Below are 54,933 nucleotides of genomic sequence, written 5' to 3'. Positions count from 1 at the left end.
GTTCTCCCCGTTCTTAAGCAAAGCCCTCCAGAAGTTATCTCCATCCGTAGCGCAGAGCTGTGGGTGCAGAGCGACAAAGTCAACTTTCTTCTCCCTTCTGAAGTGGTTTAAAATCTCAAACACGTTCATCTTCTGGAAAGATGGGCACGTGCCCTGGCAAACACAGAGTATAAGACCCTTCATATGCATCACCAGCATAAATGAGAAAAAGTTCACTTAAAAAGATTTTCAAATGTAAAGGTTCTCAACCTAAGATTTAACGTTGAGTTTCATTCCAACCTTCTCCGCTATTGCCAGAGCGACTTTGAGAACATCTTCATCGCTTATGTCGAGGGTTGGCTGCTTGGCTATTCCGAAGTCCGTAACGGTAAAGCTGTGGTTTGTTTTTATCCCAGCTTTCTCCATAACCTTGGTTGCACACTTCATCGGACAGCCGTCTATGACGATTACTTTCTTTGCCCTTCTTCCTATGTTGAGGTGCATTTCCGAGCCGGCAGCAACGGCAGTTGTACAGCAGAGCCTTGCATTTTGGCCGGCATTGGTTAGCAAAACCCCAACCTCATGGCCTATTTTTCCTACACTTGCTGCTCCGGAGCATGTAAAGATTATGTCGAGGTTCTCAGCTTCTTTGTGGCAGCTGGGCAGAAATTTAGGAAGCTTTTCCATCTTAACTTCTTCGCTCATTTCGACCACCATTCATATTAAAATTTTTTCATTTAAAATCTTTTTCACATGTTTTGGTTCTCAACCAAGAGTTTTGGGCAAAGCTGTCCAGAAAACTTTAAATTCCATTCACATGAGACTTCTTTGATACACATGCTGCTCCTGAGAAACGTGACCTACTCAATAAACGGCAGGAAAATACTGGAAGAGATCAACATGAGGTTTAAGGAAGGCATGAGCTATTCTATCCTAGGCCCTAATGGGGCCGGGAAATCAACTATAGCCTACATTCTAATGGGGGTTATAAAGCCAACTGAAGGCAAAGTTCTGCTGGATGAGAGAGATATAACTCCCCTTAGCATAACGGAGAGGGCTAAGCTCGGGATTACCCTGCTCTGGCAGGAGCCGGCACGCTACGATGGAATTACGGTTGAGGAGTATCTCACACTGGGAGGAAAATTGAGCGTTGATAAAGAGGAAGTGCGGGAAGTTCTTGAGGTAGTTGGCTTACCGTATGAGCTCTATCATTCCAGGTTTGTTGATAAAAGCCTCAGCGGAGGGGAAAGAAAGAGAGTTGAACTTGCCTCTATCCTTCTCCTAAAGCCAAAATATGCGATCCTTGATGAACCCGATTCTGGACTGGACATAACGGCGGGAGAGTTAATAGATGATATTTTGGATCACCTGAGGAGGATTGGCACAACTGTGATCTTAATCACCCATCATGAGGACATTGCAAGGAAGACAGAGTTCAGCTACTTTGTGTGTGGTGGAAAAGTCATTAGAAAGGGATTTTCAGATGAGGTAGTTGAATACTACAAGAGAGCCTGTGGTAAGTGTCCACTTTTGGAAGTGGTGAGCGATGGTCATTAAAGTAGATAGAGTGAAAGAATACGAAGCGTTGGTAGAGATTTATGAAAAAGAAGGCCTCGATACATCTCTCTTCGGCGATAGGATAGCGGCGATAATAATAAGCGGAGAAAAAATAGTCGGATTAAACAACGTTGAGGGCGTTGAAATAGTTGGAGAGGAGATAGAAAACGGGGTAAAAGCAAGCATAAAAATCAAAGATAATGTTGAACTCCCCTTCCCAATCCATCTGTGCACAGGATTTCTAAAAAATGAGGGCTATCAGAAGGTTGTTTTTGACATAACAGTGGGAAAAGCCTCAAAGGTTAAATTCCTCTCCCACTGCATCTTTCCCTATGCAAAGAATTTCACCCATGATGCGTATGCAAAGATCAAAATTGATGAAGGTGCTCAGGTTGTTTATGAAGACGAGCACGTGCACGGAGAAGGAGTGAGAATGATCAGCAAAACAGAGGTTGAAGTTGGGAGAAAAGGGAGGTATACTGGGAAGTTTTCTCTAACAAAGCATCGTGCCAGAGAGCTTAAGCTTGAAATGGAGGTTAAACTGGATGATTATGCTGTGGCGGAACTTGTTTCCAAGGTAAAGGCTGTTAAAGACGATTCTGTTGAGGTTAAGGAGATTGCGTATTTGAGTGGGAATCACTCGCGGGCAAACCTGAAGACTACGGTCATAGCGTTTGATAATGCAAGGGCAAATGTAATAAATGAAGCCTACGGTCTCGGAGACTATGCAAAAGGTCATGTAGAATGTCACGAGATAGTTAAAGGGAATGCAGACGTCCAAACGGTTCCACTCCTGAGGGTAAAGAACGACAAAGCTGAACTCACCCATGAGGCTTCGATAGGAAGGATAAACGAGGCTCAGCTCATGCAGCTAATGGCGAAAGGCCTGAGCGAAGAGGAAGCAGCGGAGCTTATAATCAAGGGGCTTCTGAGGGAATGATTGTGTGATATTTTTATTTTCTAACACTGTATTAAAAAGTATTAAAAAGTGATCATTTGCACCCTTCTTCACACTCTCCTTTGTGCTCCTTTTCCCTTTCTATCTTCTCTTTCCAGTAAGGGTCTACTTCGAGAACTTGGTGAATAAATGCCTCAACAACATCCTTGATCTTTCCATAAGCTCCGGTAACAACTTCGATGCCAAGCTGGTTGAAGTAGTCTATTGCTCTCCTCCCCATTCCGTAAGCTAGAACTACCTCGGCATTGTGTTCCTTGATAAAGTTTGGCAAATCTCCTGGGCTATGTTCATCAAAGGGCACTTCAACAACCTCTACGTTCTTTGTTTTTCCCTCTTCAACATCAACAAAAACAAAGTACTCAGCCCTTCCAAAGTGCCTACTTACGTTGCTTTCTAAGCCCCTGTTATCCTCGGCGGGTATTGCAATTCTCATGTACATCACCAAAAATGGATGAAGTTTGATGCATATAAAGTTTGTGCATATGCACAGAAATCACAATAGGAAAGCTTATCAGATTTGAGAGCGTATATTATTTGAGGGATATCCATGACCGAGATAAAGCACGTAAAAATTGGGGAGGATAAGTTTAGGATTACGGAGGAGGAAGTTGCCAGAAGGGAGCTTAAGGTTACAAAGATAAGTGACGATGTCATTCAGGTGCAGGAAGAGGTTCATGGCATTATAGCCCTTGTGGGTGCTGTAAGCAGCGTTAACATCAAGAAAGAAGAGCTTAAAGAACTTATAAAGGTCGCAAAAGAGGAATTCGGCTGGACTGATATCTGCTGAACCTTTTACCCTTTTCTTCTTTGGTATCATTGGGAGTGATATATTTTATGGTGGTAAAATTTTATAAGATCGAAAGTAAACGTATTATTGGTGATGTCACATGGCAGTTGGAGAAAAGATAACTATCAGCGTGATAAAGGCTGATATTGGCGGATGGCCGGGACACTGCAAGGTTCATCCAGCCCTTATCGAGAAGGCTAATGAGCTTTTGGGTAAGGCAAAAGAGGAAGGGACAATAATTGATTTCTACGCCACATACTGCGGTGATGATTTGCAGCTTATCATGACGCATAAGCACGGTGTTGACAGTGAGAAAATACACGGTCTAGCTTGGAACGTGTTTAAAGAAGCAACTGAGATAGCAAAAGAACTCGGTCTCTACGGAGCTGGTCAGGATTTACTTAAAGATGCCTTCAGTGGGAACGTTAGAGGAATGGGCCCAGGAGTGGCCGAGATGGAGATTACCCTAAGAAAAAGCGAGCCTATCGTTACATTCCACATGGATAAGACAGAGCCGGGAGCATTCAACCTGCCGATCTTTAGAATGTTTGCCGATCCCTTCAACACTGCTGGACTGGTCATTGATCCCCACATGCACATGGGCTTTAGATTTGAGATATGGGATATAAAGGAGCACAAGAGAGTTATTATGAACTCGCCGGAGGAGCTTTACGACATTTTAGCACTGATAGGTGCAAAGTCAAGATACGTAATAAAGCGCGTGTATCCAAAGAAAGGGCACAAGCTTCCCGAAGATGAGCCGGTTGCCGTTATAAGCACCGAAAAGCTTTACGAAATTGCTGGCGAATACGTAGGAAAAGACGACCCAGTGGCAATAGTAAGGGCTCAAAGTGGTCTTCCTGCCCTTGGAGAAGTCTTGGAGCCATTTGCATTCCCGCACCTTGTGAGTGGATGGATGAGAGGAAGTCACAACGGCCCAATAATGCCCGTTCCCCTCAAGTATGCAACTCCCTCAAGATTCGATGGACCTCCAAGGGTTGTAGCGTTAGGATGGCAGATCAACAAGGATGGAAAGCTGATAGGTCCGGTTGACCTCTTTGAGGATGTGGCATTTGATGAGGCAAGAAAGAAGGCATTGGAGATTGCAGATTACATAAGGAGACATGGACCCTTTGAACCACATCGCCTACCGCTTGAGGAGATGGAATACACAACTTTGCCAGGTGTTTTAGAGAAGCTTAAGGACAGATTTGAGCCGGTTTGATCTTCCTTTGCTAATTTTCTTTTTTGGTTCTAAAGAATCTATGAAATTCACTTGCATTATCCAAAAATCTTAAATAATTTGCTCTTTTACATAACACCCAGAGTGATATGGGAGGGAGGGATATGAGGTTTTCAGTGCTTAAGATAAACCTCGATGAAAAGAAAGTTGAAAGTGAAGAATTTGAGCGAGAGGGTATTTATGGCATAATTGATTATGCCTTGTACTTGCACGATGAAGTTTATAAAACCCACGAGCTCAAGAATCCCTATGATCCGAGGAACGTCATGATTTTTGGAAAAGGACCTTTTGCTGGTTCCTGTCTCCCTGGTTCTCATAGGATGACTTTTGTTTACAGATCACCCCAGTACGGAGGGGTTTTCCCATCAACTATAGGTGGTGCGGCTTATCAGTTTCAGAGGGTTGGAGTAGATTTTGTGGTTCTTGAGGGCAAAAGGGAAAAGCCCACAGTGATAGTGCTTTCCAATGACGGAGAAAACCTGAATGTTGAGCTCCACGAGATAGAGCTTGAAAAGGTAATCGAAATATGGAAGGATTACAAAGGGGAAGAGGGAGTTTATGCTCTCACTCAATACCTCATAGATAACTTCCATGAGAAGTTTGATGGAATGGAGTATAGAATAGCTTGTGTTGGGCCTGCTTCTCTAAATACACATATGGGAGCAGTGTTCTCTCAAACTTTGAGAAACGGCAAAAGAGTTGTCGGAAGTGAGGATTGGGCTGCTAGGGGAGGAACTGGGAGCGTTTTGTTGAGGGCTCATAACGTTGTTGCCATAATATTTGGAGGAAAGGCAAGGAAGAAGTTCCCAAAAGAGGACATAAGCAATATAAGGGTGGCAAAGCCGATAGTGGAGGGCATTCACAAGAAACCTATGAATGAAGTCATATCGGAAAAAACTGTGAAATATAGATACAATCCCAAGCTCAAGACGGGAGGAACCTTTGGAGGGAACTATCCAGCCGAGGGAGATTTCGTGCCCATACTCAACTGGCAGATGCCATATATCCCAAAAGAAGAGCGTATTAAAATCCACGAGAACATAATGAAATACTACTGGGAGCCCTTTAATAAAGAGGCAATAGAACCCAAAAACTGGACTAACTGTGGGGAACCCTGTCCAGTGGTGTGTAAGAAATACGCCAACGGTCACCACATAGAGTACGAGCCGAGAGAAGCTAACGGGCCTTTAAGCGGTGTAATAACCCTTAGGGCAAGTGATATAAGCGTTCACGCCGTTGATGCTATGGGGTTTGATGCCATCAGCTTTGGAGGTACTGTTGCATGGGTTTTGGAACTGGTCTATAGAGGTTTGCTCAAGCCAGAAGAAGTTGGAATTAGCGACAAACCCGAATTTGATAAGGATTCTCTTCTCTTAAAGCCCGTTGAGACTAGTGAAAAGAATGCCAAGCTTGTTGCTGAATTAGCCCATAGGGTTGCTTTTGCTGAAACGGAAATTGCTAAGATAATTGGGGAAGGTATAAGGAGAGCTAGTGAGGTACTCGATGAGAAGTTTAAGGACAGACTGAGCTATGGGGAAAGCTTCAAAGACTATGGAGTTTACACACCCATAGGAATAAACGGGGAGATGGTACCCACTATGTACTGGGCTATTGGGAACTACATTCCTTTACCAATCCAAGGTCGCTACTGGACTTTCTATCAGTTTGGAGTATTCCTTGAGCCTGAAGAGCTTGCAAATAAGATAGTCGCCAATGCCCTTTATGAATACTGGTATGACAACGTTGGTTGGTGCAGGTTCCACCGCGGATGGGCAAAGCCTGTATTGAAGGCACTCTTCATGGAAGCTTATGGAGAGAATGTAGACATGGAAGAACAAGCCAAGAAAACAATAAGAAAACTTGTCAATTTCCTCAAAAAGGCTGGCTATGAACCAGTTTTCTGGGATTCAATGAGAGTTATAGATCTTGTTGCAAAAGGAGCCGAGGAGTTTGGCAACGAAAGATGGGCAGAGCAGTTTAAGAAAGACAAAGTTGTGACAGCAAAGGAGTACCTTAGAAGGGTTTTGGCAGAATACAGCAGAATTTTAGGAGTTGATTGGACGCTTTAATTTTTCACTTTGTCTTGTCTAAAAAAGAGGTGGTAAAGATGTTGAAGGAGCCGATTATAGCCATAAATTTTAAGACGTATATTGAGGCCACCGGAGAGAGGGCTTTAAAAATAGCCAAGGCGGCAGAAAAAGTTTACAAAGAAACCGGAATAACAATAGTCGTGGCACCACAGTTGGTCGATCTTTATAGAATCGCTCAAGAAGTTGAAATTCCGGTTTTTGCTCAGCACATAGATCCAATAAAGCCCGGCAGTCATACAGGCCACGTTTTGCCGGAGGCAGTAAAAGAGGCCGGAGCCGTTGGGACTTTACTCAACCACTCTGAAAACAGAATGATCCTCGCGGATTTGGAGGCTGCAATAAGAAGGGCTGAGGAAGTTGGCTTAATGACAATGGTCTGCAGCAACAACCCTGCAGTTAGCGCGGCAGTTGCCGCTCTAAATCCGGATTACGTTGCTGTTGAGCCTCCAGAGCTGATCGGCACTGGAATCCCGGTTAGTAAGGCAAAGCCTGAGGTAATAACCAACACGGTGGAGCTTGTTAAGAAGGTAAACCCAGATGTTAAGGTTCTTACTGGAGCTGGTATCTCAACTGGAGAGGATGTTAAGAAGGCTCTAGAATTGGGGACGGTTGGAGTTCTCTTGGCAAGCGGTGTCACAAAAGCCAAAGATCCAGAAAAGGCAATAAGAGACCTGGTATCACTCATAATTTAGCCTTTAAGAATCATTAAATCGGCTTCAATGTCCTCTAAGGATGCATTCCATCCCCCCACTACGTACCTTTTTCCATCTTTTGTCTCGATGGTTATGTTTGAGATTACCTTTCCTTCACTTTCGAAGAAGTCGATTATCTTTCCAGTCAAATGAACAGGCTCTCGACTCTTCACGAACTTTCCGTGCACTTCTATTTCGCTCCCGATTAGGTTGTGGTCTCTTATGTCCTCCACAAGGGACCTGATGTGTATGTAACTCTTTGGAAGTTTTATCTTCCCTTTCTTCTTGTAAATTAGTTCCCCAGTGGGCCACAGTGCATGGTAGAAATATCTATCGAGCATGAAAAGAAGGTTTTTGTCTTTTATTATTAAGGCGTAGCCCTTTATTGTTTGCTCTTTTGATTTGAAGGCTTCGGGAGGGGCATAAATGCCTAATGCCTTGTCCTGTATTAGTATTATTGGGTCTTCTACTTCTCTTACCCTGATTTTATCTGCGATTTTTGGAACTTCTTTTTCTCCGTACACAAATAGGTCAATTGTAACTTCCCTGCTTTTTGTCTTTAGAAGTGGTGCTACTTTTTCCAAAAGCTGTGAGGGGATTGCAAGGGAGAGATGGTACTTGACGTTCTTTATTGCCTCCTTTATGTAGTTCTCCAAGGTTGTTTTGCTTTTTACCACTATTACTTCTCTGTGACTTTCATGGGGGTTGTACATGGCTTTTAATTCTTTTTTTGCAAGCTCTACCTTTTTCAGGTAGCTCTTCTCCATTGCTCCTAGAACTTTCTCTGGATCGAGTGGAACTATCTTCTTTGGTCTTTCACTTGTTACTGCAACAAAGCCCTTGCCCATTAAACTCCGCACAACGTCGTATATCCTTGGCTGAGGGACTTTTGAGAGGGAGGCGAGCTCGCCCGCTGTGAGGGGTCCTTGCTTGATTAAAGTAAGGTATGCATTGACCTCATATTTGTTCAATCCCAACTCCTTCAAGAGCGCCTTGAGCTCGCCTTCCTCCATTTACTTTCCCTCATATTATGGCTTTTTCAGTGTTCTTGTCAAATACGTGGATGTTATCCAAGTCAATCACTATTTTAACCTTACTCCCGACCTCAAGGGGTATATGTCCTGGGAGCTTTACCTTTATGATTTGTCCGTTTCCTATATTGGCATGGACAATCGTATCTGTTCCTAGAGCCTCAATGAAGTCAACTGTTCCCTCTATTGTTGTGCTTCTCTTCACGTGCTCTAGAGATGAGACGCCTTCTATGGTCATGTGTTCAGGTCTTATACCGAAGACAACTGTTTTGTCTATGTACTTCTCTAGGAGCTCTTTAAAGTCCCTTGAAAGTGGAATTTCGAACCCTTCTCCTTCTAGGATAATGGAATCGTCCTTCTCTTTAACACTTACCTCAAGTAGGTTCATCTCCGGAGCGCCTATGAATGTTGCAACGAATATTGAGTTTGGCTTCAAATAAACCTCCGTTGGAGGCCCGACTTGAAGGAGCTTTCCTTGGTTCATCACCGCTATCCTATCGCCCATTGTCATGGCCTCAACTTGATCATGGGTAACATATATTGTGGTGACCTTTAACTTTGTTTGGAGTTTCTTGATTTCTGCCCTCATTGCAACTCTGAGCTTTGCATCGAGGTTGGAGAGTGGCTCATCCATGAGTAAAACATTTGGCTCAACCACTATTGCCCTTGCAACGGCAACTCTCTGTCTCTGCCCACCACTGAGCTGGGCAGGATACCTATCGAGAAGCTCCTCTATTTGGAGTAGTTCCGCAGCCCATTTGACCTTTTTGTCTATCTCCTCTTTTGGATACTTCTTAATCTTCAATGGGAATGCTATGTTGTCGTAAACCGTCATATGGGGCCATACGGCATAGCTCTGGAAAACCATCGATATGTTTCTGTCTTTGGGGGGAAGGTAAGTAACGTCCTTGTCTCCAAACCATATCTTTCCATCTGTTGGTGTTTCTAAGCCTGCTATCATCCTAAGTGTTGTCGTTTTTCCACAGCCACTCGGTCCGAGGAGTACGAGGAATTCTCCGTCTTTTATGGTTAGGTTTATTCCATCAACAGCCTTTACCTTTCCGTTGTCAAAATACTTCTTGAGGTTCTCAAGCCTGACTTCCACCATTTTTCACACCTCATTTTAGTGTTATACCCCACATTGTTACCAGATACTTCCTAGCAAAGAATATGAACGTTATAGCGGGTATTATCATGATGAATGCCGCTGCGAACTTGTAGTAATCTGGTGCTGCCCCTCCGCTCGCTCCAGCCATTATTGACAGAATTTGGGCTGGTAACGTTCTGTGGGAGAGAGTTAAAATTGACGCTACAAAAACCTCGTTCCACGACATGACGAAGGTGAACATAGCTGCAGCCGCTAAACCTGGTAATGCTAAGGGCAGGGTAATTCTAAAGAACGAGCCTAGTCTTGTAAGTCCAAACACCATGCCGGCTTCCTCAAGCTCAGTTGAAACACCTGCAAAGATGCTTGAGGTTATTAGCACTACAAAGGGAAGCGCCATTGCCGTATGGGCGAGTGCAACTCCTAGTAGGGTATCGATGAGGTTGAGCTTTATATAAAGGATTACGAGGGGAATTGCCATTACAGGTATTGGGAACATTCTAAGAGCCACTATAGACAGCTTTATGGTGTCCTTTCCGGGGAAGATAAACTTTGCAACTGCATAACCAGCAGGAATTCCAAGGGCAAAGCTTATGGCTATTGTGATTAATGCCACAATAACGCTGTTCTTAATACCATCTAACGCCCCGAGTGTGAAAAGAAGGGTTTTAACGTATTTTACTGTGAAGCTTGTTGGGAAGATCTTCTTGGGGTCATAGTAATCTCTGGGAAGTGCGAAGCCATAGAGTGTTGAGATTATTATTGGGATTATTATCCAAGCGACCACAGTAAAAATAAACGTATAGAAGGCTAGCCTTTTTAGCATGAACTTTGTTTCGTCGTTCATCTTCTCACCTCCAGGTATTCGGCCTTCATGAACTTAATATAGAGTGCTCCAAGCAGTATTGAAAGCCCCGCTATTACCAAGGCGTAGATGGATGCTACATCGTATTCTTTGAGTTCTGTTAGTCTGTAAAAGCCTTCTCCAGCTAGAATCGGAATGTCTCTTCCGGCTAGAATCCACACAATACCGAATATCTGCATTGCGAAAAGGGTTCTGATTATCAAAGCACTCTGGATGCTTGGCTTTAAGAGGGGAATCACTATCTTCCTCAGCCTTGTCCAGTAATCTGCTCCAAAGACCTCTGCTGCCTCTAGATACTCGTGGCTTATCATCTGAAGCCCGGCGAGAATTATAACAAAAACTATTGAGGTTGCCCTCCAAAGCTCGGCTAAAACAATAGCCAAAAATTCCATATGACGATATTGATACCCAAAAAAGTAGATGGGCTGATGGATAAGTCCAATATTCAGAAGAAGCTTATTCAAAAATCCGCTTGGGGAAAGCATGGAATACCATATCAAACCCGCAGCTACATCGCTTATAGTTAACGGGATCGTGAGGGCATAAATAGTAAAATCTTTCCCTTTAAACGCCCTATTAACAGCAAGGGCCAATATAAGGGCTAACCCAACTTGAGTTGGGACAATAACTCCCGCAAGGGCTATGGTATATTTTAAGGCATCCCAAAAATAAGGATCGGCAAATGTTTTTCTAACAGTTGCAAGGGAGAATTGTCCGTTTTGGGTAAACGCAGTATAGAGGGCTTGAACAAGAGGATACCCAACAAAAAACAGCAGATACGCAAATGCAGGTAAAATTAAAAAATAAGGAATGTAGGAGGATTTAACCTTCATGGTACCTCCCTCATGGAATCTCTTGTCCCATCTCTTGGAAGAGCTGCTTTACTTGTGGACCGAGTTCTTTAACTACTGCTTCTGGGTCTTCACCTTTGAGAACAATTCTCTCAAAGGCAGTTCTGTAAGCGTTTGTGAACTGTCCTCCCTTTTCACCGAGGTTTGGAATCATTGCTACTACCGCATCTGGAGTTGCAGATTGAGCTGCAACACCTTCGGCGAGTATCTTGAGTGGTCCACTTGGGATAGCTCCCGTTGCTTCTTGGACTGTTGGGAAGAATCCAACGTTCTCAAGGATCTTTACTTGTGTTTCTGGCTTTGTGAGGTAATCAATTAACTTCCATGCTTCATCTGGGTGAGGAGCGTTCTTTGGAATTGCCAATCCGGCAACTACAAGGATGAATCCTCTTCCCTTTGGTCCCCTTGGAACTGGGACTACTACGAACTGATCTGGGTTGGTTTCTATTGCGTTCTTTATTCTTGCGGTGTGATCCCAGGCGATCATAACTTCCCCTCTAAGGAGTGGCTCACCCATAGCGTCCCATGTTGTACTTGCTGGGTTGACGTATTGCCAGAGCTCTCTAAGGTATTTCCACATTTCTACAGCCTCTGGACTGTCGAAGTTCTTAGCCTGGTAGCCGGTAAAGCTTGGGTAGATGTAACCGTGGAGGAATCTGTGCAAGAGACCCTTTGGTCCAGCTGGGAAGCCGAGCTGTGGTTGGCCAGTGGCTTCCTTCAAGTTCTTGGCCCATTCAAGAAGAGCATCGTATGTCCACTTCTCAGTTCCCTTCATAACGTCTTCCTTTGTAAGTCCTGCTGGAAGGTAGTCAAAGGCTTTCTTGTTTACCACCATTACATAGGTGGCACTCATCCATGGGATGTAAACTTTCTTTCCGTTTATGGTTGCATATTTCTCAAAGGTGCTTATGAAGGTTCTTCCTTCAAGTTTTCTTCCGCTTAGGTCTTCAAGCCATCCCTTGGAAGCGAAGAAGTCCAATCCACCGTGGAGATCGGCTATCAGATCGATAGTTACCTTACCTGCTTTTTCCTCCGCCTCAAGTCTTGTAGCTAGATCGGTATAGCTGATAGGTACAAAGTTTACATCAATTCCCGTTTGATCCTTAAACTCTTTAACTAATTGCTCCTGTACAAAAGCCCTCTCCTCTGGGGGGTTTAGCTGTGTTGAAAGCCATGTTACTGTGACTTTTTCGGTGGTTGTTTGGGTAGTTTGTGTTGTGGTTTGTTGCCCCCCAATGCACCCACTTACTATCGCTCCTAAAAGAACCAAAACCAAAACTCCTGCCAACCTTACCTTTCGGCTCATGCCTTATCACCTCTGAATTGCTCATCCTAATTTTGCTAACTCAAAATATATAAATCTTGTGATATAAACCACTTTTTGTAGTTGTATTTAAAATGTGAAAATGGAAACTCAGAGTTTGATAACTTTTCCAGTTTTTGAAGACTCATAAGCGGCTAGAATTATCTTTAGGTTCTTTTTGGCGATTTCTCCAGTTATTGGTGGCTCTTTGTCTTCTATTATCGATTCTAAGAATGAGTTCACTATGCCATTGACATCGGCTCTCTCCCAGTATATCTTTTCCGCTCTGTCTTGATACACGGTAAAGTCGGGATATGCAGTTCTGACATCAAGGAATCCCTCCTTTCCGAGTATGTAGTACTTGATTTCCAGTCCATATGAGTATCCCTTCGGATTGCCCCATCCAGCGTTTAGAACTGCCATGACCCCATTCTTGAATCTAAGCACCGCAGTGCCTATATCATCTACCGGGAATCCATATATTTTTGAGCCAATGTCCGCGTAAACGCTCTTTGGTTCGCTGTTTGTAAGCCAGAGAAGAGAATCTATCCCATGTGGTGCAGTGTCCATAAATCCACCGCCGCCTGCTTTTTTAACGTCTAAGAACCAGCTCATATCCAAGCCTTCAAGGAATATTGGGGGCTTTACGTACTCCGAGATTGAATATATGTACTCCAGATCTCCTATCTCCCCGGCTTCTATCATTGCTTTTGCCTTTCTAAGAGGCGTTGTGAACCTTGGATTAAAGGGAACCATGAGTTTTACATCGGCTTTTTTAGCTGCTTTAATAATTTCATCGGCGTCTTCAAGAGTTAAAGCAATGGGCTTTTCTAAAAGTATGTGCTTCCCTTCTTCGGCAGCTCTTATGGCAACCTCTTTATGTCTATAGGTTTCAATTGCTATGTACACGGCGTCTACCTTATTGTCTTTGAGGAGGACTTCGTAGTTTTGGTAAAATTTTGCCTTCAGCTTTTCTGCCTCTGACTTAGCCACGTCTCTGTTTGCTCCGTCACCAGATATTGCGTAGAGCCTTGCTTTTGGATTGGAGGCAAAAGTTGCTCCATACCTAAGCGCATGGGGATGAGCGTAGCTGATTATCCCAACATTTATCATTCTACCACCCCCTTAAACTCCAAGGGCTCTTCTCTCTTTGCTGATTCTATCGCTATTTCTGCCATTTGAAGGGCTATTAATGCGTCTTTTGCAGTTATTGAAGGTTCTTCCTCTCCCATTATTACTCTGAAAAAGTGTCTCAGCTCGGTTTCAAATGCCTCAGGAAATGCTGAGAGCAATGGTGAAAAGCGCGGCATCTCAAAGTGGCTCTTTACCACTCCAACAACCGGTGTGTCTAGGGGGGTGTATCTTATCCTTCCGTTCTTTCCTAGGATATCTAGGTGGTGGTAAAAGACCCCATAGCGGGCTGGATAAGAGTAAGCCCAGCTTACCTCTGCTAATCCGGTTTTGCCCCCTTCAAACTGTATCATCATCAAAAAGTGGTCATATGTTCCATTTACCTTTGCCTCTTTTCTTATGGCTTTTCCAATTCCAAGGATTTTTACAGGCTCACTCTCGAAGTACCACCTGAGAAAATCTGTAACATGGACTCCTAGGTCTATTGCAACCCCTCCTCCTTTATTGGGCTTCCAGTACCATGCAGTCTCTGGAAACGGCAGTCTTTGAACTTCCGCTTTTCTTATCTGCATCGGTACTATGTTTCTCTTTTTTATCACTTCCTTTATCTGCACCCATCTCTTGTCGAATCTTCTGGTATGACCAACCAAAAGCCATAATTCTTCCTTTTCTGCGGTTTTTATCATCTTTTGAGCTTCTTCAGTTGTAAGAGCTATGGGTTTTTCTACAATCACATGCTTACCGCTTTTTAGGGCTTTTATGGCCAGTTCAGCGTGAGTGTAAGTGGGGGTTAGGATTTCAACAACGTCTAAATCTAAATCGAGGAACTCATCTAAACTTGTGTACGGTTTTGCATTGAACTCTTTTGCAGCTTCTTTTGCCTTTTTCTCCTTTATATCCATGCAAGCGATGACTTTTATTTCCCTTAGGTTTTTGAGGGCGTTTTTATGGGCTAAATTGAATATATTTCCGCATCCTATTATTCCAACTTTCAGCTTCCCCATGGGGAATCCCTCATGGTTATTAAATACCAAAAGGTATTTAAGCATTTTTCATTTTAAACCACTATGAATGGTTGTATTTTGGTGATGGGCAATGAAAGTCATTGTAGGTATTCCAAGCTATAACAACGCTGATACAATTGGATACGTCGTTAGACAAGCCGCAGAAGGACTAAAAAGGTATTTTGGGGGAGGTTTAATTATCAATTCAGACGGTGGGAGTAAAGATGGTACAAGAGAAGTTGTCATGAAAACTCCAGTCCCTGAAGGCGTTGAAGTAAGGAGCTTGGTTTACAAGTGGCCAATACCAGGAAAAGGCAGTGCCATGAAAGAGGTCTTAGAGATAGCAAGGGAAGAAGGAGCCGATGCAGTGGTGTTTGTCGATAGTGACCTAAGGAGCATAACTCCAGAGTGGATTTACAAATTCGCCAAGCCAATTGAAGAGGGCTATCACTTCGTTGCCCCACTGTATTTAAGGCACAAATATGACGGGACAATAACCAACAACATAGCGTACCCAATGACAGCCTCTCTCTACGGATACAACGTCAGACAGCCAATAGGAGGAGACTTTGGAATCAGCGCAGAGCTTATAGACACCTATCTTGGCGATGAAGAAATTTGGAAAAGCGATGTAGCAAGGTTTGGAGTGGACATATTTCTGACCACTACTGCAATAGCGGAAGGCTTTAAAGTTATCCAGACAGCGCTGGGAGTTAAAATTCACGATCCAAAGGATCCAGCAGCTTCTCTAGGCCCAATGTTCAACCAAGTCGTGGGAACTCTATTTATGCTGATGCAAAAGTATGAGGATAAATGGAAAAACGTTAGGGATATAAAACCGGTTCCGGTTTTCGGAGAGATGGAAGTTAGAGAACCAGAGCCTGTCAAAGTCAGCTTAGACCTGTTAAAAGAAAGGGCAAGGAATCTTTTTGAGGAAAATAAGGAGATTTTGGAGAGGGCACTCTCAAAAGAAACGTTTGAGGAAGTTAAAGAGGCACTAAGAACGTTCGACTTCGATGACGTCCTATGGAGCCACGTTCTCTTTGATGGGGCAGTGGCATATAAAAACGGAATACTCAAAAATGCCGAACCTTTAGTGCCTCTCTACTTTGCAAAAACCGCAGACTTCGTGGAAAAAACAAAGGACATGACAACAGAAGAGGCAGAAAAACTAGTTCTGAAAAGAGCGGAGACATTCTTGAAGGAGAAAGACTACCTTTTAGAGAGATGGTAAGAGCGCTTCCATCTTCTCATATATTTTGCTTTCTTTTAGGACTTTCTCGACCTTCCACTTTGGGGTTCTCATTATACTCATCTCGTAAAAGCCCTCAAGGTTTCCCCAAAACTTCTTGGCAGCCATTGCTAAATAAATAACCTCTTTTGGTTTCAATTTTCGCTTTAAGTCTATGCATAAAATGTTGATGGCTCTCTCCAGCTTTTTGAAAGTTTTGTCACCTTCTAAAATCGCCAGCATAAAGTCTTCAATCGTTGGCTTTTGCCACTCCACACAGGGGCCGAGGTCTATCTTGCTCCCGATTAAGAGGGGAATGACTTCAGTTTTTCCAACTTTAAAACCTGCCTTGGTTTTACTATACTTGAAGGATGAGAGCTTGCCTATTATGGAATCCATCACGACTTTTTTGCTTTCATCTATGTCAATTGCAATGCCTATTTTCCCAACATGAAATTCAAAAACTTCCATTGCTCTCAAGAAGTTCCCAAGATTTCTTATTACTCCGGCGTTCCCTTCACTGGGGATTATGGCAATGTATCCGTTGTTCTTTATTAGCTCGTAGTTGTCTCTTTCGAAAAGCTTTTCAATTAGCACTAAATTAGGAGGAACTTCTCTGGCCTCTTTAAAGCCAAAGATCTTCTTATAGCTTGCTTTAAAGAACTTTGAATCGGTCTTCCCTTCACAGAAGAGAACGCTCACTTTTTCTGTGTTTGTTATCTCTGCCCCTCTCAGATCAAAATCAAGGTACTTCCTCAGCTCATAAGCTTCTTTGAAGGTTAACCCTTTACCCGTGTTTGAGTAAATTAAGACATGTCCTTCCCCTTGAAATTTCTTCAGTATGAGATCAATAAGCTCCAAGCTTGCGGTTACAATCACTTCGTCGCCCTTTAGCTTATTAACGAATTCCCTAAGTTTTTCTCTGTTTTTTCCATACTCTGGGAATAAAATTTTTTCAAAATTTCTATCCGTTAGAGCTTCATCGTATCTGTCTCCAGTAACTATTATCATCTACTTCACCAGATCAACAGCTATAGCCCCTATAACTGCAAAGGTACTCACAATGATTGTGGCGCTGATGTATTGTCCCAATGAAAAGTTTGCAATATTGGCTATGCCGTATAGGTATATCAAAAGGACTGAAGTCATGTAAGAGACAGCCGTAACGGTGAGCAATCTTTTAGGTATGTGGTGCCATTCTTCTTTTGCGATGTTTGAGAGTTTGGCTTTTGAAATAAAAAGGTAAGCCATTAAGAGGGTCATCAGAAAGATAGCAAGTGTTCGCCATATGTCTATTGTTTTTGCTATGTCCCAGATTTCCTCGGTAAAAAGGAACGGAAGGGAAAATGTCATTGCACCGATAATCTCCTGGACCACATCATCCCATCCAAGTTTATCGGGTTTGTTTTTCTTATCTAACTCTTCTTGTATCTCATCTACTTGCTTAGAGAGTTTTGCCATATTTTCGTTTAGCTTTTTAAGTTCGCTTTCCATTTTTTCACGCTCAGCCACTCTGGGGTCAATCATCTCTTCAGCATTGGATTCATTCATCATCGCACTATCTGAGTTATAAAAACTCATATAAAGCTTTTTATTTTTCTATGCCAAAAGTGTTTCTGGCGAGCTAGTATGGAAGAAGTCCTTCTCTTACTTATGGTGGGGCTCGGAGGTTTTATAGGTTCTTTGATGAGCGGAGGGAGTTTAATAACCTTATTTATCCTCACACTCTTCAATATTCCCGCAAAAACTGCTGTTGGAACATTAAAGATGATTATTGCGGCATTAACACTTGTGTCTTCTCTCACATACCTTAAAGCAGGCATTTTAAATCTAAAGACAGCTTTAACTATTGTGCTCTTTTCTCTGCTTGGCTCCTACATTGGTAGTGTTTTCTTGCTGAGTATTTCTGAGGAGGCCTCAAATTTTGTAGTGATGGTGTTTCTTATAATAGGGACATATTTTACATTAAAAGCGCCACAAGGGGAGCCTATGCTTAGTGGAAAGCTGTCTCAATCCATTGTGGGACTGGCAATTGGCATCTACATAGGTGTTTTGGGAATAGCCTCTACCCTTGTAGTAATCTCTCTCCTGAGGATGTTCTTTAGGGTAGACATTTTGAGGGCAAACGCAATGGCAAAGGTAATTATCTTCTTTAACAACTTTGTTGCGTTCATAAACTATGCAAAAAACGGCAGTGTGGATTATTCTATTGGGATGCTTCTTATGTTGCCCGTCATTATTGGTTCATGGCTAGGTGCTAAGACTGCTCTTAAAATGGATCCCAAGTACCTCAAAGGGGTATTTGTTGGCATTTCTCTGCTGACCTTGGTTAATCTATTAAAAAACTTGAGTTAGCCTCTTAAAATTCTTTAAGACAATACAATTTAAGTCCTTCTGTAGTCTGGAAGTACTTATTTTACCGCGCTCTGATTGTAGCACGGATTAAAATGGCTCTTCTTATTTTAGCTGTTTAGGGCATCTCTGGAGTGTATTTAAGCTTTTCTGCTTCATTTCGATAAGCTTATAAACGCTATGATATATAATTCAACCATGCTTGGGAGCTACAACAGAGATGCAAAATTGTTAATAGCAGCCAATGCAGCAGGCCAGTTGTTCCTCCAGTTTTCCATATTCATAATGCCCTTTTACCTTAGGGCTTTAGGCTATGGAATGGACAAAATGGGAATTTTCTTTTCAATCCAGACTTTTGTCGGTGGACTTTTCTTTTTGATCGCTGGTCAGGTGTCTCTCAAGCTTGGCTATAAGAAGACTTTGATTCTCGGGGCACTTTTGGGATTGATGGGAAGAATACTCCAAGTTTTGGCACTCAACTTTTACGTCATTGCTCTGGGATTCTTTTTAATAGGTGCTAATATGGGAATAAGGCAGCCTAACTTTTACGCTTTGCTGAGTGAGGAAGTAGGAGAGAAGCAAAGGCATCATGCTTTTTCTATAAGCTTTGGAATTGGAACGATTTTAAATGCTCTGGGAGTGTTAATTGCTGGATTTGCTCCCGATTTCTTTGTGGAAACCTTTGGAATAACAAGCGAACTCGCATACAGGCTTGTTGTTTCCTTGGCAATTCTCCAGTTCGCCCTTGTAATCCCGATCCTTTTGGTAATCAAAGACGTCCCAGTAAAGAATCCGCGTATAAACTGGAGGAAGGAACTTGTTGTAAAGATCCTCAAGTTTTCACTTCCTTCGGCAATGATAGGTTTGGGAGCAGGAATAACGATTCCCTATATGAGTCTATACTTTAACCTTCGCTTTGGACAAACGTTAGCGGTTATAAGCGGGGTTTTCTTTGCCCAACAGCTGGTCATGGGCATTGGTTCTTTCATACTTCCAAAGCTCGTAGATAAAATCGGCCCTGTGAAGACTATTTCCCTCTTTCAGAGCATCGCTGCTTTTCTCTTTGGAATATTCCCATCGTTGGAACTCTTTCTCTTAGCGGCGTTTGTTTATATCATCCGGTCAATCCTTATGAACATTGTGTGGCCTATAAATGATGCCTTCATGATGGGATTTTTTACAACTGAGGAAAAGGCAACGGCTGCGGGGATTAGAAGGGCTTTTTCCACTTTCATGAGAGGATTGGGGAATTATATAGGGGGCATACTGTTTTCAATTTCCCTTAGCTATCCCTTTTATGCCACGGCAACCCTCTACGTGACAGCCACCCTGATATTCTACTTCTTCTTCGCTAGGTACAACAAAGTTTAAGCGTTTCGACAAGTTTATAAACGAGACAAATGACAAAAAAGCGATGCTCCAAAGCTACAGAGGATTCAGCAGAGATGCCAAGCTTGTTGTCGTTTATTCCTTCTTAGCCTGGTTAGGGGGTAATATCGCATGGTTTATTCTTCCGTTTTATTACTCCTCGCTTGGCATGAGTTTTTCTCAGATAGGAGTTATCTTTTCAATCTCCACCCTAGTTCAAGCGGTAACCCTTCTGGGTTCGGGATATATCAGTGTTAAACTTGGATATAGAAGAACTATTCTGGTTGCAGTGGGCATATTTTTTGTTGCTAGACTTTTTCAAGTATTTATTCCAGAATTCTGGTCTTTTGCACTTGCATCTGTTTTGTTGGGAATAGGAATGGCACTTGAGGGACCGGCAGTGATGTCCCTCTTAAGTGAAGAAGCTAGCGATGAAAGGAGGCACTACCTCTTCAGCTTAAATGCCGCTTTGGGAACGATAGGCGCTGCATTGGGGATGTACTTGGGTGGTTTACTACCCAAGATGTTCGATGGTTCAAACCCATATAAAATGACGCTCTTGTTTGTTGCATTAGTTGTTCCGATTCAGGGCTTCTTTATTTTTATGGTTTCTCCAGTTTTGAAGAGGGAAGAAAAGAAACTCAGATTTGAAAGGGAGCTTGTGATCAAAATCGCTAAGTTTTCCCTCCCATCGGCTTTAATTGGCTTGGGGGCTGGAGTTACGATACCCTATATGGGGCTGTGGTTTAACAAACGTTTTGGAACCAGCTTGGAGAGCATTGGTGGTCTTTTTTCCATTCAACAGTTTGTGATGGGGATTGGAACATTCACTCTTCCCATGATTGCCGACAAAGTTGGGAGTGTTAAAACGATCGTAGGCTTCAATGGAAGTGCCACACTGTTGATACTCTCACTCCCCTTTTCTCCATCTTTCCCGATTGCAGCGGCGATTTATACAATCCGAACTATACTTATGAACATTGTCAATCCAATATGGGACTCATTTATGATGCGCTTTTTCACTAAAGAGGAGAGATCCACTGCCGTAGCATTAAGAAATTTCTCATGGACGACCACCTTCGGCATAGGTCAGCTTATAGGTGGGAAAATTTTTGATTTATCCCTTGTAATGCCGTTTTTTGTAACTGGTATCTTGTACGGTCTCTCTATGATCACTTTTTGGATGCTTTTCTCAAAAGAGGAATAAAAGAAAGAGTTATAAGCTTGCCTTAGTCTCATTGAATAGTCTACTTTTGTGAGAGGTGTGAGAGATGGCGGTGAAAGATTGTCCCGAGTGCCATGGAAGCGGGAAAGTAAAGAGTGGCGAGAAGGAATGTGAGGTGTGTAACGGTTGGGGTTATGTTCCGGCGGACTTTAAATTGGGAGACAAGCTTAAAGGCTACAGGAATTTGGATTATTTTGGAGTTGAAGAGGAGGTAGAAGAGATTCCTTGTCCAGAGTGCCACGGAAAAGGAGTTGTTCCTGTTTATGACACCTGTCCAACCTGTGGAGGAACTGGGAGAGTGTTAGCATGTGACATTTGTGGAAAGATTAAGGAGCCTTGGGAACCTGGGATGGAGACCTCATGGGTGTGTCCAGAGTGTGAAAGGAAGTACAAGGTGGTTTACGTTCTTGACAAGACCTGTGACTACGAGGATGTGGAAATAGGCAAGATTTACAAGGGTGTTATCGAGAGGGTGGAGCGGTTTGGGGTATTCGTAAAGCTCAATCCTCATGTGACAGGGTTAATAAAGAGGAAAGATCTTCTTGGAAAGAAGGAATACACCCCCGGGGAAGAGATTCTTGTTCAAGTATTAGATGTCAGACCTGAAAAGAAGGAAATAGACCTCATAGAATCCGCTTTGAGGCATTACAAGGAAGTAGTCGTTAGGAAAGAGCTTCCTGTTACGGATATTGGAGCATTAACCAAAGAAATGGCTGGAAAAACTGTAAGAATCAGGGGCAAGATAACCCAAATACAAGTTACCGGAGGTCCAACGGTCTTCACGATAACGGATGGTACAGGTATAACGTGGGCAGCCGCTTTTGAGGCACCGGGAGTTAGGGCTTATCCTAACATCGAAGTTGGGGATATAGTGGAAGTAATTGGGAAGGTCTCATTCCATGCAGGAGAGATTCAAATAGAAATAAGCGATATGTCCCGTCTATGGGGTCCAGATGCTACGGAGGTTAAGAAGAAGATAGAGGAAGAGCTCAACAAGAGGGCACAGCCTGAGGATGTTGGTTTTCTTGTTGAGAGCGAAGTCCTAGAGAAGCTCAAACCAAAGATCATGAAAGCCGCGTTTATAATAAGGAAGGCAATATTTGAGGGAAGGCCTATAATTGTGAGACACCACGCAGATACGGATGGCTATACAGCTGGTTTGGCTCTTGAATACGCTATAGTGCCACTATTGGAAGAGATTTCTCCAGATCCCCAGGCAAAATGGAAGTTCTTTAAGAGAAGGCCAAGCAGAGCCCCGTTTTATGAACTTGAGGATGTACTTAAGGACATAATCTTTATGATAGAAGATCACGAGCGCTTTGGAGATCCGCTTCCACTCCTTGTGATAGTCGATAACGGAGGTACAACCGAGGATATCCCCGCTTACAAGCGTATAAAAGCCTACGGGGTCCCAATAGTTGTTATTGACCACCACGATCCGAGAGACTTCATAAGCGAGGACAAGGCTGCAGTTGATGAATACGTTGACGTACACGTTAATCCTCACCTAGTAAAGAGGGGCTACTATGAGCTAACGGCGGGAATGCTTGCAACTGAAATAGCTCGCTTCATCTATCCACCGGTTGAGGACAAAATAAAGCACCTTCCGGCTATAGCTGGAACTGGAGATAGAAGCGACGCTCCAGAGTTCCAACAGTACCTCAAGATAGCCAAAGAAAGCAAAGGTCTTGAGGAAGAGGATTTGAAGAAAATAGCAGAGGTAATTGACCACGAAGCCTACTACTGGAAGTTCATGGATGGACATGGCATTATAGATGAGATCCTTCTCCTCACTGGCAACCTGCAGAGGCATAGGAAGCTAGTAGACTCAATCTACCCAGAGGTAAAGGCCAAGCAGGAGAAAGCCCTCAAGGCATCTCTGCCTCATGTTAAGAGCATTGTATTGCCAAATGGAATAAGATTCAACACTATCGATGTAGAGCTATATGCTCCAAAGTTTGAGTATCCGGCTCCAGGAAAGCTCAGCGGGCTGATCCATGATTACTTTAAGGAGCAATATGGAGAAGATTCTCCAATTCTAACCCTAGCTTACGGTCCAGATTTTGCAGTTGTTAGGGCAAGCGATGGAATGCAGGCGTACAACTTTGATCTCAATGAGATAATAAAAATACTCCAAGAAAAGCTCCCGGATGCCGGAGTTGAAGGCGGTGGGCATAGCTTTGCAGGTTCAATAAAATTCTTTGAGGGCAAGAGAAAGGAAGTTCTTGAGGAGTTTGCAAAGCAAGTTGTGAAGCTGAAGAGAAGTTAAACCTTTTATACCCACACTCCAATTTTTATTTGGTGGTAACCATGTACATGGCGGAGTTCAAACTTAGGTATGGGGAAATGAAATGGTATGTAAGGAGAATCGTTGAGGCTGATTCTTTTGAAAAAGCAAAAGAACTTGCGGAGCGCTATGTTAAAGCCATAAACAAAGGGGAAGTCATTTGGGAGCTTAATGACATCTATGAAGTTGAGAAGCCCCTTACCATAACTGAAGAGATGGTCAAAAAGCTCGAAAAAGCTTAACCCTCTATTTCATCGGCGTAGTTTGTGTGCATTATCTCTTTCACTTCTTCAACGTTTTTTGTATGTCCCAGAGCCCACATGAGCTTTGTTATTGTTGTTTCCTTTGTCATGTCCTTTGCTGGAATAATCCCTGCCTCAAGGGCTTTTCTCCCAACTTCATATTTAGTCAGATCAACCCCATCGTAAAGGGCTTGTGTGGTCATGACTACTGGGATTTTGGGGGTAATTTCCCTTATCTTGCTTAGGATGTCTCTCTTTCTATAGGGAATTCCCCCAGCCCCGTAACCTTCGAGCACTATGCCTCTGTATCCAGCTTTTACAAGGGCATCTATTGCATCTCCATCTAATCCTGGGGTGAGTCTAATGAAGACCACCTTTGGCTCGTATTTTGTATCAAGCATGGGTTCTCCTTTTGGTTTGAATCTCTTTTGGGGAAGGTTGTAAATAACTTCTTCTCCTTTTACATAAGCAACATCGGGATAGTTTATGCTCATAAAGGCATTTAAGCCGAGGGCTCTTATTTTAGAAGTTCTGCATCCGAGCATTATCTTATCCATAAAAGCCACAAAAATTCCTGAAACGTCTTCCATTGCAAATCTTATAGCGGCTTTCAGATTTCTTGGGGCATCACTTTCTTCTTCAGTAACTGGGCGCATTGAACCGGTTAAAACCACGGGTTTGTTAATGCCTCTAATCATAAAAGTGAGCATGGAGGCAGTATAAGCTAAGGTGTCAGTCCCGTGTGTTATGACTATTCCATCGTAATCGTTTAAGGCTTTGTATACTTCTTTTGCTATTCTCTCCCAGTCTTCGGGCTGAATAAGGGTGCTGTCGATATTTAAAATGTTCCTCGTGTCTATTTCATAACCGTTTTTCAGCTTTATGTCAGCTTTTTCAAGGATCTCATCTATTGTGAGGACGCTTTTAAATCCGGCATCGGTTTTTGCGCTCGCTATAGTTCCTCCAGTTCCGATGATTAGAATCCTCTTCATATCCTCAGCCCCTCTGTGTTCTAGCTTTCTTTTCTCGCTCATAGCTTTTTAGTCTTTCTGACAAAAAATTGTGCACTTTCCATCTAAATATTAACATATCTCCAACAAATTTGAAAAATAAAAGAAAATTGACAAATCTCAGTCTTTGACAAGGAAAGCCATTAGGAGCATTGCCACAATATTAATGATGGCGGCATAAATGAAGCCCACTTTTAGGGAGTACGCCTGCCATAGATAGCCAACTATTACAGATGCAGGGAAAACAAAAATCCCAAAGACCGTGTGATATGCCCCTATTACTGTTCCCTTTTCGAATTCTCCTGCCAGGTCTGCCATATATGCCCTTGGAATTGTATCTTCGATTGCTATGTAAATCCCATAGGATACAAAAGCGAGAAGAAGCATCGGCAAGCTCTTGGAATATGCAAAAAGAAGTGATGCCAATGCTGCAACTCCAAACCCTACTGTTATAACGGCTTTTTTGCTGACCTTATCCGAGTAATAGCCTATAGGGTATGCTGATAGGGCGTATATTGCATTAAACACAGCATAGAATCCCAGTCCTTGGAGAACACTGTAGCCCAGTTCTTTGGCTTTCCATAGGGTAAAAGCATAGCTGTATCTCCCAAGGGCAGCTAAGGCAACAATAACTAAGAACATTCTAAGGCTTCTGCTCTTTAGGGCTGATATTCCTTTTATCTTCTTTTTAACCTCTTCTCCCTTATCTTTGACTAAAAACAGCACAAGAAGAACTCCCACAATACCTGGGACTGCTGAGAGCAGAAATACATAGCGGTACGCCGTCTTTATTGGGTAGCTTTTTAAGAGCGCTAATAAACCTATAGCAACTAAAGGGCCGGCAACTGCTCCAAGCGTATCCATCATCCTGTGGAAACCAAAGGATTTGCCGCTCTTTCCTTTTTCACTCGATTCTGCTATTAGGGCATCTCTAGGGGCAGTTCTTATGCCTTTTCCAACTCTATCCAAAACCCTAAGAGTTAAAAAGTCCCACCATGAACGTGTAAAAGCTAAAGCTCCCTTTGAAATCGTTGAGAGAAGGTATCCAAGGGCGACGAAGATTTTTCTTTTCCTAAATGCGTCGCTTACATAACCAAATAGAACCTTAAAAAGGGAACTTAGGCTCTCTATAAGCCCCATAATCGAACCGCTTGCCGCTTTTCCAATCCCCAATACATCGGTCAGGTAGGTAGGCACTATCGGTGCTATCATCTCACTGCTCATATCGTTGAGAAAGCTGACAATTCCGAGGAGAAAAACATTCCAGCTTATTCCAAAGATTTTTCTTTCTTTCATTTTTCATCACCCAAAATTTCCCTGCAGAGCTCTTTCACTTTCTTCTTTCCTTCTTCCAATACTTCAATCCCCTCTTGGGTTATTTCATAGAGCTTTACCCTTCTTCCATTCTGGACTTCCCATCTGCTCTTGAGAAGCCCCATTTTTTCCATTTTTTGAAGCAAAGGATAAAGCGTTCCTGGGCTCACCTTATAACCATGAGATTCGAGCTCTTTCATCATGAAAGCTCCGGTTATGGGCTCTTTGCTTGCATGGTGGAGTATATGCAGTCCCATAAAGCCAAGAATAATACGGCGCATCATATCGAGCACCGATATCGGATTTCGAGTTCAACTATAAAAATTTTTTGAAGGCTATTCAAGAACGTGCTTTTCCAATACATAACAGTAGAATTTGCCCTCAAGGACTTTTTCTCCCTTCTGATTAAAGACCTCAACAAATACAATCTTTTTCTTTCCTTGATCTTCCTCCACTTTTGCCTTGGCAAGGAGTTCATCTCCAACTTTTACCGGCTTTGTGAACCTCACTTCTGCTTTTCCAAGCACCACTGTGGGTTCATTAACAGCGAGCATTGCGGCATAATCAGCTAACCCGAAGGTAAAGCCACCATGAACTAAGCCATATTCATCGACCTTCATCTCCTCTCTCGTCTTGAGCTTTACCTCTGCATAATCCTTTTCGATTTTTACGGGCTCTCCAACGAACTCTTTTGAAGTTAAGAGGTGTGTCCTTTGCTCCATTATCATCACCAAAGTACACTTGCCTTCACCAAAATATAAACCTTTACATTCTTGAAAAACTTTTTAAATTTTTAGGGTTTTTATTATCCGAGGTGGAAAAAGTGGTGTACCTTGAACACGGCCCGGAATATGGTGCTTATCTCATTACGATGGCATTTTATTATGTTGGTGGACTTGCGATAATACTTTACGGAGCATATCTGAACAGAAATTATCTGTTAAAGAAGGAGTTCAAGCTTGCAGGGATAAAGGGTGGTATCTGGCCGTTTTTTAAGCGATTTCTTCCATGGCTCCTAATAGGCCTTTTAATTTGGTCGGTTTCTGCATTTAAAGCAACTGACTATTATCTGTCCCTCTATTCTTTTACAATGACCTCTTCCCACTTATCTGCCAGTGGCGTTTTTGAGGATATGAGGAACGACGAGTTTTACAAATTCGATGTAGATGGGATTAAGAAACTTGGGACACCATCTGTGGGATTTTTAAAGGGATACAAGCTTTTGGACTCGAAGAGGGAGGGCTTTATAGTTAAGAGGATTGACCAAGTGGTAATAGCTCAAGGGTATCCTTTCCTGCCTGTTGTAAAGCTTTACATATATGAAGTGGATGGAAAATCCGTGAAAGCCATTAGAACGGCTTATCTTGTGTATCCCCAATCTCCAGGGGGAAGGCTTTCGGAAATCTTTGACTTTCCGTTTGAGATGTTCTTCTGGAGTGGAGGGGGAGTAGGGGCTTAATCTGGCAAACGTTTTTATTTTTTGAGTTCCTATTTATTCTTGGTGGAATTTGTGGAGGCTTTGAAGTATGCAATCCTCTATAAGGGCTCGAATGAATTCTCAAAGCCTGAGTTAATAGGGACCATCGTGCTTAAACTCCGCCTTATGGATTATAATGAGGCTAAAGCCTTGGTTGAGGAAGCCATAAAGAGAGGCATTATTGAGCAAAGAGGGGAGAAGCTCATAATTAAGGAGGATGCTCTTAAAGAAGAGGAAAAGAGAGAGGATGTTTTTGGCGAGATGATAGACTACATTGCCAAAAAATTAGGCTGGAGCCATCTAGAAGTCCTCGAAGACTTGGAAAAGTTTTCTGAAAGATATGGGGATTTAGATAAGAAAATAGTTGCCTACCTCTATGGTTTGGACAAAGGGATTGATATGTCGAAGTTTAAGGACAAGCTGGAGGTGTGAGGAATGGAGGCGTTAATAATAGTTGACATGCAGAGAGATTTCATGCCCGGCGGAGCCCTTCCGGTTCCAGAGGGAGACAAGATAATTCCAACTATTGAGGAGCTTATTAAGAAGTTCGAACAGAGGGGAGCCCTTATTGTTGCAACAAGGGACTGGCATCCGCCAAACCACATAAGCTTTAAGGAGCAAGGAGGTCCGTGGCCGAGGCATTGCGTTCAAAACACTGAAGGTGCTGAGATAGTGGTTAGTCTCCCCAAAGATGCAATAATCATTTCAAAGGCAGACAAACCCGACAAAGAAGCATATTCCGGCTTCGAAGGGACAGAACTTGCCGAGATTCTAAAAGAAAAGGGTGTCAAAAAGGTCTACATCTGTGGAGTTGCTACAGAGTACTGCGTTAAGGCAACCGCTTTGGATGCTCTAAAGCATGGCTTTGAAGTTTATCTTATTAAGGATGCCGTTAAGGGAATAAAGCCTGAGGACGAAGAAAAAGCCCTCAAAGAGTTAGAAGAAAAGGGGGCAAAGATAATCAGCTCTGCTGAGCTTTGATTCTTTTCCACTCTTTTAACAACGCAGAGACTAGGTTAAGGACTATTGGGCCGATTATCAGACCTTTAACTCCGAATGCCCATACTCCACCTATCATACCAACTAGAACCATTATCTCATCGAGCTTAGCCTCTTTTGCAACTAGCTTAGGTCTTATTGTGAAATCTGGAAGCGGAGACACAAGTGTCGCTCCGTAAATGGAAATTGCGACGGCTTTTAGCACGTCCCCTTGCTTTAATAGGTATATAGCCGCAACGAGCCATATCATCCATCCCTCGAAGAGGGGAATAAAACTGAAGAGTATCGTTAAAAGCCCGGCTAGCAGGGCGGTTGGAAAGTCCGTAATGCCGAACCCCCAGAAGCCAAGAGTCATTATGATTCCCTTGGCAATGTTGAGGAGAAGCCACGCTCTTATGAGAGCTTGCAGAGTTACATCTGCCCTCTTTAAGAGTTTTTCCCCTAAATGTTCATGCCCTCCAGGGATTAAAGCGTGTACCTGCCTTTTTATTTCTTCGGAGTTTACAAGAAAGGCGTAGAACATAGCTAAGAAAACCACCAGCTGGAGGAGATACTTTGGTATTGAGAACGCATAACTCTGCACGTATTCGGCTAACTTCGGTGTCAGCTGAGAGTAGAGCCTTTGAAGCACATCGTGGGTGCCAAAGGGCAGCTCAAGGGTTAGGCTCCAAGAAATGAAGGTCATTATATCTTCGTAAAACGAGACTACCAAGTTCTTTATTATAAGCACAAGCTCCGCTGTGATAACCGCTGAAAGCCCTATTAAAAGAGCAGTAAGGATTAATGCGGATTTTTTGCTATCAACTCTTTTTGCTAGGCGTTTGTGGATTGGTAAGACCGCATAGGCCAAAATGGCAGCAAAGAATATTGCAGACAAAAGAGGGGCTATCGTTCTCCATGCTAGATAAAGGATTATTAACGCCACAACTCCCCATAAGATTTCCTCTGCTTTCATGGTCTCCCACTACTCAACTTGGGCATATAGTTATATTTAGCTTTCTGTTTTAAGTTGAGTTGTTTGGACTTTTTACTTTGTTTTGTTGTTTGTTGTTTTTATTTTTGTCTTTTGTTTTTTTCTAATGGTAAATTTTATATATTTTGAGTGCTTATTATTGGTGAGGATTTCCTTACGCTTGGGGGGGGCGAATGCTAAGGTGGGTAGTTTTGGGCATTGTTGGGTTGTTGGTTTTTAATAGTTTTGGTTTTGTTTTTGCTCAGGAAGTTAAGAGTTTGCAAGTTAGTTCTGAGACCTGCAGTGCTTGCAGTTCTTGTCAGGATTTTGACATTGACAAGGCTTTGAGTGAAGCAAATGCAAAAATTGAGAATTTGACGAGGTTGATTAATCAAAAAGAGGCAGAGTTGCATAAGCTTTATGCTGAACTTAATAAAACTAAAAGCGTTGAAACACTTGAGAAGATTATTGAAATGAGAAATGAATTACGTCCTTTTCAGAATATGAAAATGGCTTTTGAGCGTCAGAGGTTAAGCTTGGAGTTAGTTAAAAAGTATACTCGTAGAACTCCTTATGGTGTTGAGGTTCTTTATTACAGGCTTCCTAGGGAGGATGAGTTGGTCAAGCAATACATTGAGAAGGTTCATCCTGTTAGGAAAGACGTTGACTTGGACTGGTTTATTGCATATTATAGACAAGCTGAGGAAAATACATTTTATGAATATTCAGTTATGAATATGCAACTTAAAAACATGGTTAAAGAGGGCATTGTGGATATTCAAGATGCCTTAGATATCATTAAGACAGAGGACAAACTATGGGATAAAATCTATAGCTATTTAGAAGAAAAAACAAAACTAGAAACATTAAAAAGGCTTAAAACAATCGGAAGAAAACAAACAATCATGAAAACAATGGGAATAGAGCCACTTTACATAAATTACGGAGGAATATCTGAAAGATATGGAAATTGTCCGATATCCCCATATTCCCCCTATAAGTGTGGAGACAATTATTTAACAGAGACACTTCCAGCACACGACAGTGGAATTAGTGTTACATTTATAGGCCTTCAACCAGTGGCATTATGGGTAGGAATGTACACTGTAAATCCGGATAATACCCTAAAGTACATTGGGGAGTACTGCCGATACTCCGACTACTTTAAGCCTGAAAATAAACTTCATGAATTCTTTGATATCGCCCGCAGTTATGATTCATCAACTGAGAGAATTCAAATAAAGTATTTTTACAGTGGCCAGGCATATAACCCATATACAGGCTCCTATCAAAAGGCAGTATTGATTTGGCAATTTGATTGCGACGAAGGTGGATGCTTTTTAACCAGTTATAATCCCCATCTACCAGATCCAAATAATCCCACTTACATTCCATATGTCTATACAACCCTTCTCAGAGTAGATTGGTACAACTTGTATGATAATTGTTGCTATGGTCCCGACAATCCAGAATGTAACTGGGCAAATGGCCATTGTTATGGTTGCTTTGCCCCTGATGATTCAGCTTCTCAGAACTTTGCATGGGTGGATAGAGTTGGATGGGAACCAATTCCACAAAGTTAAGGGTGTTGATCATGAAAAAATTGAGAAGTCTAATTGGTCTCATTCTTGTTCTTTTTCTTTTTGTATCACTTATTTATTTGATATCAAATGGTAGACCTCAGTCTCCATCCAAGAACTTACTTCAATGGCAAATTCGAGGACTACTGATTGGAGCATGGGGGGACTATGCAGTAGTAAAAAATGAAAGTAATATTCTAATTCTTGATATTTCAACAGGGAGAATTCTAAAGAAAATTAAAGGAGTAAGAGAAGCACTTTTATCAAACAGTTTACTTGTGATAACTCATCAGAATTCTTCTGCAACTAATATTGATTTGAATACTAACATAGCAGTTCATTTTTCAATTCCTTTTAATGCTTCTTATGGGATTAAATTTGATAACTTTACAATTTATATCTTTCAAAAGGAAGAAAGTTCTCGTAAGGTTAAGATAATTTACAAAATATGTAAAAAACACTGTGAAACTTACAGTCTCATGGCTTATGATGCAGTGCCCGCAATTTATGCATTTGACAGGGCTCTAGTTTTAACTTTTAGGACTCTTGATTCTATGTATCCAAGCCAGCTCATTATTGTGAATACAAGAGGAGTATCTAATGTGAGTGTTGAACATTCTGTTCTAGATACCACTTTGTCAAGTGAAAATATTATAATATCATCTGGCACAGGCAGTGAGAGTTATATCTACGCCTTCTCTTTAGGTGGTAAATTGTTGTGGAAGCGCAATAAAACGCCTTCAGAAAAGTGCATTCAAGCATATGATGGCAAAATTTATGGAGTAAGCGAGAAAAGCATTGACGTATTTAGCAGTGATGGGTATTATGCTGGTAGTAGGATGTTTTTTAATGGAAGTACTGCTGGAGGAAACTTCCAATGTGCTAAAAGTGGTGATGGTTTTGCAATCTACTATAGCTATGTTGACATGAGAACATACAAAAGTATAACACGTCTGTGTCATTACAACTTTAGGAACGATAAGCTAATGTGTATCCCAGTTAGTGAAATTGAAAAAATTGCATATGGAAAGCATATATTAATCCAGCAAAAAGGAATTGTGGAATCAATAGAGCTTGGTAATAGAGTTGATACGTCTTAAATATTCCTTGCATGTAAGGGTATACAATGTGGAAACGGGTGGTATTGTTCATGGTTGGGGTAGTATTTTTAGCCTTAGTTAACCGGGAATTTCAAAAGCAGAGCAAGAAAATGAGAATGCTCTTTTCTAATACTGCATTTGATTACATTCCTATCCAGTCGTCTGAGTTTTTAGAAAACAGGAATAGCGGAACTAACAGACACTGCGGTGGGTGCTTTGCATGTGATCCAAGCGGAGCACAAAACTTCGTACATGAGGATAAACCGAACAGAACAATATGGCCATAGGTGACTGGATATGAAAACTTCAAGAATGCTTTTAGCCCTTCTTTTTCTTTTGCTTTTAACCTTAGCCATCTCCATTTCACATGAGTATCGAAGTTGTGAATGGAAGTACAAAGATGCTTCTCTGGTCGGTGTTTGGAGTGGAAAAGTTACAATCCTTAAGGATGATACCCTATTAGTCCTTAACATAAAAAATGGAAAAGTTCTCAAAGAATTTCCAAGCACAAAGAGGGTATTTCTTCTGGAAAACACGCTTTCAATAATAAATGCCTCCGAAGTTTTGAGCATTAATCTGGATGATTTCACAATTACTAAGCTTGGCATACCTGAAGGTGTTGATTTAACTGAATTGGCTTTTGCTGTCAATTTGGGAAATATTTCGCTCTATTCTACTCTTCATTCTGTTGGAGGGAAGTACAATTTTGAGATTATTGAATATTATGTTTGTACCGAAAACTGTTTAGTGTATCCTTTTAAAGTTCCTCCCAATTCATATCCGTTGATTTATACGTTTCCGGGAGGGTATGTTTTAACTTTTAAAACTAATGATGCCTTTACTAATGGTTCTGCAGTAGTTCTCAACAAAAACGGAGGGTTTATGTGGAACGTAACCACAAGGTATGCAATCAGCGACTTTGAGTATTCCAATAATACGCTGTTTTTCTCAACTGGCGGCACAGAACCTGGAGGAACGCTCATAACTGGTGGAGACATCTATGCGTTCTCTCTCAATGGTTCTCTCAAGTGGCACATTAACCTTAGGAACTATGAAGGAAAGTTTTATGATTGGGGCATTGCTGGAATGAAAGCTCATAATGGCGATTTGTATGTCGTCGGATATACTGGTAGAATCTATATTATTGATTCTAAAGGAAAACTCAAGAAAATTGTAGCTTCGCCAGTTTACAAAAGGCTGAAAACTCCATCTTTAATAAAAGGGGTCAAGGTAGCAAAAGATGATTTGATAGCCTTCGCCTACCTGGACATAAAGACATCTAGCTTATTCCGAAAAGCTAAAGGCATCTGTGTTTACGATTTCGGGAACTTTAAATGCTGGAGAACAAAAGAACCGGTATCTAAGATCTTAGTCTGGGATAAATGGGTTATTGGAGAGGGGATTGATGGGGTTTGTGCATGGAGAAGAGGTGTGAACCAATGAGAAAATTTGGAGTTTTACCTTTTTCTTTCCGAAAGCTTCGCTCTTTAGGGTGGGGATGCAGTATTCGGAAATTCGGCCTCTCAAATAGAAACCCTTAAATATCTTGGCTTTTTAATAAGGCCTCGGAGAGGCCAAAATTAACAACCCGATGAGATGAAGGGTTTACGTTACCACTCCGTCTTGGAGTGGTTTGGACGTTGTTAAGCGTCCTTCAAAAACTGCCTGATACGGCAGTCAAAAACCAAAGGTCTGACATCTGGAACTATAACCCCGAACCGCTTTGCGGTAGGGGTAACGGGGGCGAGACCGTCCCCTTGGGCTGAACCGAAAAGTGGTAACGCCGAGTAGGGAATGAGTTGCCCGTAAACCTCTCCGCCATTAGTGAGGGGTTAACTCGTTGGAACCCTCGCCGTTCACGGCGGGGAGGAGGTCAGTAATCCTAATCTTGGCTTTTTACTTTCTTCCTAAGGGTGTGATTATCGAGATAAATGAACCTACCAGCGTTGGCTTCACTGAAAGTGCATCTCTTTCAAGCCACTGTCTTTTCACAATTAAGATTAAATCTTGGTTTTTTGAATCAAAGTCGGGAGAGAATAATGTCACGTTCTACATTCTTAAAAACAATACTGTATTGGCCAATTACACGCTCAAAGGCGTTAAGGGTTCCTATCTCTGTCTTCCAGATGGAATTTTGCTATATGCATATTATCCAGGGGATGCTGCTGGAAACACTTCAATGGTGTTTTTGAGCCACAACCTTACTAAGGTGTGGGAGAGAAAATTTAGGTGCATGACTCTGCCCCAATACTACGAAAATGAGACTCTTTTCTTCATTAAGCATGGAAGTTATGAGCAAGGAGTTAAATCCTGTATCTATGTGATGAACTTAACTGCCGGGAATTTTACCACTAAATTCTGTCCTAATATTCCAAAAGGGTTCAGAATATCTAACGTCAAAATTATTGAGGATAGACTTTATTTTGTGGCAACATATGTTGAAACTAAATTCTTATGGGTTAGAACCAACGGGAACTTGTATCTTATCAAAGAAGGCAGTGTTAGAAAAGCCCGTGTTGCGAGCATTAGTGGTAGTGCCCTTGGCGCGGGCTTTTGGGTTGATGCGAATGATAAATACGTTGTTGTTGCCTACTTCCTTACAAATGAAGAGGGAAAGAAGAAAAATGGACTTTGCGTCTTTACAAGCGAATATTTGATTAAGATAGCATGCAAAAGTCTTGATAAGACTCCAGAAAACGTGAAAATTGAAGGCAGAACGACCTACGTAAAATTCAGAGATGGAAGTATTAGAGCATATAAAATAATTGCTCCTTAAAATGATCATTTGCTCTGGATGATTCCTAATTTTTTATAGATCTCTTTCTCAAGTTCCTCAGGAATTTCCGGTTTGCTAACCTTTTTTAGGGCTTTCTCCTTGTCAATTAACCCATATCTCACCAGTGCCGCTATCCTCCTCGTCTCAAAGCTGTAGCCGTGCTTCTCATAGTATCTCCTGAGTGCAGGGCCCAAGATTAGGCAGTTGGTTGTGTAGCCGGCAAGCTCAGGGAACTTGAAAGGAAGCTTGTTGAGAATTTCAAAGCGCTCTTCCTCACTCATAAGGCTCAGCAACCGGATTTGAACTATTCCATCGCTCATCAGTCTGTAGGGATGATGACCAAAAGGAAGCTCATGTCCTGTTATTATGTATTTGATTCCCTTCCTTAGGGCGTATTTTCTAAGCTTTTCCATCGTCCTTGAGGAGCACTTTTTGCATGGGGATTTGCCTTTAAGGAGAGCCTCCCTAAAGATGTCAGAGTAATCATGGTGAAGAATCGTCAAGGGCACTTCGAGGTGTTTGGCTATTCTTTTTGCGTTCTCTACAGCTTCTCTCGCTATAAAGCCGTGGTCTATCATTACAGCTTCAACATCAACACCGTATCTTTCCCTTGCAAGATAAAGGGCAACCGTGCTGTCTTTACCACCTGAGAAAGCCACTATGGCTTTGTCCACTTTTCTCATCAGCTCCTCAAGTTCAGCCCGTATTTTTTCTTTGTCTGGCTTATGGGCTAGGTAGTTTATACATTCCTTGCAGAGGGGTTTTCCATCAACGATTTTGATCTTTGCAGTTCTCTCATCGTGTATGCAGAGTGAGCATTTGAGCATTTTACCCACCGAAGTATTTGGTGTAAAGCTCCTTTGCTTTCTCTTCTGTGGAGTCCTTCACCAATACTTTCCCGCTCTTGAAGACAATTATTTCTGCTCCCTTATCTAAGAACCTAACGTAGTCCTTTTTGAACTCATAGGGAGTGTTTAAGCGTTCTAACTTTGAGGTAAGCTCTTTTAGGTCTACTTCCCTCCCAAGACTGAATCTAAACGCACCATCGCAGGTCTCTTCGAGCTCAACCTTCTTTCTCTTTACTATCGGAGCTACGTCTCTTCCTATACGCCTTGCGCTGAAGAGCGTTAGTGCGTCCATGGTTCTGTAAATTGCAAGCTGACAGCCGCTTATCCTAACGTCTATGTATTTTTTAGCTTCCATTGCTGCCTTGAGATATTCCCTTATGCTCTCAGCCCTCTCAAAGTCTAAGCCCGCTTTTCTTAACCGCTCCTCGTTGAGCTTGTGTATTGTTAAGGGCTGAAGCATCATCTCGTCAACTCCAAGGGAAGCCGCAAGCTCCGCTATTTTTGGAATGTCTTCATCGTTTATCCCGGGCATGAAGATTGTTCTCACGACGGAGCGGACAGATTTATCTGCTCCAACGATTTTGAGGGCGTTTACAACATTCTCAAAGGTATCGGCATTGGTTATCATTTTGTGCTTTTCTCTACTTGCAGCGTCTAAACTAATCATCACCAAATCAAAGTCAAGCTTCTCCCATAGCTCTTCCGTTAAGAGGGAGCCGTTCGTTTGAAGGTCGAGCCTCGCATCGGGGAACTTCTTTCTCAAAAGCTTGTTTACTTCGACTATTCTTGGACTCATGAGGGGCTCTCCGTACTGTGAGACGGTAATTGCATAAGGGTTCTCCCATCCGTAGTAGCCCGGCTTTGGGGCTTTCCCAAGCTTTACCGCTACATTGGAGTAGCAGAATATGCAGTCGTGGTTGCAAGCGGGAGTGAGCTCGTAAGAGGGATGGTGAACTGGATTTTCTATGCTCAAATCTAAGCCTTGACACCCTTGACAGTGAGTTGGAACGACTAAATCATCAACAAACTTCTTTAAGAGTCTCGCCTCTTTGTTTTCCAAAATCTCTGGCTCTATGCCCATTTTTCTCGCAAATTCTTCCCAGCTGTATTTCATTTTCTCACCGAGAGATGATGTGGGAAAGCATTAAAAAACTTGACGCTTTTGAGGTTGTGGTGAGGAAATGAGGATAACCTTAAAAAGGAAGGCCTTCCTTGAGGAGATCCCAAAGGTAGTAGAAGAGCTCGTTAAGGAGTATGGGAGTTCGTTGAAAGTCCTAACAATTGAGGAGGATGAAAAAGGCTGTTATACCATTTGGGCTACCTATGAAAGCTCTACTTCTTGAAGACCCTTATGTCTAAAACAACGTGCCACACTCCCGGAGCGTAGCGTTTGATTATCCTGCTCTCCAAGAGCTCGCTTTCATAGCCGTGTTCCTTGGCTATTTTTTGAAAGGTCTCGAAGGGCTCCCTAGGCATAAGCCTCTCTGGAACGGTGTTGTGATAATGAATCACCGCTTCATCCTTTGCTATCTCCAAAGCTTTCGGAATGAATTCATGCGTTTTGACAACGTAGCCCATCAAAATCCTATCGGCTATGTTCTCCCCTTTGAATTCTCTGTTATCTATGTTGTAGGCTGTCATTCTGTCCTGAACTTTGTTGAGCTCGATGTTCTCGACCAAGAACTTAAAGGTATAGGGGCTCTTTTCTATTGCTATTACCCTAGCACCGCAGTGCTTTGCTATGGGTAGGCTTAGGTGACCTATTCCTGCGAACATATCTACAACAAGTTCATCCGGCTTTGCAATGCTCGCCATTCTAACCCTTTCCTTTACATTTGCAGGGGAGAACATGACTTTAGAGGCATCAAACTTGTAGAGGATGCCGTTCTCTTTGTGGATCGTTACCGGATCGTTTCCGTAGATTATCTCATAGTTAGTCTCCCTGAATTCTCCGCCAATCTTTCCCTTCCTCAAGACTGTTTTGACACCCAAAACTTCCGCATAGACCTTTGCGATCTCATACTTGTAAGGCAAGAGCTCTTCTCGAAGGGGAAGGATTAAAACATCTCCCAGCTGAACCCAATGTTTTGGAAGAAGGTTCACTAATTCGGGAGGAAGGGTTTTGCTCAGTATCTCCCTTATACGAGGCTTTATGAGCTGGGTCTTTCTTCTCTTCATACAGGGTAACCTCCAAGAACTCCCTTAAAACCTTTTGGTCTGGTATGTTTCTTTCTTCGATTGGTCATTTCGGCAAAGAACGATAGAAAAAGCTTAAAAAGGAGTGTTCCCCAATATTATCTGAGAACCTCACCGGAGGTAGAGTTTGACAATGGATGATGAATCCTCGAGTAGTTTTTGGTTGAGTAAAATATTAAAATCCAAAAAGAAGGAAGGCGTCATTGAGCAGAAAATAACGGAAGATGCCTACAGGGACTTGAAGGCTCTTCTAATGAGGGCCAAGCCAGATGTAATCGGGGATAAGATAATTCTCAAGCTGCCAAACGGAACCGTAGAGCTTACAAGGGATAAGCTCAGGATAGTTGCCGATAAAAAGGAGCACGCTGAGAAAATACTCAGGAATCTCCACCACTATTCAATGCCCCCAGGGCTGTGGCCCGCTTATGGTCTCAGCTACTCGATAAAGAAGGGTTCTCTTCTAAAAAGCAGGAGTTAATCTTTTCTTTTTACCTCAAATATTTTAAACCTTCAGAAGTATTCTTAGTTAGCGGATGATGGGCCTTGCCCAGTCTGAGTCAATGATGACGTCGGTATTAGCTGACGCTTTAAACACCTTTTGGAGGAGTGGGGATGAGTGAGCTACTTGAGTTTTATGCAAGTGAAGCCATGACGTGCCCCCGAAGGGTTTACTTTCGTCTTAAGGGGTATAAGGAAAAGTGGCCCGAATTTGTAAGGGTGAGGCTTGAGCAAGGGGTTAACACCCATAATGTTCTTGGGGAGATACTTAAGAAAAGGTTCGGCTTTGAGCTTGAGAAGCATATAGTGTTAAAATCCCCCCGTCTAGGGCTTGAGATCCATGGGAGGATAGATGCATTCAGGCGGTTTCCAATAGAGATAAAGGGAAAAACGTCTCTTCCGAGGCTTCCCTATGACTACCACCTGGCCCAGCTGAACGTTTATCTAAGGTGGGCAGAGAGTGAATACGGCTATTTGTACTATGTTAAGCTGCATGAGGAGCCAAAGAGAGTTTTGAAGGACGTGGACTTTTCCAGATTCCCAATAGTCAGGGGAAAGAACTTTAAAGCTTTTGAGGTGCCCTATGACGAAAAGCTTTTCAAAGAGACCGTAAAGCAGTTTTACCTGATAAAAAAACATTATGAAAAGGGCGTTCCCCCAGAGGGGTGGAAGGACTACACATGTAAGTTCTGTCCCTACTATTACATTTGTTTTGGAAATGGATTTACTCCTTAGCTTTCCACTTGAGGTCGTTTTCTATGACTGCCTCTATGAGGTCTCGATTGTAGAGATCCGCGATTATTGCCCTTATTGGGACTTGATTCAAAGCGAGTATCTGGGGTGTTATTTTTGCTCCAAAGTCCTTTGCAAGTGCATAGCTAAGTTCACTTACACTCTTTGGCTCTCTTAATAGCTCAAGAATCTTTTTCTCTCCTTCTTCTACTCTTTGAAGGTTAAGTTCAAGCAGTTTTAGGGCCTCTTCTCCTTTTACAGCCCTTCCGTGGGAAGGAATTAGTAGAATGCCCTCCTCTGCGTAACCTATTAATTTCCTTATAGACTCCTTGAAAAGCTCTGGCTCAACTAAATAAGGCAAGCCTACAGACTGAATAACCCTCTCACCAAAAAAGCTATCTCCCGCGTACAAAACGCCGTTTTCCTCATCTAGGAAACCCGTCATTCCTGGCGAGTGTCCCGAGAGCTCTACCGCTTTCAGCCCAAAGAGCACATCGTTCCAGTCAAAAACTCCATGAACTCTGACTTCTTGTGGAAACTGGTAGACCAAAAACCCTTTTGGTGCCTTCGAGCCAAAGGTCAAGAGCTCCCTGTTGAGGGGGCTTTCAGCTATGGAGAACTCATACCTGTGAATGAATAAGGGCTTCCCAAGCTTCGGTGCGATTGCTATGTGATCGGCATGTCCGTGAGTGGAGAGCATGTAGTCAATCTCAAGGTTTATTTTCCTCAGCTCTCGTCTGAGTTCTTTATGTCTTTTGCTCCCATTTCCCGGATCAATGATAACCACGTTTTCCTCAACTTTTATCATTGTAGAAGGACTCCCAGGGTAAAGATAGAGGTTTTCTCCAAGTTTCTCAAGTGCCATAAAATCACCTCAGCCTTTCCAGCTTATCAACGAGCTCTTTAAAATATGGGTAAAATTCACTTTTCTTCAAATAATCCAAGGCTTCCCAAAACTCTTCCAAGCCTTTTGACCCTGCTTTTTCGTATTCCCATGCTTGGAGAACCATTTCAAGCTTGTCGGCAAACTTGACAAGCCTTCCCTCTGGACTTTTTTCTTCTTCATACTCTTGAAAAAGCTTGAAATATTCTACCCTCTCAGCGCCGAGAATGTCCACCATGGCCTTTCTCTCGGCTTTCTTCTTATCCACATACTTCTGCGCCTCAAGGGGCAAATCAGTGATCCTTGCCTCAGCAAGATCGTGGAGGATAGCTATCTTCAGCGCTTTCTCGACGTTTATTTCCATTCCTCTTTTTCTCAGTTCGTCTCCCAAGAATAGGGTTATAAAAGCCACCCTAAATGTATGTTCCGCGACGCTTTCTGGGCTTTGAACTCCTCTAAGCAACCATCCCATTCTGGGGAGCTTTTTTAACCTCCCAGCCTCTGCAAAAAGGTTTAACATTCTTATTCCTCCGTCACGTAGAGGACTCTTTCTGTTTCAATGGCTTTAGCTATTATCCCATCTCCCACGAACCTTCCATAAACTTTAACGGTCTCTCCCTTACCTACGTTGGGAGTGCCGGAGAACTCTATTTTTAAGCCAGAAATATGGAAAGTTGCTCTATAACTCGGCAGTTCCATGGGGAGGAACTCAATCTTTGGCTTGTCCTCTACAATCCCTTCTATAACGACGTTTTTTCCCCTAAAATTGCCATTTTTGAGCTCGTCAATCGTAAGGATGTAATAATAGTTGTGACCAAACTTAGTTCTCTTCACTCCCATCACCCTTATAACTTAACTATCGTGAAAATATTTTGGGTGAGAGAGATGATAAAGGTTGCGATTATCGGTGCTGAAAATGTAGGCAAATCCACACTTATGAATGCCCTCCTTGGGAGAAAAATCTCTGAAACGCAGCCTATCCCCGGCACCACAAAAGGAGTCATAAGAAGGGCTTTTGGGATGGTTAAGATTCCAAAAACAATGAAGAACCCTTTTGGAGGTGCTGACGAGCTGGTTTTAATTGATACAGCTGGACTGTATGACCCACAGCATGAACTTAGAGGGAAAGTTCTGAGCGAGGAGAAGTTCAAAGAGCTCCTGAACGAAATCGTCTCAGCGGACATAGTTATTCATATGATAGATGCCCAATATGGCCTTCACAGGGGAATGGAAAAGCTACATCATCTGCTAAAGTTCAGATACGATAAGCCGATAATAGTTGTTGTCAATAAGATAGACCTTGTGTCGAGAGAAAAGGCCGAGGAGCTTAGAGAAATCATCAAGAAGAGACTTGAGCAAGAGCCAATACTGCTATCACTGGTTACCTATGAAGGGTTTAACGAGCTTTTAGAAAAGCTGGCGTATTACGCTCAGTACGCCAGGAGGTCTTGATTAACTTTAAAATTCCCCTAATGCTCAGCATTTCATCCAAAATAGCGTATTCATTTGCAAGTTCTTCTGCAAGCTCTCTGGGGAAGCCGTTCTTGATCAATGTTTTCTTAAACTTTCTTTTTGCCCTCTTAACGGCCCTTTTCATCCCCGCCAGCTGCCACAGTGTTTTTGGAATTATCATGAGCAGTCGAAGGAAGGAAAAAAAGAGCGAAAACATCAGAGCTCCTCCTCAAACTCCTCCTCTTCCTCTATCTCTATCTTCTTTTTCTTTCCGATGTTCCCGAGGTCTTTGAGGCCTTCAAGCTTACCCATTCTCTCTTTCATAAACGCTGCAACAAGGGTCTTTATGATATTCATGCTTTCCATGTACTCTTTTGTAAGTTCAAATGCCTTATCCGGATCCATCCCAGCTCCTACAAGCTCTTTGTAAAAGTTTGCAACATTTTTGCCGAACTTCTCTGCCTTTTCTGGGTCATAGACATCGTTTAGGAGCTCCTTTATTGGTCCAAAAATGGAGTCCATTATTTTTGGTAAGTGTTCTGAAACGGTTCCAAGCACCTGTTGAAGTTCCTTAATGTCCTCCTCATCTCCTTTGCCCTTCTGGTAGGTTTTGAGCATCTCCTCAAGCATTTCGATCTTCTTCTCGATGAGCTCCATGTCTTCTTTGCTCTTAGCTTCCTTGAGTTCTTTCGTGAGCTCTCTGATCGTCTCTTCTATGAATTTCTTTGCCCCTGTTTCACTTTCCATGGCTTCTTCAATTTTTTTCCTTATTTCTTCACCAAATTTCTCATCAAATTCCATTTCAATCACCTCAATAATTATTCTGTTTGGTCAAACTTAATTGGGATTCCGATCAAATCAAACCACTTATTGAGCACCTCTTTTCTGAGTGCATAGGCTTTTCCCTTCTCACCATCAACTTCTTCAACAACGTTAAGCTCAATTAGGTGATGTATCTTTTCCCTAACGGTGTTTCGCGAAGCTTTGCCCCTTCTTCTTTTTAGCTCCTGAGTGATCTGGCTTATGTTCGCGCTTCTCAAATCAAAGAGAATTCGCACGATTTCCCTTGCTATGGGGTCATGCCTTATCTCTGGCACGACTACGTCTATTCCTAATCCTCCATATTGCGCGTAGATGTTGATGAGACGGAGATAATTTTCTGCCAGCCTTGAGACTAATTCAAAGCTTGCCATCAATTCGTTTAGGGCTTTTCTTAAGGTTTTGACTTCCTCTGAGAGCTTCTCGATATCTTGGTCTTCTGGCATCTTCATCCCACTACCATATATTGTTGATCAAATAATATAGGGTTTCTGATTAGAAATGATCAGGAGGGCTTATGTTTTACTTTGGAGTTAAGGTGATAAAACTTTTTGCCTAATTCTAGAGTAAATAGCAATTAGATGATACTTCTCTGAAAGTTCATTAATCCGTATATTTTATCTCTTTCCTCTGGATTTCTAGCTTCTCTGTCCAAACGGAAAAGAGTTGAAAAGCTGCAGTTTTCAAGGATACAGCTCCATCTCATAGTCCTCTAAGTCCGTGTTCAATGCTTTAGTAATCACGAGCTTTCTCTTATTGTCTTTTTTGAATTCTATGATCGTTGTTGCGAGGTCTTCCAGCAGTGAGAGAACTTCTCTATTATTTCCGCTTAGGACATCTCTGTTTACGAAATAGAAAGCTATCCTGCGGGTGTCTCCTAAAAACGTTGAGAGAGCGTTAACAAACGGAATCCCTTCGTTTCTCATAAGAATCCATCTTTCTATCCCTGTTACTAATATTACGGTAAATTGCTTGCTTACAACTTCCTCAAAGAGTTCTCTATACGCTTTAAACAACGCGGGCAGTTCTCTGTCCGCTCTTAAAAATCCGATCATATTTACCTCTGGCAGTTCATGATAACCAATTTCGATAAAGTTTGCTTTCTTGAGAGCTTCACATTGAAAGTTTTTCATACTCACTCTTTTCAGACATAACTCTATGCGATTAAGTAGATCAGTAATCAGCACTTGATAATTTCGAAGCTCAGCCCATTTCATTGTCTCAATAAAAAACAGCGAAGGATCATCTTTTGATGAATACTCCACCAGCACAATCTCTCCAGGTTTTAACTTATTCAGGATTTCGAGCATTGCAATCCCCTCGGCCTTTTTAGATCTTAGGTGGATTTAAGGTTTTTTGCGGCACAGTATTGAAAATTTTAACACTTGCAGAGCTTTACAAAAACTCTCCTTCTTCTTGGTCCATCTAGCTCGGCAAAGATCACACTCTGCCACGTCCCAAGCAAGAGCTTCCCATCTTTTATAGGAACTGCTAAGCTTGGGCTTAGAAGGATGCTCCTCAGATGGGAGTGGGCGTTGCTGTCTATCCTGTCGTGTCTGTAGCCTTTTCCCTTAGGCACAAGGCTTTGGAGAAATTCCCTAACGTCCTCAAGCAGGCCGCTTTCGTTCTCGTTTATGAAGAGGGCTGTTGTAGTATGCCGAGTAAAAATTACGGCTATCCCTTCTTTTATCCCGCTCTCCCTTATCTTCTCGTTTACCAAGGGAGTGATGTCAATAAGTTCAAACTCCTCTTTTGTTGAAATCTCAATCTCGAAGATCACCTCTACCCCTCCAGAATTTCCCTTGCTATTCTTTTTCTCGGCTTCCTGAAATATAAAACTGTAGAAACTCCACTTACTCCATGTTCAGCTGGAGTTATAGCTTCGTACTCCCTAAAGAATACACTCCCAAGTGAGAGCTGAGAAGCCAAGTCCCAAAGCCTGTGTTCCTGCTCTGTGACTTTCTCAAACCCTGGGAGCTTATAGTAAGTTCTCTTAAAAACTCCTCTAATTGGGTCATAACCTTCGTGAACCGAGATGAGGGTGTATTCATCTGTTCTGGTCTCAACGAGCATATCCTTGTATCCCACTCGGTAGAATATCCCATAAACTCTGTCAGATTCTTCAAGGAGAAACATTCCATCATCGCTCAGGATTGAAGCAACGCCGGCAAAGAGCTTTACGGTGTCAAAGGCGTCAAAATGAGGCATTGTCAAGCCCCAGAGAAGGGCTATGTCATGCTCATCGGCAAGTTCTGCCACATTCCTTGCGTCTCCGACAATTATGTCTGGCTTTAAGTCTAAATCCGCTATTTCAATCCACTTCCCAACTTTCTTTAGGTCTTCCTCTCTCGCATCAAGAACGGTAAGGGCTTTTGCATCTGCTGCCTTTGCCATGGCAACTCCAGCTATGCCTGTTCCCGCACAAATATCTAGAACCCTTGGCTTATCGGGCAGCAGTCCTTTGTTTTTGAGCTTTTCAAACACCTCCACGATTCGCCAAAACCTTAATACCGCCCTTTCATCTTCTGGATCCATTCGCCAGTGGAGGTAGCGATAAAGTTCTTCAAGGCTCATAAGAATCCACCGGAAGACAATAATTAGCGGGATAATTTAAGAGTTTTGTTTTCTCGGCTCCAAAGCTTTTTAAATCCCCCAATGAACTTCCCATCATGTATGCGCTCATCTATGGAAAGAACCCAAAGCTTAGTGAAGCTGAATTCTGGGCTTTTGTGAGGAGATTTGGGCTAAAAGTTAGTGTAGTTGAGAGCTCAAAAGATTGGATAGTTTTTGAAAGTGATAGAAGCGTAGAAAGGCTTTTTCACAAGCTTGGCGGTTCGCTAAAACTCGTGAAAATTATTGGAGAAGGGGAAGAGGTGATAAAAGACTTAGAGTATGCGAAGCTGTTCACTGTGAGCATCTATGGAAAAGAAGACTGGAAGCTCTGGAGAAAACTTGGGAGCGAAATAAAGAAGCACCTCAAATCTCAGGGCACAAGCAAGTTTTTCAAACCCGCAAAGGTCTATGCAATGCCCTCTGAGCTCATCTTGAAGGGCTTTCCCGAGGTTAAGGATTTTGTCTTTCTGTTTGGAGAGAAGCTCTACGTGGGAGAAACAGTGGCCATAACTGACCCATTTGAACTTAAAAAGCTTGATGTTGAAAGACCCGTACAGAGGGCAATCTTCTCAATTCCCCCGCGTTTAGCGAGAATAATGGTTAACCTCACAGAGGTAAAGCGGGGCAATTTCCTTGATCCCTTCTGCGGGATAGGGACTATAGTGCAGGAGTTTTTGCTTCAAGGGTTAAATGCTTACGGGAGTGATTCCAATCCAAAAGCTATTCATGGAGCCAAAGAAAACCTGAAGTGGTTGAAGAAGGAATTTAAAGTAAAAAGAACAGCCCATCTTGAAGTATGTGATGCGAGAAAGCTCAAAAGGTGCTTTAGAATTAGGTTTGACGCTATTGTTACTGAGCCCTATATGGGTAAGCCCTTAAAGCATCATCCCACAAAAGGTGAGGCAATAAAGCTTGCCAACGAGCTTGATAGATTTTATTATCAGGTTTTTGATAGCTTTAGAGACGTTTTGAAGAGAAACGGAAAGGTCGTGTTTGTTTTTCCAGCATACAAGCTCGGCGATGGGAGGATCTATCGCAAGGATAGAAAGTGGCTTGGAAAGCTCGGCTTTGAAGTTTTAGGGAGATACACAGACTTTGAAGAGAGGCACAGGGTTGTTAGAGACATCCATGTTCTGAGATTTAAGGGGTGAAGATTTTATATTGCATAAAATGAAATGGAGGGCTAATGTTGGTAGTTGCTATTCTAATTTTCGGTTTCGATGATTTTTGGGTGTCCTTCGTTCCAGCTGACGAAAATCGGCTTGCTTGGAATATAAGAGAGCTTCTTGAACACTTCAACAGCAGCCTTAGTCCCCAACCTATCAGAACCGGCCAAAAGAATCACAACTTTTCCGTCAACTACCACAGCCTCTATAACCCCCTTACCCTTACCTGGGAAGTCATTCGTGACCTGAACTGGGAAGTAAGTCATGTATTCTCTCGTTAATTGATTCGCCAACGGACCCCCAACGAGTATCAAGTACTTTCCCTGCCCTCCATTTGAATCAGCCTTGACCTTCGGGTTCATTATGTACTTGGAAAGCTCTCTCGAGTATTCTTCATCAATTCTGCCTGCTCCATAAATAATCTCTGCACTCCGTATTACCTCCCACTCAGAAGGCTTATGCAAATCCAAACTAAAATCAATACCAGTAGTTTTGCTTCTATCAATGCTTGAATAGTTAGCCCATTTGGTGAACACAAGAGATGCCGGGATAACATTGTCAGGTGCAGTGTGAAGGTATGAAGAGAAGTACTCGTAATATTCTCTGATAGTTTTTATAGGAATCTTAAACTCGATCATGTTATCGTGGATGACCTCATACCCTCTCATATCTACCCAGGTATAGTATGGGCCTCCATAGCCAGCTTTGCCTCTCCAGTGGATGCTTGGATAAAGAGCTTTAATTTTCCAGAAGGAAAACTCTGTAAATAGTGGGAAGACTACAGTATCATCAAATGTATCCTGGTTGCCATCAAAGTCCAGACGTAGTACAATGTTATATCGCTCTATGTCGTAAACGGGTTTTGAAAGCTCAATTTTTCCGTAGATATAATTGTTGTTTTGGTACAGTCTGACGTCTTTAACGTATTCAGAGGAGCCCAAAGTTATTTCAAGCTTCTCTACCATTTTATGGTAGTCCCATTCTTCTCCGTTGCCGTCAATCACAAATCTTTTAGCAACTTCGTATTTATCGGGAATCCCATCATTATTAGAGTCATAAGAGCTCGTGTTGAGCCCGAGGAACAACTCTGAAACGTCTTTAACTCCATCATTGTCCAAATCCAGAGTGTATAATTCATCGAGAGCTTTGACACTCTTTTCAAACTCTTTATCTGCTTCTTTGAATTTGTAATTATTGAGAAGCTCCATTCCTCTCAAATAACTTGAATTTGCACTCACAAGAAGATTATAGTACTTAGAATCATCGGGTACTACACGAGCTAATTTCTCGATTAAAGTGTTAATATAACCGGGAATTAGCGAGGGAGTGGGGAGATCTAGAACTATCTCTTTAGTTCCATAAATGATTTGTCTGGCTTCCTCTGCAAATTCCTTCCCGCCGAGTTCTTCCAAATAATCTATGAACCTCTCATAACTGAACGGCTGATCTCTTTCTTTCCAGTTTCTAAGAAAATATTTCAAAACATCATCTATTGAGTGCTTGTTATTTGTAATCTCTCTTAACCTCATATCCAGATAATAGACTGCTACAGCACCTTTACTATATGGGAAACGTGAATCCTGTCTTTTAGGATCATAATATACCAGTGGCCCATCTTTTTCTGTTCCATAAATCTTTCTGTAATATGGATAGTATACCTCTGTCATGAGCCAGTGTGGGCTAGTGAGTCCGAGCTCAGTAGTGACTTTGTCGCAGTAAAACTCGTTAAATCCTTCCCCCCAGAATTTGTGGCTTTCTCCTTCCTTATAGTTAATGTCTACTCCGATACCTGTAATCCATCCGTTCCATCTATGAAACATCTGATGAGCAACCATTTCAAATTCAAAAGGATCACCAAATACTGAGAATCCTTGGGCGTCTGTATACTCCCCAGCCCATATCGGATCAGAGTCATCAACAAGCATTACAACGTAGTTACTATAGTCGTATCTCCGGAGGTCTATATCCTCCCCCCAATGTTCCACAAGTTTCCCGTAAATCCTGAATATGTAATCCTCCCAAGGATCTTTAATTGTTGTCTCTTTTATTACTAGGATAGTTGTATTGGCAACCTTTTTCTTATATTCCACAAAATATTTTGGGTTGTAAGCATAGAAGTGAGTCGCAGCATATTGTTCAAAGAAATGATAACTTGCAGGTTTAACCTTGTTTTTCGGAACGTATAGTATTCCCATTTTGGACTGATTCCACCATGTGTTCAATTTCCACCCGATAGGCGTGATTGCTGATAGAGCAAACCAGTCCTGTTGCTCATCGATACTCATTTCAGGGAAAATTAAAAACTGCTCGTGGGAAGCTATGAAGTACCTATTAGATAAGTGTCCCAAAACTCCATGAATGGGGTCTGCGGTCCTTTTGGACTTATCACATGTATACTCAAGTCTGAAGTAACCTTCAAAGCTCGGATAGATGTAAATACTTCCAATGCTTGAACCGATTCTTTCAACGTCAGTTTTACCTGAGCCTTTGTAGAACTCTATATTGGGTCCTTCGATTACGTTCATTCCAATATCTAGCGTGTGATAATAAGTAAATCTCTTCAGTTTAATTTCACCGCTGTTCCTAAACTGTCCAAATATTGTTACCTTTACTTCGCCTGTTACAGTATCAGTCAGGTCAATGAAGTAAAACAGTCTGAACCCCTCTATTGAATTGAGAGAGTTAAAAGTTTTGAAGGGAATTTCCAGTAAAGGGTTATTGTCCTTGTAGAGTTTGACAATGTATTCCCTTCCAGGTTCAAGATTTGATAGCTTGATGTATTTGTTATCTACATTTCCAGAGAGAACAGTTCTCATAGATTCGTCTATTACTTTGTATTCAATTCCACTAATCGAGTCCACCATTATTGTGAATGCAAAGGTCGTGTCAGTGAGTTCGTTAAAAGAGACTTGAATTGTGGGTAAAGTAGATGCTTCTGCAGATGATACACTGGGGACAGAAAATAGCACGCTCATAAACAAGGCTAAAATCATGACTCCAGAGACAATTTTCTTCATGGGAGTTCCCCCAATGTTGTATCCTTGCTCCTGCTAAGGCAATTATTTTAGTTTAGATGTTTGGATATTTATATTTTATTTTTAGAATGCCCCTGAGACATAGATAAATATCCAAAGCTAAGTTTCTGAACATATTATTCTCTATTATTTGGACTGACAATTATTTTCATTTATAGAATTGCTATAAAAGAAATCCCAATTATTCCTTTGATTTTCTGGCTGGTCATAGATTTATAGATTTAAGGAACAAGGTTTTGCTATCATAACTCATGAAAAGTTCTATCTTACTGCAAGAGTGCATTAAATTTCTTTTGTCATTCTGACTTAAGCTCCTGTTTAGTACCTAGGAGTTCTCCTTCAATAATTGAACTAAATTTCACCAATCCCAAAAATTTATAATTATGAAGAGGCTCACGCTGTGAGGGTATCAATAAACTAAAATCAAAGGGTGGTTAAAATGTTTGAGACAATGTTAAAATGTACTCGATGCGGTAGAGACTACTCTCTAGCAAGTGGGATTTACAAATGTGAAAAATGCGGTACTCCTTTGGATGTTCAGTATGATTACGGTGCGATAAGAGAGCTTATAGAGGATAACGACGCTTGGTTTAGAGAAGCGCCGCGACTATGGAAGTACTGGATGTTCTACCCGGTTTCAAACCTTAGGAAGATTGTTAGCCTTAATGAAGGAGGTACGAGACTTTACAGAATGAAAAACCTTGAGAAAAAGCTGGGTTTTGGAAGACTTTACATCAAAAATGAAGGAGAAAATCCAACAGGGGCCTTTAAGGATAGGGGTTCGAGTGTGGAAATAACAAAGGCCCTTGAATTTCATGCAGGAAAGGTTGTAGTGGCCTCAACGGGAAACATGGCCGCTAGTATTTCTGCTTATGGCTCCAAGGCGGGCCTTGAAGTGACAATAGTAGTTCCAGAAGGGACTCCCGTTGGAAAGCTTGTTCAGGCAGTTGTTTACGGGGCGAAGATAAAAATCCATGGAAGCACTTATGATGAAGCTTTAGCAGAAAGCGAAAGAATGGCAAAGGAAGAAGATTATTACCTTACAGGGAATTATCACTATAGGGTGGAAGGTCAAAAGAGCACGGCCTTTGAGATCTTTGATCAGTTCCGATTTAACACTCCTGATTGGATTGTGGTGCCCATTGGTGCTGGAACACACTTAAGGGCCATTTGGAAGGCTGCAAAGGAATTCTATGAAGTGGGGCTTATTGAAAAATTGCCAAAAATTGCTGGGGTTCAAATTGAAGGCTACGATGCAATAGTCAGGGCTTGGAAAGAGAAAAAGCCTATCGAACCAATAAAGACAAAACAGCCAACAGTTGCCTCGGCCATAGCCGTTAAAGCCCCCGTAGATGGAGAGAACGTTCTGAGGGCCATTAACGAGAGCAGAGGGTACCTTAGCACAGTAACAAATGAGGAAGCTATGAACGCAGGCTTAATGCTCGGAAAAGAGGGCCTCTTCGTGGAGCCTTCCTCAGCAACGGCTCTTGCCCTCGCTAAAAACATGAGAGAAGAAGGAATAATAGATAGAGATGAAAGTGTTGTCGTTGTTGCGACGGGACACGGCTTAAAGGACATAAAAACTTGGGAAAGCTTTATTAGATTTTAACCGCTTTTTCTTTTGATGTTATATGCTCTACGAAGAAAGAAGGTTTAGCAGGTTTGTGCTCTTTATTACACTCCCAGCGTATATAGGTCTCTTAGCAGGCCTTTGGGCGACATATCATGCAGGTGAGGGCTTTGAATTTATGGCAGTAGTTTTCATTGCGGTTGTCATGATTTTGATAGACGTGTTGAGCTTCAAAATAGAAATAGACGAAAGAGAGATAAGGCTCCGCGGAACTCTGGGGTTGATTATTAGAAAAACGATTAAGATCGATGAAATTGAGAGTTTTGAGATTAAATTAGGCTGGATAGGCTGTTGGGCTCCAATAAGATTTAATTTTCCAGCTAAAGGGTGTATAACCATCCACAAAAGAGGGCTTGATGTGGCGTTTACAACAGACAATCCAGAGGAAATTGCAATGGTTTTGTCTACCCTTGGCGTTCCACGAGCAGCTTAGTGCCCCTAACTTGGATTATCTTGACTTTCTCTCCTCTTTTTGCTGTTCCGTTTATGCATTCAGCTATCCACAGCTCGTTTCCCACTTTTACGACACCTTTTGGCATTAATTCTTCAACCACAAGGGCTTCTTTTCCAATTAACGCCTCGGGCCCAACCTCTGCTTTTTTCTCAAAGACTTCCCAGAGGAACTTAACGGCAATGACATCTTTGAAGATAAGAAATCCTATTACAGCAAGAGCGGGTTTTAACGGCACGTTTATACCAGCTCTCGGCAAAATAAAGAACAAAAATATTCCCACGACTATTTCATCTGCAAGGATGCTCAGAGTTTTTAGGGCGTTTTTAACGTAGGTTTTCATAGTTCACACCCCTAAGTTGGGCAAACCGCCGTAGAGAAGCATAAGAAGCCCTACAAAAACTGGCTGGTGAATGAGGTAGATCTTTAGGGTGTTCCTCCCCATGAAGCAGACGAACTCAAGGAGGGGATTTTTTGGAGTGCTTATCTTGAACTTTCTTTTTCCGGCTGGATAAATCAACGCACCCACTGCCGTTCCCAGAAGGAAAACTCCAAACCACGGGAAAATCGGGAAGTAATCAAGAGTAAAGAACTCGTGGGGAGTAATTCCTAGGGGAAGAAGGAGCAAAGTGTCGGCGTGAACGTTCTTCACGATTTGACCTCCAAGGAGAAAGAGAACTGCGGGAAAGATGTTTTTCCATCCGAGAGGATAGAAGGGAATTACGAGCAAACTTGCGACGCCTAAGAAATGCAAAATTCCAAAGTAGATTGTCCCTCTCTCCAGCAAGAGGTAGGTAGTGAGGGTTATGAGCAAGCCAAGGCCGAAAAGCTTTGCAAATCTGAGAAAATACTTATTCAGGGTTTTCTTCCCCCTTGCATGGCTTATCCACAGCGAAAGGCCAGAAATTGAGACGAAGAGGGATGCAGTTGCATAGGCGAAGAGCTTCCAGAAAACTCTGTACTCTGAATAGCCCAAAAAGAACTGCAAATCCGTTACAAAATTTGAAATTAACATCATGATTAACGCTATTCCCCTAACGAAGTCAACCTCCCAAAAGCGCTTTGAGTATATCTCGCTGCCGAACATCAAAAGATATAAACCTCGAGGCTTATTTAAGTTTGGGGTTGTCATGGAGAGAAGTATACTGCGGTTTTTGTTTTTCACTTTGGCAATGTTAATGATAACCCAGCCAGGGGCAATAGCCTTTGCCAATTTTGATGCCCCTTATGGGTTTTACAAGGATCTCTCTGCATGGCTCTCTGCCTATCTCGGAGGTGCTGTGATTTTAATGTTATATGCACTCTTGAAGCGGAAAGAACTTGGAATTAAGTTCCTTTCTGTCTATGGGCTTCATTATGTGGTTCTGTTTATTCTCACATATTTTTTGAAGCTGAAGGTTATTGGGAATGTTAATCCTTCGTTTTCCGTTTTGAGTTTGTTCTTCTTAAGCTTTCTAGGTTTTCAGCTTAGCATGATGCTCTTTCTCCCAGCCGTTTTTTCCCCACCCTATTATTCCTACGATGCACCCCTACTCCTAATCCAGCTTGTACTCTGGATTGCTTCCTTTTATATCTTTCTTAGGCTTAGAGAGCTTGAAAAGGAGAAAATATTAACAGTCTACAGAATTTTCTTGGGTTTAATGCTTTTTTCGATTTTCTTTGGCTTTCTCAAAGTTGCCGAGGTGTTTAGATGAGGATTATTAAAACTAGAGCAAAAAGCATCTACACAAAAAGCGGAATTCCTGGGGTTGATTGGGTTGTAAATCAGTATGTAGGATGTCAATTTGGGTGCAAATACTGCTATGCAAAGTTCATTTGCAAGTGGAAGCCCTATGGCGAGTGGGGAACATGGGTAGAGGTAAAGACCAACGCCCCTGAGCTTGCAAGGAAGAGGGTTTATGGAGAAGTCTTTATGTCGAGCATCTCCGATCCGTATCAGCCCATAGAGAAGGAGCTTAAGCTAACGAGAAGAACCCTTGAGAGGATGAACAAGAGAAACAAGCTCAGCATTCTAACAAAGTCCCCTCTTGTGGTTAGAGATGTTGACCTTTTCAAGCTCTTCAACGAAATCGAGGTTGGATTGACAATAAACAGCTTCGAGGGGAAGGAAAAGCAGCTCATAGAACCCTTTACCCCCTCACAGAAGCTTAGGATGGATGCTTTGAAAACCCTAAAAGAAGAGGGAGTGAAAAACTACGCCTTCATAAGCCCGATTATCCCGGGGATCACTGACGTGGAGGAGGTAATAAGGGAAACAAGAGACTTCGCTGATTCTTACTTTTTCGAGATGCTCAATCTAAAAGCCGCTGGCAGAGAGTTTCAAGAGCTCCTAAAAGAGAACTTTCCTGAAAGCTATGAAGTTATGGTTGACGAGGATAAGTTCTGGAGCTTCATTAAAGAGCTCATAGAGCTCATAAAACGGTTAAACATAAGGACAGGGGGAATAGAAGTCCACAGGAGGGGCTGGGAGATTATAGAGGTGAAGTAAATGAGAATAGCTAAGGCAGGGGATCTCTGGTTAGAAATCCCAGATGTTAGGTATTCCTTCTTTGATACCCCTTACATTGGCCATAAGCTTGGGACTGCAGTTGATGTGTACTTTGAAGACAAAGCCCTTTTTCCCTTCGAGGAGGGAAAGCTTGTTGAGGTGAAAAAGATAAAAACTCCCCGATATATTCCTGTTAGAGACGACTATCTTCTCATCTTTGAAGTTGAGGATTTTTGTTTGAAGGTTCTTCATGTGGAGCCTGAACTTGAGGTTGGTGAAAAGGTTTCTCTGGGGGATGAAATTGGAGAACTGAGGCTTTCGGGCTTTTTCTCTCCTTGGAGTGATAAGCATGCCCATTTTGAGCTTAGAAAGTGTGAAGACAGATACAGGGCGAGGGGAGGATTAGCGATATTTCCCAAAGTTAGACCTTTAGTTCCCGTTGCTGAGGGAAGGGAATTCAAAGTCGTCGAAAAAACCGCCCACTACTATTGGCTTAAGCCTCTAAAAACTAGAGGGAGCGGACTAACTCCTTTTGGAAGCATTGAAGGTGGATTGCCCCATTATCGTTACGGAGCGATTTTCAATGGAAATAAGGCAATGCTGTTTGGGAAGGCTATGAGGGCTGAGAAAATTCTTGAAAATGGCGTTGGGATCTTTAAAGCAAACTTTGAAGTCCTTGCAAACGGGAATAGGGTTAGGGGAGTTGGGGTTTACTGCAATGAGGGAAGGATTAAGCTTATTGGTGGAGATTTTGAGGTTGAAGAGACTGTGGAACTTGGGATAATCTAAAAAATTTTTGATATTTGTAAAATATATTCTACCATAAACTATATATTCACCAAGTGAAAATCTACAAAAATGATTTGTTTTTTATTTTTGGGTTGATGAAGGAAGAGGTGTGTGATATGGAAAAGGTGGAGGAAATCCCTAAAGAAACCCTGCTTGAGATATACAAAACTATGCACAAGATACGAACTTACGAGGAAACACTTGCAGAGTGGTACTACAAGGGGAAAACCCCAAGGTTTGACATATCTGCGGGCCCAATTCCGGGGGAGCTTCATTTATCTTCCGGCCAGGAATCTGCAGCAGTTGGAGTTTGCATGCACCTAAAACCTGAAGATGCCCTAATAGGGACACACAGGGCTCATCACTTTGCGATTGCTAAGGGAGTTGATCTAAAGAAAATGACTGCTGAGATTTTTGGAAAAGCTACAGGTCTATCAAGGGGTAAAGGAGGCCATATGCACCTTTTTGATGCAAATGTTAACTTCAGCTGCAGTGGAATTGTAGGAGCAAGCTTTCCACAAGCCGTTGGTGTGGGAATAGCGGCAAAACTAAAGGGAGAAGATTACGTTGCTGTTGCTGTTGGTGGAGACGGTGCAGCTAATCAAGGGACTTTCCATGAGGCTCTTAATTTAGCCGCAATCTGGAAGCTACCAGTGATCTTTGTGATAGAGGACAACAGCTGGGCTATTTCAGTCCCAAAGGAAAAATCAACTGCAGTCGCGAAAAACAGTGAAAGGGCTGCAGGTTATGGAATTCCTGGAGTTAGTGTGGATGGAGCCGATGTTATAGCGGTTTATGAAGTGGCAAAAGAAGCTGTTGAGAGA

General features: G+C 42.2%; 62 protein-coding genes and 1 pseudogene (2 of these 63 only partly in view). 31 read left to right on the top strand and 32 right to left on the bottom strand.

Annotated elements, in window-relative coordinates:
• Both NF859_RS02350 and NF859_RS02345 read right to left on the bottom strand, forming a co-directional pair.
• A protein-coding gene (locus NF859_RS02350) for a heterodisulfide reductase subunit A-like protein (protein WP_252742894.1) crosses the window boundary here: on the bottom strand, positions 1-189 show its 5' portion. Its footprint begins 183 nt before the window's first position; the window shows 189 of its 372 coding nt (coding positions 1-189); its start codon is at positions 187-189; its stop codon lies off the left edge, out of view.
• Positions 190-249: 60 nt separating this feature from the next.
• Positions 250-684, bottom strand: a complete 435-nt coding sequence (locus tag NF859_RS02345) for a putative zinc-binding protein (RefSeq protein ID WP_435371994.1) — start codon at positions 682-684, stop codon at positions 250-252.
• A 132-nt stretch (positions 685-816) separates the two neighbouring features.
• Here NF859_RS02345 and NF859_RS02340 point away from each other — a divergent pair, with 132 nt between their 5' ends.
• A complete protein-coding gene (locus NF859_RS02340; RefSeq protein ID WP_252742893.1) occupies positions 817-1,536 on the top strand; it encodes an ATP-binding cassette domain-containing protein in 720 nt (239 codons plus the stop codon).
• Positions 1,526-2,476 (top strand): SufB/SufD family protein, encoded by a 951-nt coding sequence (locus tag NF859_RS02335; protein WP_252742810.1) that lies wholly within the window; start codon positions 1,526-1,528, stop codon positions 2,474-2,476. The genes NF859_RS02340 and NF859_RS02335 overlap by 11 nt, the downstream gene beginning before the upstream one ends.
• Positions 2,477-2,528: 52 nt before the next feature.
• Here NF859_RS02335 and NF859_RS02330 read toward each other — a convergent pair whose 3' ends face one another.
• On the bottom strand, positions 2,529-2,927 hold the full coding sequence (locus tag NF859_RS02330) for a NifB/NifX family molybdenum-iron cluster-binding protein (RefSeq protein ID WP_252742892.1): 399 nt from the start codon (positions 2,925-2,927) through the stop codon (positions 2,529-2,531).
• A gap of 114 nt (positions 2,928-3,041) precedes the next feature.
• Here NF859_RS02330 and NF859_RS02325 point away from each other — a divergent pair, with 114 nt between their 5' ends.
• The 4 genes from NF859_RS02325 to tpiA all read left to right on the top strand — a co-directional run bounded on the left by NF859_RS02325 (position 3,042) and on the right by tpiA (position 7,306).
• Entirely contained in the window at positions 3,042-3,281 is a 240-nt protein-coding gene (locus NF859_RS02325) for a hypothetical protein (protein ID WP_004068029.1), read from the top strand.
• Between the two features lie 100 nt (positions 3,282-3,381).
• Complete coding sequence (fbp, locus tag NF859_RS02320; RefSeq protein WP_004068030.1) at positions 3,382-4,506, top strand: fructose-1,6-bisphosphate aldolase/phosphatase; 1,125 nt, start codon at positions 3,382-3,384, stop codon at positions 4,504-4,506.
• A 122-nt stretch (positions 4,507-4,628) separates the two neighbouring features.
• A complete protein-coding gene (gor, locus tag NF859_RS02315) occupies positions 4,629-6,593 on the top strand; it encodes a glyceraldehyde-3-phosphate:ferredoxin oxidoreductase (protein WP_252742809.1) in 1,965 nt (654 codons plus the stop codon).
• Between the two features lie 38 nt (positions 6,594-6,631).
• Positions 6,632-7,306, top strand: coding sequence for a triose-phosphate isomerase (gene tpiA / locus NF859_RS02310; protein WP_252742808.1), 675 nt, complete (start codon positions 6,632-6,634; stop codon positions 7,304-7,306).
• Here the strand turns inward: tpiA and NF859_RS02305 are convergent.
• The 7 genes from NF859_RS02305 to NF859_RS02275 all read right to left on the bottom strand — a co-directional run bounded on the left by NF859_RS02305 (position 7,303) and on the right by NF859_RS02275 (position 14,596).
• Positions 7,303-8,319 carry a TrmB family transcriptional regulator gene (locus NF859_RS02305; protein WP_252742807.1) on the bottom strand — a complete coding sequence of 339 codons (1,017 nt, stop codon included), beginning with the start codon at positions 8,317-8,319 and terminating at the stop codon, positions 7,303-7,305. The two genes, tpiA and NF859_RS02305, sit on opposite strands and share 4 nt — an antisense overlap.
• Positions 8,320-8,329: 10 nt before the next feature.
• Positions 8,330-9,445, bottom strand: a complete 1,116-nt coding sequence (locus NF859_RS02300; protein ID WP_252742806.1) for an ABC transporter ATP-binding protein — start codon at positions 9,443-9,445, stop codon at positions 8,330-8,332.
• A 10-nt stretch (positions 9,446-9,455) separates the two neighbouring features.
• A complete protein-coding gene (locus NF859_RS02295) occupies positions 9,456-10,289 on the bottom strand; it encodes a carbohydrate ABC transporter permease (RefSeq protein ID WP_252742805.1) in 834 nt (277 codons plus the stop codon).
• On the bottom strand, positions 10,286-11,140 hold the full coding sequence (locus NF859_RS02290) for a carbohydrate ABC transporter permease (protein ID WP_252742804.1): 855 nt from the start codon (positions 11,138-11,140) through the stop codon (positions 10,286-10,288). Before NF859_RS02290 ends, NF859_RS02295 begins: the two co-directional genes overlap by 4 nt.
• 10 nt (positions 11,141-11,150) lie before the next feature.
• Positions 11,151-12,464, bottom strand: coding sequence for an ABC transporter substrate-binding protein (locus NF859_RS02285; RefSeq protein ID WP_252742803.1), 1,314 nt, complete (start codon positions 12,462-12,464; stop codon positions 11,151-11,153).
• A gap of 108 nt (positions 12,465-12,572) precedes the next feature.
• Positions 12,573-13,574, bottom strand: coding sequence for a Gfo/Idh/MocA family protein (locus tag NF859_RS02280; RefSeq protein ID WP_252742802.1), 1,002 nt, complete (start codon positions 13,572-13,574; stop codon positions 12,573-12,575).
• On the bottom strand, positions 13,571-14,596 hold the full coding sequence (locus tag NF859_RS02275; RefSeq protein WP_252742801.1) for a Gfo/Idh/MocA family protein: 1,026 nt from the start codon (positions 14,594-14,596) through the stop codon (positions 13,571-13,573). Before NF859_RS02275 ends, NF859_RS02280 begins: the two co-directional genes overlap by 4 nt.
• Before the next feature lie 91 nt (positions 14,597-14,687).
• On the opposite strand from NF859_RS02275, the gene NF859_RS02270 reads away from it, so the two are divergent.
• On the top strand, positions 14,688-15,830 hold the full coding sequence (locus NF859_RS02270) for a glycosyltransferase (RefSeq protein WP_252742800.1): 1,143 nt from the start codon (positions 14,688-14,690) through the stop codon (positions 15,828-15,830).
• Here NF859_RS02270 and NF859_RS02265 read toward each other — a convergent pair.
• Both NF859_RS02265 and NF859_RS02260 read right to left on the bottom strand, forming a co-directional pair.
• Positions 15,816-16,838: a DUF3226 domain-containing protein gene (locus NF859_RS02265; RefSeq protein WP_252742799.1), complete on the bottom strand. Its 1,023-nt coding sequence runs from the start codon at positions 16,836-16,838 to the stop codon at positions 15,816-15,818. The genes NF859_RS02270 and NF859_RS02265 overlap by 15 nt on opposite strands.
• Positions 16,839-17,381, bottom strand: a complete 543-nt coding sequence (locus NF859_RS02260) for a DUF2391 family protein (RefSeq protein ID WP_353936090.1) — start codon at positions 17,379-17,381, stop codon at positions 16,839-16,841.
• Positions 17,382-17,456: 75 nt separating this feature from the next.
• Between NF859_RS02260 and NF859_RS02255 the strand changes: the two genes are divergently transcribed.
• The 5 genes from NF859_RS02255 to NF859_RS02235 all read left to right on the top strand — a co-directional run bounded on the left by NF859_RS02255 (position 17,457) and on the right by NF859_RS02235 (position 23,301).
• Positions 17,457-18,182 (top strand): sulfite exporter TauE/SafE family protein, encoded by a 726-nt coding sequence (locus tag NF859_RS02255; RefSeq protein WP_252742798.1) that lies wholly within the window; start codon positions 17,457-17,459, stop codon positions 18,180-18,182.
• Positions 18,183-18,377: 195 nt separating this feature from the next.
• A complete protein-coding gene (locus NF859_RS02250) occupies positions 18,378-19,550 on the top strand; it encodes an MFS transporter (protein ID WP_252742797.1) in 1,173 nt (390 codons plus the stop codon).
• 43 nt (positions 19,551-19,593) lie between these two features.
• On the top strand, positions 19,594-20,754 hold the full coding sequence (locus tag NF859_RS02245; RefSeq protein WP_252742796.1) for an MFS transporter: 1,161 nt from the start codon (positions 19,594-19,596) through the stop codon (positions 20,752-20,754).
• A 64-nt stretch (positions 20,755-20,818) separates the two neighbouring features.
• Positions 20,819-23,041 carry a DHH family phosphoesterase gene (locus tag NF859_RS02240; RefSeq protein ID WP_252742795.1) on the top strand — a complete coding sequence of 741 codons (2,223 nt, stop codon included), beginning with the start codon at positions 20,819-20,821 and terminating at the stop codon, positions 23,039-23,041.
• Between the two features lie 41 nt (positions 23,042-23,082).
• Positions 23,083-23,301, top strand: a complete 219-nt coding sequence (locus NF859_RS02235; protein WP_252742890.1) for a hypothetical protein — start codon at positions 23,083-23,085, stop codon at positions 23,299-23,301.
• Here the strand turns inward: NF859_RS02235 and NF859_RS02230 are convergent.
• The 4 genes from NF859_RS02230 to NF859_RS02215 form a co-directional block, all read right to left on the bottom strand.
• Positions 23,298-24,293 carry an asparaginase gene (locus tag NF859_RS02230; protein ID WP_252742889.1) on the bottom strand — a complete coding sequence of 332 codons (996 nt, stop codon included), beginning with the start codon at positions 24,291-24,293 and terminating at the stop codon, positions 23,298-23,300. The two genes, NF859_RS02235 and NF859_RS02230, sit on opposite strands and share 4 nt — an antisense overlap.
• 138 nt (positions 24,294-24,431) lie before the next feature.
• Positions 24,432-25,607 carry an MFS transporter gene (locus NF859_RS02225; RefSeq protein WP_252742794.1) on the bottom strand — a complete coding sequence of 392 codons (1,176 nt, stop codon included), beginning with the start codon at positions 25,605-25,607 and terminating at the stop codon, positions 24,432-24,434.
• Positions 25,604-25,909: a PadR family transcriptional regulator gene (locus NF859_RS02220; RefSeq protein WP_252742888.1), complete on the bottom strand. Its 306-nt coding sequence runs from the start codon at positions 25,907-25,909 to the stop codon at positions 25,604-25,606. The genes NF859_RS02225 and NF859_RS02220 overlap by 4 nt, the downstream gene beginning before the upstream one ends.
• 51 nt (positions 25,910-25,960) lie before the next feature.
• Positions 25,961-26,347 carry a PaaI family thioesterase gene (locus NF859_RS02215; protein WP_252742887.1) on the bottom strand — a complete coding sequence of 129 codons (387 nt, stop codon included), beginning with the start codon at positions 26,345-26,347 and terminating at the stop codon, positions 25,961-25,963.
• A 92-nt stretch (positions 26,348-26,439) separates the two neighbouring features.
• Here NF859_RS02215 and NF859_RS02210 point away from each other — a divergent pair, with 92 nt between their 5' ends.
• The 3 genes from NF859_RS02210 to NF859_RS02200 are packed head-to-tail and all read left to right on the top strand — an operon-like array spanning position 26,440 to position 28,083.
• Positions 26,440-27,084 carry a hypothetical protein gene (locus NF859_RS02210; protein ID WP_252742793.1) on the top strand — a complete coding sequence of 215 codons (645 nt, stop codon included), beginning with the start codon at positions 26,440-26,442 and terminating at the stop codon, positions 27,082-27,084.
• A gap of 51 nt (positions 27,085-27,135) precedes the next feature.
• On the top strand, positions 27,136-27,534 hold the full coding sequence (locus NF859_RS02205) for a DUF2240 family protein (RefSeq protein ID WP_004066121.1): 399 nt from the start codon (positions 27,136-27,138) through the stop codon (positions 27,532-27,534).
• Between the two features lie 3 nt (positions 27,535-27,537).
• Positions 27,538-28,083 (top strand): nicotinamidase, encoded by a 546-nt coding sequence (locus NF859_RS02200; protein ID WP_252742792.1) that lies wholly within the window; start codon positions 27,538-27,540, stop codon positions 28,081-28,083.
• On the opposite strand, the gene NF859_RS02195 is transcribed toward NF859_RS02200, so the two are convergent.
• Positions 28,064-29,056 (bottom strand): AI-2E family transporter, encoded by a 993-nt coding sequence (locus tag NF859_RS02195; RefSeq protein WP_252742791.1) that lies wholly within the window; start codon positions 29,054-29,056, stop codon positions 28,064-28,066. The genes NF859_RS02200 and NF859_RS02195 overlap by 20 nt on opposite strands.
• A 191-nt stretch (positions 29,057-29,247) precedes the next feature.
• Here NF859_RS02195 and NF859_RS02190 point away from each other — a divergent pair, with 191 nt between their 5' ends.
• The 5 genes from NF859_RS02190 (at position 29,248) to NF859_RS02170 (ending at position 34,509) form a co-directional block, all read left to right on the top strand.
• On the top strand, positions 29,248-30,636 hold the full coding sequence (locus NF859_RS02190; protein ID WP_252742790.1) for a hypothetical protein: 1,389 nt from the start codon (positions 29,248-29,250) through the stop codon (positions 30,634-30,636).
• A gap of 11 nt (positions 30,637-30,647) precedes the next feature.
• On the top strand, positions 30,648-31,733 hold the full coding sequence (locus tag NF859_RS02185; RefSeq protein WP_252742789.1) for a hypothetical protein: 1,086 nt from the start codon (positions 30,648-30,650) through the stop codon (positions 31,731-31,733).
• A gap of 26 nt (positions 31,734-31,759) precedes the next feature.
• Entirely contained in the window at positions 31,760-32,020 is a 261-nt protein-coding gene (locus NF859_RS02180) for a hypothetical protein (protein WP_252742788.1), read from the top strand.
• Between the two features lie 10 nt (positions 32,021-32,030).
• A complete protein-coding gene (locus NF859_RS02175) occupies positions 32,031-33,176 on the top strand; it encodes a hypothetical protein (protein ID WP_252742787.1) in 1,146 nt (381 codons plus the stop codon).
• A 397-nt stretch (positions 33,177-33,573) separates the two neighbouring features.
• The gene (locus NF859_RS02170) at positions 33,574-34,509 is read left to right on the top strand and encodes a hypothetical protein (RefSeq protein ID WP_252742786.1); all 936 of its coding nucleotides are present in this window, start codon (positions 33,574-33,576) and stop codon (positions 34,507-34,509) included.
• 5 nt (positions 34,510-34,514) lie between these two features.
• Here the strand turns inward: NF859_RS02170 and NF859_RS02165 are convergent, their stop codons facing one another.
• Both NF859_RS02165 and NF859_RS02160 read right to left on the bottom strand, forming a co-directional pair.
• On the bottom strand, positions 34,515-35,336 hold the full coding sequence (locus NF859_RS02165; RefSeq protein WP_252742785.1) for a 7-cyano-7-deazaguanine synthase: 822 nt from the start codon (positions 35,334-35,336) through the stop codon (positions 34,515-34,517).
• Between the two features lie 238 nt (positions 35,337-35,574).
• Positions 35,575-36,471: pseudogene (locus NF859_RS02160) on the bottom strand (radical SAM protein); the annotation flags it as partial.
• A 67-nt stretch (positions 36,472-36,538) separates the two neighbouring features.
• Here NF859_RS02160 and NF859_RS02155 point away from each other — a divergent pair.
• A complete protein-coding gene (locus NF859_RS02155) occupies positions 36,539-36,700 on the top strand; it encodes a hypothetical protein (RefSeq protein ID WP_252742784.1) in 162 nt (53 codons plus the stop codon).
• Here the strand turns inward: NF859_RS02155 and taw2 are convergent.
• Positions 36,690-37,535, bottom strand: a complete 846-nt coding sequence (gene taw2, locus NF859_RS02150; RefSeq protein WP_252742783.1) for a tRNA(Phe) (4-demethylwyosine(37)-C(7)) aminocarboxypropyltransferase Taw2 — start codon at positions 37,533-37,535, stop codon at positions 36,690-36,692. The genes NF859_RS02155 and taw2 overlap by 11 nt on opposite strands.
• A gap of 151 nt (positions 37,536-37,686) precedes the next feature.
• Between taw2 and NF859_RS02145 the strand changes: the two genes are divergently transcribed.
• Positions 37,687-38,031: a hypothetical protein gene (locus NF859_RS02145; RefSeq protein WP_252742782.1), complete on the top strand. Its 345-nt coding sequence runs from the start codon at positions 37,687-37,689 to the stop codon at positions 38,029-38,031.
• 134 nt (positions 38,032-38,165) lie between these two features.
• Positions 38,166-38,786 carry a CRISPR-associated protein Cas4 gene (gene cas4, locus NF859_RS02140; RefSeq protein WP_004069492.1) on the top strand — a complete coding sequence of 207 codons (621 nt, stop codon included), beginning with the start codon at positions 38,166-38,168 and terminating at the stop codon, positions 38,784-38,786.
• On the opposite strand, the gene NF859_RS02135 is transcribed toward cas4, so the two are convergent.
• The 3 genes from NF859_RS02135 to NF859_RS02125 are packed head-to-tail and all read right to left on the bottom strand — an operon-like array spanning position 38,776 to position 40,506.
• A complete protein-coding gene (locus NF859_RS02135) occupies positions 38,776-39,648 on the bottom strand; it encodes an MBL fold metallo-hydrolase (protein WP_252742781.1) in 873 nt (290 codons plus the stop codon). The genes cas4 and NF859_RS02135 overlap by 11 nt on opposite strands.
• Positions 39,649-39,652: 4 nt before the next feature.
• Positions 39,653-40,186 (bottom strand): HD domain-containing protein, encoded by a 534-nt coding sequence (locus NF859_RS02130; protein WP_252742780.1) that lies wholly within the window; start codon positions 40,184-40,186, stop codon positions 39,653-39,655.
• A gap of 2 nt (positions 40,187-40,188) precedes the next feature.
• Positions 40,189-40,506 (bottom strand): hypothetical protein, encoded by a 318-nt coding sequence (locus NF859_RS02125; RefSeq protein ID WP_048874632.1) that lies wholly within the window; start codon positions 40,504-40,506, stop codon positions 40,189-40,191.
• Between the two features lie 45 nt (positions 40,507-40,551).
• Here NF859_RS02125 and NF859_RS02120 point away from each other — a divergent pair, with 45 nt between their 5' ends.
• The gene (locus NF859_RS02120; protein ID WP_252742779.1) at positions 40,552-41,118 is read left to right on the top strand and encodes an Era-like GTP-binding protein; all 567 of its coding nucleotides are present in this window, start codon (positions 40,552-40,554) and stop codon (positions 41,116-41,118) included.
• Here NF859_RS02120 and NF859_RS02115 read toward each other — a convergent pair.
• The 6 genes from NF859_RS02115 to NF859_RS02090 all read right to left on the bottom strand — a co-directional run bounded on the left by NF859_RS02115 (position 41,063) and on the right by NF859_RS02090 (position 44,511).
• Positions 41,063-41,335, bottom strand: a complete 273-nt coding sequence (locus NF859_RS02115) for a hypothetical protein (protein WP_252742778.1) — start codon at positions 41,333-41,335, stop codon at positions 41,063-41,065. The genes NF859_RS02120 and NF859_RS02115 overlap by 56 nt on opposite strands.
• Positions 41,335-41,919, bottom strand: a complete 585-nt coding sequence (locus NF859_RS02110) for a hypothetical protein (protein WP_004069504.1) — start codon at positions 41,917-41,919, stop codon at positions 41,335-41,337. Before NF859_RS02110 ends, NF859_RS02115 begins: the two co-directional genes overlap by 1 nt.
• Positions 41,920-41,936: 17 nt before the next feature.
• Complete coding sequence (locus tag NF859_RS02105) at positions 41,937-42,383, bottom strand: ArsR family transcriptional regulator (protein WP_252742886.1); 447 nt, start codon at positions 42,381-42,383, stop codon at positions 41,937-41,939.
• 237 nt (positions 42,384-42,620) lie between these two features.
• Entirely contained in the window at positions 42,621-43,247 is a 627-nt protein-coding gene (locus NF859_RS02100) for a DUF257 family protein (protein ID WP_252742777.1), read from the bottom strand.
• Between the two features lie 68 nt (positions 43,248-43,315).
• Complete coding sequence (locus NF859_RS02095) at positions 43,316-43,717, bottom strand: secondary thiamine-phosphate synthase enzyme YjbQ (RefSeq protein ID WP_252742776.1); 402 nt, start codon at positions 43,715-43,717, stop codon at positions 43,316-43,318.
• Positions 43,718-43,719: 2 nt separating this feature from the next.
• Complete coding sequence (locus NF859_RS02090; protein WP_252742775.1) at positions 43,720-44,511, bottom strand: class I SAM-dependent methyltransferase; 792 nt, start codon at positions 44,509-44,511, stop codon at positions 43,720-43,722.
• 95 nt (positions 44,512-44,606) lie between these two features.
• Here NF859_RS02090 and NF859_RS02085 point away from each other — a divergent pair, with 95 nt between their 5' ends.
• A complete protein-coding gene (locus NF859_RS02085) occupies positions 44,607-45,701 on the top strand; it encodes a TRM11 family SAM-dependent methyltransferase (RefSeq protein ID WP_252742774.1) in 1,095 nt (364 codons plus the stop codon).
• A gap of 53 nt (positions 45,702-45,754) precedes the next feature.
• Here NF859_RS02085 and NF859_RS02080 read toward each other — a convergent pair whose 3' ends face one another.
• On the bottom strand, positions 45,755-48,733 hold the full coding sequence (locus NF859_RS02080) for an S-layer protein (protein ID WP_252742773.1): 2,979 nt from the start codon (positions 48,731-48,733) through the stop codon (positions 45,755-45,757).
• A 457-nt stretch (positions 48,734-49,190) separates the two neighbouring features.
• On the opposite strand from NF859_RS02080, the gene thrC reads away from it, so the two are divergent.
• On the top strand, positions 49,191-50,360 hold the full coding sequence (gene thrC, locus NF859_RS02075; RefSeq protein ID WP_252742772.1) for a threonine synthase: 1,170 nt from the start codon (positions 49,191-49,193) through the stop codon (positions 50,358-50,360).
• Between the two features lie 22 nt (positions 50,361-50,382).
• Positions 50,383-50,814: a hypothetical protein gene (locus tag NF859_RS02070; protein ID WP_252742771.1), complete on the top strand. Its 432-nt coding sequence runs from the start codon at positions 50,383-50,385 to the stop codon at positions 50,812-50,814.
• Here NF859_RS02070 and NF859_RS02065 read toward each other — a convergent pair.
• Both NF859_RS02065 and NF859_RS02060 read right to left on the bottom strand, forming a co-directional pair.
• A complete protein-coding gene (locus NF859_RS02065) occupies positions 50,786-51,175 on the bottom strand; it encodes an NfeD family protein (protein ID WP_087037154.1) in 390 nt (129 codons plus the stop codon). The two genes, NF859_RS02070 and NF859_RS02065, sit on opposite strands and share 29 nt — an antisense overlap.
• Before the next feature lie 3 nt (positions 51,176-51,178).
• Complete coding sequence (locus NF859_RS02060; RefSeq protein ID WP_252742770.1) at positions 51,179-51,919, bottom strand: heparan-alpha-glucosaminide N-acetyltransferase; 741 nt, start codon at positions 51,917-51,919, stop codon at positions 51,179-51,181.
• Positions 51,920-51,962: 43 nt separating this feature from the next.
• Here NF859_RS02060 and NF859_RS02055 point away from each other — a divergent pair, with 43 nt between their 5' ends.
• From NF859_RS02055 to NF859_RS02040, 4 genes are all read left to right on the top strand, one after another.
• Positions 51,963-52,526 (top strand): hypothetical protein, encoded by a 564-nt coding sequence (locus tag NF859_RS02055; RefSeq protein WP_252742769.1) that lies wholly within the window; start codon positions 51,963-51,965, stop codon positions 52,524-52,526.
• Positions 52,523-53,320 carry an SPL family radical SAM protein gene (locus NF859_RS02050; RefSeq protein WP_252742768.1) on the top strand — a complete coding sequence of 266 codons (798 nt, stop codon included), beginning with the start codon at positions 52,523-52,525 and terminating at the stop codon, positions 53,318-53,320. Before NF859_RS02055 ends, NF859_RS02050 begins: the two co-directional genes overlap by 4 nt.
• A complete protein-coding gene (locus NF859_RS02045) occupies positions 53,321-54,109 on the top strand; it encodes a DUF8155 domain-containing protein (RefSeq protein WP_252742767.1) in 789 nt (262 codons plus the stop codon).
• A gap of 116 nt (positions 54,110-54,225) precedes the next feature.
• Positions 54,226-54,933, top strand: partial view of a thiamine pyrophosphate-dependent dehydrogenase E1 component subunit alpha gene (locus tag NF859_RS02040; protein ID WP_252742766.1) — the 5' portion only. 300 nt of this gene lie beyond the right edge of the window; 708 of the gene's 1,008 nt are visible here — the first part of the coding sequence; the start codon lies at positions 54,226-54,228; the stop codon falls past the right edge of the window.

It is taken from the genome of Thermococcus alcaliphilus (genome assembly GCF_024054535.1).
Classification (GTDB): domain Archaea; phylum Methanobacteriota_B; class Thermococci; order Thermococcales; family Thermococcaceae; genus Thermococcus_A; species Thermococcus_A alcaliphilus.
Note: the sequence above shows the minus strand (reverse complement) of the source record. Positions and strands in the feature narration are given on the sequence as shown.

Bases quoted from the DNA above. Each gene is read 5' to 3' on its own strand.
- NF859_RS02220 (WP_252742888.1), bottom strand. From the start codon at position 25,909: ATGATGCGCCGTATTATTCTTGGCTTTATGGGACTGCATATACTCCAC.
- NF859_RS02290 (WP_252742804.1), bottom strand. From the start codon at position 11,140: ATGAAGGTTAAATCCTCCTACATTCCTTATTTTTTAATTTTACCTGCA.
- NF859_RS02130 (WP_252742780.1), bottom strand. From the start codon at position 40,186: ATGTTAAACCTTTTTGCAGAGGCTGGGAGGTTAAAAAAGCTCCCCAGA.
- NF859_RS02240 (WP_252742795.1), top strand. From the start codon at position 20,819: ATGGCGGTGAAAGATTGTCCCGAGTGCCATGGAAGCGGGAAAGTAAAG.
- NF859_RS02055 (WP_252742769.1), top strand. From the start codon at position 51,963: ATGGAGAGAAGTATACTGCGGTTTTTGTTTTTCACTTTGGCAATGTTA.
- NF859_RS02100 (WP_252742777.1), bottom strand. From the start codon at position 43,247: ATGCTCGAAATCCTGAATAAGTTAAAACCTGGAGAGATTGTGCTGGTG.
- NF859_RS02200 (WP_252742792.1), top strand. From the start codon at position 27,538: ATGGAGGCGTTAATAATAGTTGACATGCAGAGAGATTTCATGCCCGGC.
- NF859_RS02085 (WP_252742774.1), top strand. From the start codon at position 44,607: ATGTATGCGCTCATCTATGGAAAGAACCCAAAGCTTAGTGAAGCTGAA.
- NF859_RS02180 (WP_252742788.1), top strand. From the start codon at position 31,760: ATGTGGAAACGGGTGGTATTGTTCATGGTTGGGGTAGTATTTTTAGCC.
- NF859_RS02105 (WP_252742886.1), bottom strand. From the start codon at position 42,383: ATGCCAGAAGACCAAGATATCGAGAAGCTCTCAGAGGAAGTCAAAACC.
- NF859_RS02275 (WP_252742801.1), bottom strand. From the start codon at position 14,596: ATGGGGAAGCTGAAAGTTGGAATAATAGGATGCGGAAATATATTCAAT.
- NF859_RS02335 (WP_252742810.1), top strand. From the start codon at position 1,526: ATGGTCATTAAAGTAGATAGAGTGAAAGAATACGAAGCGTTGGTAGAG.
- taw2 (WP_252742783.1), bottom strand. From the start codon at position 37,535: ATGAAGAGAAGAAAGACCCAGCTCATAAAGCCTCGTATAAGGGAGATA.
- NF859_RS02255 (WP_252742798.1), top strand. From the start codon at position 17,457: ATGGAAGAAGTCCTTCTCTTACTTATGGTGGGGCTCGGAGGTTTTATA.
- NF859_RS02050 (WP_252742768.1), top strand. From the start codon at position 52,523: ATGAGGATTATTAAAACTAGAGCAAAAAGCATCTACACAAAAAGCGGA.
- NF859_RS02115 (WP_252742778.1), bottom strand. From the start codon at position 41,335: ATGTTTTCGCTCTTTTTTTCCTTCCTTCGACTGCTCATGATAATTCCA.
- NF859_RS02215 (WP_252742887.1), bottom strand. From the start codon at position 26,347: ATGGAGCAAAGGACACACCTCTTAACTTCAAAAGAGTTCGTTGGAGAG.
- NF859_RS02110 (WP_004069504.1), bottom strand. From the start codon at position 41,919: ATGGAATTTGATGAGAAATTTGGTGAAGAAATAAGGAAAAAAATTGAA.
- NF859_RS02195 (WP_252742791.1), bottom strand. From the start codon at position 29,056: ATGAAAGCAGAGGAAATCTTATGGGGAGTTGTGGCGTTAATAATCCTT.
- cas4 (WP_004069492.1), top strand. From the start codon at position 38,166: ATGAGTGAGCTACTTGAGTTTTATGCAAGTGAAGCCATGACGTGCCCC.
- NF859_RS02250 (WP_252742797.1), top strand. From the start codon at position 18,378: ATGCTTGGGAGCTACAACAGAGATGCAAAATTGTTAATAGCAGCCAAT.
- NF859_RS02225 (WP_252742794.1), bottom strand. From the start codon at position 25,607: ATGAAAGAAAGAAAAATCTTTGGAATAAGCTGGAATGTTTTTCTCCTC.
- gor (WP_252742809.1), top strand. From the start codon at position 4,629: ATGAGGTTTTCAGTGCTTAAGATAAACCTCGATGAAAAGAAAGTTGAA.
- NF859_RS02190 (WP_252742790.1), top strand. From the start codon at position 29,248: ATGCTAAGGTGGGTAGTTTTGGGCATTGTTGGGTTGTTGGTTTTTAAT.
- NF859_RS02260 (WP_353936090.1), bottom strand. From the start codon at position 17,381: ATGATGAATGAATCCAATGCTGAAGAGATGATTGACCCCAGAGTGGCT.
- NF859_RS02270 (WP_252742800.1), top strand. From the start codon at position 14,688: ATGAAAGTCATTGTAGGTATTCCAAGCTATAACAACGCTGATACAATT.
- NF859_RS02175 (WP_252742787.1), top strand. From the start codon at position 32,031: ATGAAAACTTCAAGAATGCTTTTAGCCCTTCTTTTTCTTTTGCTTTTA.
- NF859_RS02065 (WP_087037154.1), bottom strand. From the start codon at position 51,175: ATGAAAACCTACGTTAAAAACGCCCTAAAAACTCTGAGCATCCTTGCA.
- NF859_RS02125 (WP_048874632.1), bottom strand. From the start codon at position 40,506: ATGGGAGTGAAGAGAACTAAGTTTGGTCACAACTATTATTACATCCTT.
- NF859_RS02155 (WP_252742784.1), top strand. From the start codon at position 36,539: ATGAGGATAACCTTAAAAAGGAAGGCCTTCCTTGAGGAGATCCCAAAG.
- NF859_RS02235 (WP_252742890.1), top strand. From the start codon at position 23,083: ATGTACATGGCGGAGTTCAAACTTAGGTATGGGGAAATGAAATGGTAT.
- NF859_RS02045 (WP_252742767.1), top strand. From the start codon at position 53,321: ATGAGAATAGCTAAGGCAGGGGATCTCTGGTTAGAAATCCCAGATGTT.
- NF859_RS02305 (WP_252742807.1), bottom strand. From the start codon at position 8,319: ATGGAGGAAGGCGAGCTCAAGGCGCTCTTGAAGGAGTTGGGATTGAAC.
- NF859_RS02135 (WP_252742781.1), bottom strand. From the start codon at position 39,648: ATGGCACTTGAGAAACTTGGAGAAAACCTCTATCTTTACCCTGGGAGT.
- thrC (WP_252742772.1), top strand. From the start codon at position 49,191: ATGTTTGAGACAATGTTAAAATGTACTCGATGCGGTAGAGACTACTCT.
- NF859_RS02230 (WP_252742889.1), bottom strand. From the start codon at position 24,293: ATGAAGAGGATTCTAATCATCGGAACTGGAGGAACTATAGCGAGCGCA.
- NF859_RS02345 (WP_435371994.1), bottom strand. From the start codon at position 684: ATGAGCGAAGAAGTTAAGATGGAAAAGCTTCCTAAATTTCTGCCCAGC.
- NF859_RS02300 (WP_252742806.1), bottom strand. From the start codon at position 9,445: ATGGTGGAAGTCAGGCTTGAGAACCTCAAGAAGTATTTTGACAACGGA.
- NF859_RS02145 (WP_252742782.1), top strand. From the start codon at position 37,687: ATGGATGATGAATCCTCGAGTAGTTTTTGGTTGAGTAAAATATTAAAA.
- tpiA (WP_252742808.1), top strand. From the start codon at position 6,632: ATGTTGAAGGAGCCGATTATAGCCATAAATTTTAAGACGTATATTGAG.
- NF859_RS02265 (WP_252742799.1), bottom strand. From the start codon at position 16,838: ATGATAATAGTTACTGGAGACAGATACGATGAAGCTCTAACGGATAGA.
- NF859_RS02060 (WP_252742770.1), bottom strand. From the start codon at position 51,919: ATGTTCGGCAGCGAGATATACTCAAAGCGCTTTTGGGAGGTTGACTTC.
- NF859_RS02080 (WP_252742773.1), bottom strand. From the start codon at position 48,733: ATGAAGAAAATTGTCTCTGGAGTCATGATTTTAGCCTTGTTTATGAGC.
- NF859_RS02285 (WP_252742803.1), bottom strand. From the start codon at position 12,464: ATGAGCCGAAAGGTAAGGTTGGCAGGAGTTTTGGTTTTGGTTCTTTTA.
- NF859_RS02070 (WP_252742771.1), top strand. From the start codon at position 50,383: ATGCTCTACGAAGAAAGAAGGTTTAGCAGGTTTGTGCTCTTTATTACA.
- NF859_RS02185 (WP_252742789.1), top strand. From the start codon at position 30,648: ATGAAAAAATTGAGAAGTCTAATTGGTCTCATTCTTGTTCTTTTTCTT.
- NF859_RS02245 (WP_252742796.1), top strand. From the start codon at position 19,594: ATGCTCCAAAGCTACAGAGGATTCAGCAGAGATGCCAAGCTTGTTGTC.
- NF859_RS02340 (WP_252742893.1), top strand. From the start codon at position 817: ATGCTGCTCCTGAGAAACGTGACCTACTCAATAAACGGCAGGAAAATA.
- NF859_RS02090 (WP_252742775.1), bottom strand. From the start codon at position 44,511: ATGAGCCTTGAAGAACTTTATCGCTACCTCCACTGGCGAATGGATCCA.
- NF859_RS02120 (WP_252742779.1), top strand. From the start codon at position 40,552: ATGATAAAGGTTGCGATTATCGGTGCTGAAAATGTAGGCAAATCCACA.
- NF859_RS02280 (WP_252742802.1), bottom strand. From the start codon at position 13,574: ATGATAAATGTTGGGATAATCAGCTACGCTCATCCCCATGCGCTTAGG.
- NF859_RS02295 (WP_252742805.1), bottom strand. From the start codon at position 10,289: ATGAACGACGAAACAAAGTTCATGCTAAAAAGGCTAGCCTTCTATACG.
- fbp (WP_004068030.1), top strand. From the start codon at position 3,382: ATGGCAGTTGGAGAAAAGATAACTATCAGCGTGATAAAGGCTGATATT.
- NF859_RS02325 (WP_004068029.1), top strand. From the start codon at position 3,042: ATGACCGAGATAAAGCACGTAAAAATTGGGGAGGATAAGTTTAGGATT.
- NF859_RS02330 (WP_252742892.1), bottom strand. From the start codon at position 2,927: ATGAGAATTGCAATACCCGCCGAGGATAACAGGGGCTTAGAAAGCAAC.
- NF859_RS02165 (WP_252742785.1), bottom strand. From the start codon at position 35,336: ATGCTCAAATGCTCACTCTGCATACACGATGAGAGAACTGCAAAGATC.